The organism is Agrobacterium bohemicum (genome assembly GCF_002896715.1).
Taxonomy (GTDB): Bacteria; Pseudomonadota; Alphaproteobacteria; order Rhizobiales; family Rhizobiaceae; genus Agrobacterium; species Agrobacterium bohemicum.
In genome coordinates this window covers 230,685-288,355 of the sequence record NZ_PGEL01000028.1, presented here as the reverse complement: position 1 = coordinate 288,355, position 57,671 = coordinate 230,685, and the positions used below count along the sequence as shown (strand labels likewise).

Sequence of the window (57,671 nt, the reverse complement as noted above, 5' to 3'; positions counted from 1 at the left end):
AGAATGGCAAGCGCTGTACCAAAANTCATGCCCGCAGGGATGCCGGGTGTTGGGACGATGGCGGGAATGGCGAACACGACCAATACGAAGGCAATTGCCTGATCACCAAGCTTTTCCAGCAGGCTATCCAACGAGATTTTGTCAGGCAATCCCTCCGGGAGGCGTTTCAACGCCGCGGCCATGCTTTGGTGGCGCGATGTTTCATCCATGCGAAGTGTTTTCTGGCTGCGAGGAGACCGACCGGGGAAATGCGTTTGATTTTATCATCAGCGTGAAATGGGGATGCGGGGAGAAGTTTCAAGCAGCGAGAAGAATGCGCGCTGCAATCTTAATCCTTCTTGCCGAACATCCGCTTCAACATCTCTGCCATGGGTCCCGTTTCCGGCAGCTTTTTTGGCTGAGCGGAGTTGCGGGCCTGGTGGATGTGTGATTGCGCGGCGGGTTTTGCCGCTGTCGCTGCTTTTTTCTCTTCCGATTTGACCCCGACAGCCAGTGCGAGCTTGTTCATCAGTTGCGAGTCTTCGCCTTTGATAAGCATTTCAGCGTTGTCGGCAATAGCGTCGATTAACGGCTCCAGCCAGACTTTGTCGCTCTTGGCAAAGTCACCCAGGACATGGCCGTTCACACGCTCCTTGTCTCCGGGGTGGCCGATGCCCAACCGCAGGCGTCGGTACTCCTTTCCGCAATGGGCGTCGATGGATTTCAAGCCGTTGTGGCCGCCATGGCCACCGCCGGTCTTGATCCGCACGCGGCCAGCAACGATGTCCAGCTCATCATGGATAGCGATGATGTCAGACGTCTTCAGCTTGTAAAAGCGCATGGCTTCCCCAACGGATTCGCCGGAAAGGTTCATGAATGTCAGCGGCTTTAACAGCAGCACTTTCTCACCGGCGATTTCTCCCTCGGAAATCTCGGCCTTGAACTTCTTCGACCAGGGAGAAAANGAGGGCAGGCGCTGCAGGGCATCGACAGCCATAAAGCCGATATTGTGCCGGTTGCTCGCATATTGCGTGCCGGGGTTGCCGAGGCCTGCAATGATGATCATGGACGTTTCCGCTTTGGTTCGATGGACAGTTGTCCTTCACCACCGAAAAAACCGTCGAGTGTCAACTTTTTTGTCTGTTGGCTGAAGTTTAAGGCCGAATAACAAGGCCATATTTTTCATAAATCCGGCGTTGGCTTCCATCTGCAATGAGGTCATCGAGTATACTCTGCATCTTACGGATCATGCCGTCAGGGACGGATGTATGGCAGGCCATTCCCAGCGTTTGGTGAGTCAAAACGATGACTTCCACGAACTCGCCCGGTGGCAATGTCCTCAAAGCACTTTCCGACATCGGCATCAGGTCGATCCGGCCCGCGTTGAGTTTCGCCAGCGTCTTGTCGAAATCGGCGCTGAGGTCGATGCGTGGAAAGCCCAGCGATTTCAAAACCGCTTCGGTATAGTCGGTACGCTGCGTCCCCACCGTATAGGCCTTGGCATCCTCCAGCGTGTTGACGCTCAGGTGCGCGCCACTGCGTGCAACCAGAATATTCCGGTCTGTATGAATAGGTGACACCCATTTGAAGCGGTGTTCGCGCTCAGCTGTGCGGGCGGCTGCGACGACGCAATGCATCGGTTCGGTTTCGGCCCGTGCCAGGGCCCGCGCCCAAGGCAGTATGGTAGCTTCGTAATCGATATCTGCGCGTTCCGATATGATCTTCAGTTGATCCATATACACGCCGGTTGGCTGCCCGTCGGTGTCGCGAAAATTGTAAGGCGGGTATTCTTCGGTAGATATATATAGGCGTTCGGCCAACACTGGCGGAGCCACTGCAAACATCATCAATGCCAGTAGGGTTTGCCACATTGACGTTCATCCTCCCCGATGAATTATGTCCCGACTTTCGCTGTGATCTCTTCGTTTTGCTGCTCGAAAGCGGCGATATATACGCTGACTGGTTGCGGTCTAGCGAAAAGATATCCCTGGCCGCAATCGACACCGATCTCCTTCAGCATCGCTTCCTGCTCACGCGTTTCAATGCCTTCGGCAATCACTATACAGTTCATCTTGTGAGAAATCGCGCTGATTCCTTCCACAAGCATACGACTTCTGTGGCTGATTTCCGGCACCTCGTCGCGTATTGAGCGCGTGAAGGACTGGTCGATCTTGACGATATCGATCGGAAACCGGTTCAGATAGCTGAGCGAAGAGTAACCTGTGCCGAAATCATCGAGAGCGATGCGGCATCCCAGTTCCCTGATGGCACTCAGCACAGCGCGGACTTGCGGGTCGTCGTGCATCAATACCGCTTCGGTGATCTCCACCACCAGCCGGCTGGGNATGATGCCATGGCGGTAGAGGAGGCCAGCAATTCGTGTCGGTAGGCCGGGCTCGAACTGCAAGGCAGAGAAATTCACAGCGACATAGACGTTTTCCAGCCCCGGAAGTTTTGAAAGAGCCGCCAGGTTACGGATAGAGTGGTCGAGAATGGCGTTGCCGATCCGCTGAATCATGCCATTTTCCTCGGCGACGTTGATGATGGCGGCGGGCGGCAAAATGCCCTTGCGCGGATGATTGAGCCGCATCAGGGCTTCGAAACCAACTGTTTCGCCATTCGTCATGTTCCGGATTGGCTGGAAGTGGGCCTCCAGCCAGTCTGATTCCAAGGCCTGCTCGATATCCTGTTCCAGTTCCGCGCGTTCCCGCGCCTCATTCATGATGGCAGGGTCGAACATCTGTGCCCCGTTCTTACCTGCACGCTTTCTATTGTACATGGCCAGATCGGAGTTCTGGAGAAGTTCGGACGCAGTCTTCGCGTGGGTTGGGTAGAGTGCCAGGCCGATACTCGCACTCAGACGGACGCTGTGTCCGATCGCGTCGAGTGGTTTGTCGAAAATGGCGCAGATTTCATCGCAGATCTGGGTGGCGCGGCTTTCCGTCGTAGGTCCGGCCAGCAAANTAGCAAACTCATCGCCACCAAGGCGAGACGCGCTGTCGAGTGGCGTCAGCAAGCTTTTCAGTCGCTCCACGAATGTCTTGAGGACGGCATCTCCGGCAGCGTGGCCGAGATTGTCGTTGATGATCTTGAACCGGTCCAGATCGATGAAAAGGCAGGCAAGCTCGGTGCCGTTTTTATCCGCCTCGAGGATTTTCTCGTCCAGGATAGCTTCGAAACCCTGACGGTTGAAAAGACCGGTCAGGTGATCGGTGATGGCCTGCAGTCGGTTGCGGTGTTCTGAACGGCGAAGCTCCGTCACGTCGGTCATGACGCTCAAGCTTTCGGAACGATGATGACTATCGCCGAGGCTCAGGGCCTTTTCTGCGATGAGGACGTCCATCAGACGGCCATCGTTGCACTGGAAGCGAACCGTCAGGTCCGGGCTGCCGGCCATTCCTCCGGTATCTTCGCTATTATGTTTGCGCAGGACAAAGCGGGCGCGATCTTCATGCGTGATCAGATCGGCAAAGCCGTGGCCCAGAATCTCGTCGCGACTATAGCCGGTCGCCTCAACCCAATAATCGCTGACGGCGGCTATCCGGTCTGCGGGATCGAGAGAAANGAGCATCGCTGGTGTGTGATTGTAAATTTCCGTGGTGCGTCTGTGCGCCTTCTTGATTTCCTGCTCTTCGCGATCCAGTTGAATCTGCATCTCATTGAAGCTCTTCGCCAATCGCCCCATTTCATCCGTGGAACGCCAGTCGACATGGTGGCGAGACCCGAGCCGACGCGTCGCCTCGATCGCGGCGGTCAGCCTCAGCAATGGTTTCATCACCATCAATCGGTTGCCGATGATGGCGGCGGCGAAAACCGTCAGAATAGCCACGATGAAGATCGAGATGAACGCAAGCTCGATGCTGCTCATCGAGTTGAGCATGCCGACATTCTGGAAGAATACGGTGATGGATCCGACCTTGGTATCTCCATCGAGGTTTTNGTACATGATATCGCGGGTGATCGACGATGTATCGCCAGACATTGTCCGGCCCGCAGTCTGGGTAATGTCGAGTTGGCCGAACGTATCGCGCACCTTGACCATGTAAACCGCAGGGTCTGTCACAAGTGTTCCGGTTATCTGATTGATGCTGTCGTCATCGAGATCCCACAAGGGGCGGCCTAGTGCCTGCGAATTGGCGACGAGCAATATTTCAAGCCGGTCTTTCTGACTGGCAATGGAGTCATGATAGGAGAGCATCAGCACGATGGTGAAAAGCGGAGCAACCAGTGCCAGAAGGACGCCAGAAACAATTGCGATAAAGCGGCTTTCTACGGAATGGGTCATCTGTTGATACTATCGTCCCTTACCTCTAAAACCCTTGCCGCGCCAATTCCCAGCCTACGCGATAAAAAGTCCAACCCTGAAACACATGCGGTATTCACTTTTTAAATGATGCAGTTCGGTTCCCCGAACGTGCGAATATTGAAGTCCTAAACCTAAAGTTTTGACTTATCGTTTCCGGGTATGATTAATCGTTGCTAAACAAGGGAGTTAAGTTTCAGCGGGGATCAACGCGGCATAAAAAATGCCCCGCATCTTTCGATACGAGGCATTGGTAGCGGTACGATACCGAATGAATTATTCGGACTTGTCGTCTTCTTCTGTCGCGACTGTTTCTTCGGCTTCGTCAACGATCGCAACGACTGGTGGCACGATGGTTGCGATGGTGAAGTCGCGGTCGGTGATGACAGGTACGACGTTCTTCGGCAGGGTAACCTGCGAGATGTGAACGCTGTCGCCAACCTTGAGGCCGTCGAGGTCAACGGTGATCGCATCAGGAATGTCGTTTGCCGGTACGTGGGCTTCGACAGTGTGACGAACGATGTTGAGAACGCCACCCTTCTTGATGTCCGACTTTTCTTCGTTGATGAAGTGAACCGGAATTTCAACCGTAACCTGCGAGTTGCCGGATACGCGCAGGAAGTCTACGTGCACCATGAAATCGCGGACTGGGTCGCGCTGGTAGTCCTTTGGCAGGACCTTGTACTTCTTGCCGTCAACGTCGAGCGTTGCGACGGTGGTCATGAAACCGCCGGCCTGAACGCGCTTTGTGACTTCATTGGTCGAGATCGCGATAGAAATTGGGGCTTGCTTGTCACCATAGATGACAGCAGGAATCAAACCGTTGCGACGTAGTTCACGAGAGGACCCCTTACCAACTCGTTCGCGCGCTTCGGCCTTGAGCTCATAAGTCTCTTTGCTCATGGCATAATCCTTTTAGGTTGTCTGGAGAGTTCGTTCCGGCGTGCCGGATCGAACTGGAGAAGACTTTTGAAAAGCCGTCTCGCCCGCGTTGCCTCCAAGGGTGTCTACACGGTTGCGGGCGCTATAATATAAAGAAGGCGTAAAGGCAAGGGTAGCAGAGCCTTGAGAAACAATCTCTTCCGCTCGCGTCCGGATTTCATTGTGCCAGCGCTACCTCTATCGGAAGGCGAGTATTTTAATTCTTGCTTATCTATGTCGGTAAACGCCGTAAAANCGAGATCACCATTATAGTCTGAAACAATTCAACAGACGCGTGATGTCAATGTATCAAATTCTGAGCTGCCTGGCCATAGACCATGACATTCGCTACACGATAGCAGCTGTCACCATTTGCGTGATGGGATGCTTTTTGACCATGCGTCTTTTCGCTCGCTCGCGCCAATCGGCGGCCATTCAGCGGGCGAACTGGTTGTTTCTGGCGGGCATGATTGGCGGCACGACGATCTGGACCACGCATTTCGTGGCCATGCTGGGTTATCAGGCGCCTGGGAATGTCGGGTTTCTTCCAGGCTTTACCGGGCTTTCCTTCATCATTTCCGTGGCGGCAACAACGGCGGGCTTTGCCATTGCCACCTATGGCGGCAACACGCTGCTTGCTGAAGGCGGCGGCCTCGTCGTCGGGCTTGGCATAGCGTGCATGCACTACACCGGAATGGCGGCCTATACCGTTCAAGGTTCATTGGTCTGGGAACCGGTCTATGTCGTCGCGTCGATGGTATTTGGCGGCGTGTTCGGCATGCTGGCAACAAACCGGGTCGTTCGTCCCGTGAACTGGTTTNGCAAATATAGCGGCATGACGTTTCTTGTGCTGGGTATTGCCCTGACGCACTTCACGGCAATGGCCGCATTCTCGGTCTCCTTCAATCCTGCAATGACGATAGCACCGTCGCTGGTTTCGCCAAGCCTTATGGGTGGTAGCGCAATCATCATCACCTTCGTCCTGCTTGCCTTCGGATTTTCCACCTATGTGATCGATTCTCAGGCCAGCTTGCAGGCTGTCGAGCGGTATCGTCACCTGTCCCTGCATGATGCGCTGACCGGCATTCCCAACCGCGCGGCATTTCATGAACATTTGCAAGCCCTGTTGAAGCGTAGCAACGATCCGACAACGCGCATCGCACTTCTGTCGTTCGACCTCAATCGCTTCAAGGAAATCAACGACGTTCACGGCCACGGGGCAGGGGATGCGGTGCTGCGCTCGCTGGCAGACCGCATGAGTTCCATTCTTCGCCCTGGAGAATTCGTCGCGCGTGTCGNTGGCGATGAGTTCGTCGCGGTCTTGCACCGGTATTACGGGCGCAACGATGGTATCGAGTTTGCCCATCGGCTGTTGGGTGAGGTCGTCAAGCCGATAGAGTGGCACGAAACAAGTCTGTCGGTTGGCGCAAGCGTTGGTATCGCGATTGGCAATTTTAGCACGAAAACCGCCGACACCTTGATTTCGCAGGCGGATGTGGCGATGTACCGCGCCAAAAGTGACGTGACCGGTACGATTTGCTTTTATGACAAATCCATGGACGAGGCGTCCCGCGCGCGCAGTGCGCTGGCGGTCAGCATGCGTTCAGGACTGAGCAAAGGTGCATTCGAGCTTTATTTNCAGCAGCAAAACGACACGACGACCGGCGCAATCGTCGGGTTTGAGGTGTTGCTGCGCTGGAACCACCCCGAACGCGGAATGATTTCGCCAGCCGAATTCATTCCGATTGCGGAGCAGACCGGCTTCATCATCGAGATGGGCGAGTGGGTTTTGCGCGAGGCGTGTCTCCACGCAGTGCGCTGGAGAAACCCTCTAAGCATTGCTGTCAACGTTGCGCCGTTGCAGCTTTCGGATTCCGATTTCGTCAAGAAGGTGCAACGGATTCTCGAGGAGACAGGCCTTGAGCCCAAACGGCTCGAACTCGAAATCACCGAGAGCGGGATTATTGCAGACCACCGTCATGCGTTGCTGACAATACGCCGTTTGAAATCGTTGGGGGTCCGCATCGCCATGGATGATTATGGCACCGGCTACTCTTCACTCTCGACATTGCAGAGCTTTCCGTTCGACAAGATAAAGATCGACCGCGGTTTCGTGGAAGGGCTTGGCACCAACGTCCAGTCTCAGGCCATCGTCCGCTCCACCTTGATCCTTGCCAACAGCCTCAACATTCCGGTTTTGGCAGAGGGCGTGGAAACACAGGTGCATCTGGAGTTCCTGCGCCGTGAAGGGTGTCAGCACGTTCAAGGTTTCTATTACGGACGTCCGGGACCGGCGATTACAATCGACGCCATCGTGAACTGGGTTTCCCCAGGCGATGAACTTCCTCAAANTGACGTACTGCCGCTGGCAAGCTGATTTCCGTATCCGCCAATAACACTTTATTTNGTTGAAAGAGACACGCATCAGGCGCACCATCCCGGTAAATCTCGGGAGGAGACCATGTCTATCAGCACGGCTCATGCGGACCATGTGTATCAAAGTGCCAACCAGCCGTCGGCGGCGGCCAGTTCGCCCATCATCGCGTCTTGGCGGCGCTGCATGACCATGCATCATCTGGCTCCGGAAAAAGGCAGCGAGCCGATTTTTCTGGCCGATGCCGAGTTTCGCAGAGCGCGGGAGATCTCTGCCAGACTGATTGCTGAAAGTGCCGATGAACTGGACCGTATTTTTCTGAGCGTCGGCAAGGCTGGATGCTGCCTGCTTTTGACCGATGCCGATGGCGTGGCGCTGGAGCGGCGCGGTGCCACCACCGATGATCAGGACTTTCGCCAGTTGGGTCTCTGGTCCGGTGCAGTCTGGAGCGAAGCCAGCGTCGGGACTAATGGCATTGGCACGGCGCTAGCAGACGAGCGCTCCGTGACCATTTACCGTGATCAGCATTTCTTCTCCTCCAACATCAGCCTTTGCTGCACAACAGCGCCCATTCGGGATCATCTCGGCCAAGTGACCGGTGCGCTGGACATTTCCACCTGCCGGGATGACGTCAACGAACTAACCTTCTCCATGTTGACGCAGGCCGTGCGTGACGCGGCACAACGCATAGAGGGCAATCTATTCCGTCGTGCTTTTCCCGGTGCACGTATCCTCATGCTGCCATCTGGAAACTCCACCTCTCTGTCCCTTTTGGCGGTTGATCAGGACGACATCATTCTCGGAGCAACCCGTGCCGCCCGTCTGGCGCTGCACCTTGATGATCTCAGGCTCGCGGCAGGAATTCCCGCATCCGATGCCTTGCGGGAGGAGCGGCATGACAAAGGCGCGGAGCTTGCCGATGCGGAAAGGGCTGCGCTGCGCCGGGTACTGTCCCGTGCCAACGGCAATATCACGCAGGCTGCTGTCCTACTTGGCATCAGCAGAGCCACGCTTCACCGCAAGATGAAGAAGCTTTCGGTTCACTAACGCTGATGTCATATTCTTGGATTGCGCTGTCGCAGATGTGAAACACAGTGCAGTGCGGAATATCGTTGCGCCTCTTTGCTTCTATCAAATCTGCGCCCACCTTCCTGTCACGCGATCAAACAAAGGATCGCATTTCATCAGGGAGGATGAACTCATGAACATTCAGGTCCAGCAAAAGGCCGGTGAAGCGCCGTTCAAGCTCAAATATGGCAACTACATCGGCGGTGAGTGGGTGGAGCCCAAATCAGGCCGCTATATGGATAACCTGTCTCCGGTGACAGGCCAGAAGATTTGCGAAGTGCCGCGTTCGGACGCCAGCGACATCGAATTTGCGCTCGACGCAGCCCATAAGGCCCGCGCCACCTGGGGCCAGACCAGCGCTACCGAGCGCTCCAACATTCTTCTGAAANTCGCCCAGCGCATTGAAGACAATCTCGAGCTTATCGCCCGTGCAGAAACATGGGACAACGGCAAGCCCCTGCGTGAAACGACAAATGCCGACATTCCGCTGGCCATTGATCATTTCCGCTATTTTGCGGGTTGTATTCGTGCACAGGAAGGCTCGATCGGCCAGATCGACAATGACACAGTGGCCTATCATTNCCACGAGCCGCTGGGTGTCGTCGGCCAGATCATCCCTTGGAACTTTCCGATCCTGATGGCGACGTGGAAGCTCGCTCCAGCGCTTGCTGCCGGTAACTGCGTTGTGCTGAAGCCTGCGGAACAAACCCCCGCGTCGATCCTACTGGTCATGGAGCTGATCGAGGACCTGTTGCCGCCGGGTGTCGTCAACATCGTCAATGGCCTTGGCCTTGAGGCTGGCAAGCCGCTGGCGCAGAGCAATCGCATCGCCAAGATCGCCTTTACCGGCTCTACCTCCGTCGGCAAGGAGATCATGCGATATGCTGCGGACAACGTGACGAACATCACGCTGGAGCTGGGCGGTAAGTCCCCAAACATCTTCTTCGCAGATGTGATGAACGAGGACGACGCGTTTCTCGACAAGGCGTTGGAAGGCTTTGCGATGTTTGCGCTCAATCAGGGTGAGGTCTGCACATGCCCATCGCGCGCTCTGGTGCACGAATCCATCTATGACCGTTTCATGGAAAAGGCCATCAAGCGTGTCGAAGCGATCAGTCAGGACGATCCGCTGAATGCATCGACCATGATCGGCGCTCAGGCTTCTCAGGAACAGTTCGACAAGATCATGAGCTATCTTGAGATCGGCAAGAAGGAAGGCGCCAAAGTGCTGACCGGCGGTGACAAGAAATCGCTCTCCGGCAATCTCAAAGACGGTTTCTACATTCAGCCGACGGTCTTTGAGGGCAACAACAAGATGCGCGTTTTCCGGGAGGAAATCTTTGGGCCGGTTGTGTCGGTAACGACCTTCAAGACCGTTGAAGAGGCCATCGAGATCGCCAATGACACGGTTTACGGCCTGGGTGCCGGTGTCTGGAGCCGTGATACCAATCTTGCCTACCGAGCAGGTCGTGGCATCGAAGCTGGTCGCGTCTGGACCAATTGCTACCATGCCTATCCAGCCGGTGCCGCCTTCGGTGGTTACAAGCAGTCCGGTATTGGTCGCGAAACGCACAAGATGATGCTCGACCACTATCAGCAGACCAAGAATCTGCTGGTTTCCTACAGCCCCAACAAGCTCGGCTTCTTCTGAGCCGGAGCCGATTGGTTCGAGACGTTTGAAAATAAGAAAAGCCGGAGTTCTTTGCTCCGGCTTTTTCTATTCATGTTTTAGATGGGATATTTAGTCGAAGAGACCCGAAACCGACTGCTCAAGCGATGTGCGGTTAATGGCTTCACCCAGCAGGGCGGCCGTGGTGATGACGCGGATGTTCGGGGCAGACTGCACGCTCGTCGTCGGCTGAATGCTGTCGGTGATGACGAGTTCGCGCAGTTTGGAAGATGCGATGCGCGCAACAGCGCCACCCGAGAGAACGCCGTGCGTGATATAGGCCGTGACGCTGGTTGCACCATTCTTCAGCAGTGCTTCTGCGGCATTGCACAGAGTACCACCGGAATCGACGATATCATCGACAAGAATGCAATCCTTGCCGGCGACGTCACCGATGATGTTCATGACTTCGGATTCACCCGGACGATCGCGACGTTTGTCAACGATGGCCAGCAGACAGTCGAGGCGTTTTGCCAGCGAACGGGCGCGGACCACACCACCGACATCCGGGGAAACGACCATCAGGTTCGCAAGGTCGTAATGTTCCTTCACATCGCGCGCCAGAATAGGCATGGCGATAAGGGTATCGGTCGGAATGTCGAAGAAGCCCTGGATTTGCCCGGCGTGAAGATCAAGCGTCAGAACGCGGTCTGCACCGGCTTCAGTGATGAGGTTGGCAACGAGCTTTGCCGAAATCGGCGTGCGCGGTCCAGCTTTACGGTCCTGACGGGCATAGCCGAAATAGGGAAGAACTGCGGTGATGCGGCGTGCCGAGGAACGACGCATGGCGTCGATCATGATCAGCAGTTCCATCAGGTGGTCATTGGCCGGGAAAGAGGTGGGCTGTACGATGAAGATGTCTTCACCACGCACGTTTTCGCTGATTTCTACGAAAATTTCCTGGTCGGCAAACCGCCTTACGGTAGCATTTCCCAGGGGAACATTAAGATACTTGCAGATCGCTTCGGCCAGATGCCGGTTCGAATTGCCTGCGAAAACCTTCATTGTTGCCGCCTGTTTTAATGCCATCGCCTGAGATCCGACAAAGACGTTACTCTTTGTAGTCCGTGCGTCGTTCAACGGGGAGGAATACCCGACCCGAAGGGTGCCGGACATGCCGTTTTGCCATGGGCGCCTTAATAGCGGGGTTGCCCGTGAATGCAAGAGGTCAGAGGGTGATACCCTTAATTTNCATGAAANCTTTGTGACTTAGGCGGTATCAACAGGTTTCATCCACAATTTCAGCTGGTCTATCCCCGTTGAGACTGTTTCCAGGACTGGTAGTCGTTGAGCGTTTTGGCAGCGATCTTCTGCATGGCGGTATCTGTGACGGCGGACCAGGGGTCGTTGCCGCGACCGGCTACCGTTTCCTCCCCCTGCAGGCGGTGAAGTCGCGCTCCATTGGCATCCAGGATATCCCAGACATAAACGATGGTGACGTTGGAACCATCGGCGAAGGCTGAAAGATATCCCTTCAGGATGTTCTCTGCGGACGTGTCACTCGACGGGCGAATGGTGAGACCCTTCGCCCGAGCTTCAGCGCCCAGTTGACGCGACAGCGGCGTCACGGCCTGAACGGGTGCGCCGATGATGGGCAGGAAGCGGATGGTGCCGGACGCTGAACCGGATGGCAGGGAGGCGGTTTGTGTCTGCGGCTGTGCCGGGGCCGTTTGTTGCGCCACCGGTTCTCCGAACTGGGCGCCGCTCGTCATCGCCTGCGCTTGAGCCTGACGGGTGTTTTGCGGCGCATAAGCTGGCACCTGAGAGGAAACAACGCTCGGGGAACGGTCGGCTGCGGCGGCCATCTGGTCCAGATCGCCCTGATTGACCGGGGTCGATTGGGTGTTGCTATGACCCACATCGACCTGCGGTGTCAGCGCATCCGTCGTATTGCAGGCCGATAATACCAAGGCGAGACCTGGGATTGCCATGACTACCCCTAGCCGCCGCATGCCATATATCCCCTCATAAAGTGCTCCGTCGTTCCCTGATCGCAAACAATGTACGGTTCGACCTCGACGCGAGTCAAATCGAGATTAGACCGCTAGCAAATCAAGGCTGTGGCGAGACAGGGATTCCGGCGCACCTTCCGTGGTGAGGTAGGTTTGACCCAGCGTCATGGCGAAGCCCGAGTCGCTGTCCATGATGATCATGTGTACGAAGAGCGTCATGTTAGGCAGAATTTCCTGCGTATTGCCCGCGTAGAACATCTGATGCTCCATCCATGATGGCGAGAAGCGCGCACCCAGCGAATAACCGCAGGCATTTAGACGATGGCGCGTCAGTCCGCGCTCGTCCATGATGCGCGCGTGAACGTCGAAAACGTCTCCGAACGTGTTGCCGGGGCGCAGGACTTCTTCGATTGCACGGATGTTTTCAGCGCAGGCATTGTAAAGCTCCTTTTGGCGGAACTCGACCTCACCGATGACGACTGTCCGCATCATGGCGGCATGGTAGTGGGCGCTGACGCCCGCCCATTCCAGCGTCAACTGATCCTTCTCGTCCAGCTTGCGACGCCCGGCTTTGTAACGGCAAAGAAGGGCATCCGGGCCAGAACCGATGATGAATTCATTGGCAGGGTAATCGCCACCGCCCGCAAAAACCGCGCCTTGCATGGCCGCAAGAATATCGGCCTCATCAGCGCCAGGCGCAATGATCTTGAGCGCGGCGTCCAGCGCATCATCCGCCAGCGCGCCGGCGCGCTTGGCATAGGCCACTTCCGCCGGGCTTTTGACGAGACGCAGTCCGCTGACGACGGCTGATGCATCGATGATCTGGCAGAAGCTGGAAAGCTGGTTGTCGAGAAGACGCGCAACTCGGCCCGTCATGCCATGGGTGTCGAACTCGATGCCGATGCGGCAACCCAGCAGATCCATGTCGCTCAGCAGGTTTTTGAGATCAAGCGTCGGATCGGCGTTGAGACGATCCACCCAGATGACGATGTTTTCGATATTGGATGTCTGACGCGCCTGCCGCAAATCGGCCGAGCGTGTCAAAAGCGTCATGGTGCCATCGGCCTTGACGATCAACGTCTGGAAAANGCAGTAGCCGAACGTGTCATATCCCGTCAGCCAGTACATGCTTTCCTGGGCAAACAGCAAGATTGCATCCAGCTTTTCTTCCGCCATCTTCTCAGTCAGGCGGGCGCGGCGTGCCTCGAATTCGGCGGCATCGAAGTGCAAGGCCATATCAGTTCTCCAGAATTGCTATTGCTGAAATCTGCCGCCCGTAATCCGGTTCGCTGCGATGTGTCGTGCGGCGGAAAGAATAGAAGCTGTCATTATCGGGGTAAGTACAGATACCCAGGTTTNCTGCCGTCACACCCGCAGCCATCAAACGATCCACGGTCAACTGCTTCAGATCGAAAAANGCATGGCCTGCGTTGGGCGAGGACGATAGATAGGCGGCGTGGGCAGGGTTCATCTCTTTCAGACTTTCGACCCGCTCAGGTCCAACTTCGTAGTTTNCCTGGCTGATCGAGGGACCGAGACTGGCAACGATGCGCTTGCGGCTGGCGCCCAGCGCGATCATCGCATCCACGGTGTTTTCAAGAACACCGGAGACGGCACCCTTCCAACCGGCGTGAGCGGCACCAACGACGCCAGCTTGCGCATCTGCAAAGAGGATAGGGCCGCAGTCCGCAGCCAATACGCCAAGGATGATGCCGGATGTGGCGGTGACCATGGCGTCTGCCTGTGGTCTGTCTCCGTCGTATGTGTCATCGACGACGACGACGTCGGGAGAATGCACCTGATGCACGGTCGCCAGTTTTTCCAGTGGCAGACCGAACCAGGCAGCAACGCGGCTTCTGTTTTCCAGAACCGCTTGCCGCTCATCCTGAGAGCCGAGCCCGACGTTCAGGCCGCGGTAAATGCCCTGGGAAACGCCGCCATGACGGGTGAAGAAGCCGTGGCGAATGCGCGGCCCTGTCGATGCGACAAGCAGCGGGCTCTGAAGGGGAAGCGGCAGCGTGTCTTCCTGCATTACGGTATCGATCCTTGGCGATGTCGCTGATTTGAAACGCATATTCGCGAGCGAGTGTTTCCGGTTAAGCGCATCGCGTGGGATGCAGATAGCAGTTTGTTACTGCTTCGATTTCACGCGATGTTGACCAAAGGCCAGCGCCAATGTCAATCCAGCGCGCGGAACGGCAGCAGATGGATGGCCGGGCTGGAGATGGCGAGGACCTTAAATAGCTCACCCATCTTGCCAACACCTTCACCGGCAAGGCGGTTGACGGCTTCGGCAATTTCCAGCGTTTGATCGGGTGTTGCCTTGGCGGCCAGTGCCTGCGCGCGTTCTCTCAACCCCAGACCATGCAGGAAGTCACCTTGTGGCAGGCAGCCGTTGATGTGCACGCCGTTGGCTAGGGCGGTTTTGACGAGGCTGTCGAAATCCACATGGCTGGTGAGGTCCGCTTCGCCGGGATGCGCCAGAACCGGATCGAACTCATGCATGCGCAGCGCCTGCAATGTATCGCCAAAACCGGAAACGGTGTGGCCGTAGTCTATGATGACTGCGGTGCCACCATTGATCTTGATCCGATGGGCAATGGCGGCCATAACCGCTTCGCGGGCAGGGGAGTATTCGAAGATCGTTCCAGGCGCCTGGCGCTCCGGCAAAGGCGGCAGCAAATCCGGATCGATGCTGGCGAGACCTGTGGCGAAAACGAGTTCGTCTTCGGTATCCAGCGCTACGACCCTCTCGCGGAAACCCTGCGGGGTTTTTACGAATTGCCGGATAGGAATGGCGTCGAACAGCTCGTTTGCGGCAATCAGCAGGAAGCCGGGCGGAACATCGTCAAAGCTCTCGTGCCAGCCGATCTTGTCGCCGTGGCTGGCAAGGGTTTCTTGCTGTGTCTCGGTCAATCGCGGACTGGTCTCCACCAGATGGACACTCATGCTTTCATAAAGCGGTGGTGCGATGCGCTGGATGACCCGCAGCATATCCGCCATCATGGTGCCGCGTCCCGGACCGATTTCCACGAGGCGGGCATTGGCCGGTGTACCGTGTCTTTGCCAGGCGTGAACGATGAAGACGCCGAGCATTTCGCCAAACAACTGGCTGACTTCGGGCGCAGTTACGAAATCGCCGGTGCGGCCGAAAGGCTGTCTGGTTTTATAATAGCCGTGTTCGGGATCTGCGAGGCAGAGCGCAAAGAAGTCCGTCACACTCATCGGGCCGTTGAGGCGTATGAGGGATTTGATACGGCGTGCGAGCGGTGTCGGCATGGTATTTTACCCGGTTACGATGACAAAGCAGCGCGACGCGCCCGTACAATTGCCCACACGCCTAGAAGGAACATAGGTGTCGATAGAACCATGCCCATGGTCAACCAGTTCCCGGCCAGATATCCGATCTGCGCATCCGGTTCACGGAAGAACTCCACGAATATTCTGGAAAGCGCATAACCGCAGACGAAAACGCCAGTGATCAGTCCCGGGCTTTTCAGTGCCTTGAAGCCATAGATAAGGATTGCGAGAACGATCAGCAATACGATGCCCTCGAGACCAGCCTCGTAGAGCTGGCTCGGGTGACGGGCAAAAGGACCGCCCGTCGGGAAAACGACCGCCCAGGGAACATCGGTCAGACGGCCCCACAATTCGCCATTGATAAAGTTGGCGACGCGACCGAACAAAAGACCGAGTGGTGCGACCGCAGCGATGATGTCGAACATGCTCCAGACGGGAATGCCATTGCGACGCGCAAACAGCACCATCGCCACCGTCGTGCCGATCAGCCCGCCGTGGAAGGACATGCCGCCGTTCCAGATTTGCAAGGCACGTACCGGGTTTTCGATAACGGCACCCATATCGTAAAAGAGAATGTAGCCTATGCGACCGCCCAGAACGATACCGGCAGCGGCCCATACGATAAAGTCGTCCAGATGAACGGGCGTTATCGGCGATTTTTCGTGTGGCCACAAACGATCTGAAAGGCTCAGCTGACGCGCGTAATACCAGCCCAGCATGATGCCGAAGACATAGGCAATGCCATACCAATGGATTGGAAGCGGCCCTATGTGGATCGCCACCGGATCGATATTGGGAAACGGCATGATCGAAAACTGGGCGATGGGTGCAAACAATTCGATATTCCATGATTATTGCGCTTGGAGGTCGGAATGTCGGTGCGGCCAATTATCCATTGGATTTACAAANTATTCTTTNCCCGGAGCGGGAAANTGGCGACTGAAAAGGGTGCGGTCAAGGCGATTCTTTGACACTGTGATGACGGTCTCGTGCGGACGTGCCTAGGAGCCGGTCCTTATTTNGCTTGCAACCGCAATAGCGAGTGCCTACCTGAATAACATGAACCGAAAGGCGCCTTGCCTTTTCCACCACTGACGAGGACATCGCACCATGAGTACGACAGGCACAAACCGTATTTTCGATGAATTCGCAAAGCTGATGACGGACGCAGCAGGTGCCGCTCAGGGTATGCGCAAGGAAGTCGAAACCGCTTTTCATGCGCAGGCCGAGCGTTGGCTCAATAGCCTCGATCTGGTCAAGCGTGAGGAATTCGAAGTCGTGCGCGAGATGGCAATTCAGGCTCGTGACGAAAACGACGCCTTGCGCGCGCGCATCGAAGCGCTTGAGGCGAAGCTCTCCACCCCCGCCTCCTGACAGGCTACAAANGCTTTNGATTCTCATGCCGGACCCTCTCAAGGGTCCGGCATTTTTCGTTTTTGTCTCATTTCGAAGCAGTTTGCACCGCAGTGGGGATTCGGAAGCCGCAAGCAAGCAATTTCATTCAGTTTTTTTNAACGTCTGTGGAAACACTCGAAAAACATAATCGGCAGAGTCGGTTATGACTCACAACTGAGGTTTCGTACGAGGAGATATACACAGTTCTGATTGCAAAAACGGGACGTTGGGGGTGGCGCGGGGACTCGCTCGTTATACACTGATTTNCAATGATGATTCGAAACGAACTCCGTAAGCTCCAGACATGTTTACTGCGTTATTCTGGCGGCGTCGGGCATCATCCTGAAGTATTGTAACCCGGCATTTGCGTGTGCGTTTTTTGTACCTTTGCGTGCGAAACAGAACATTCATTTCCGGCTGAGAAGGTGCCGTATGAGCCTAATGGAATTTGAAGTCGAGCGTCACTCCAACCCGGTCGATATGATCGAGTTCGTTGCCGCGTCTAACGACTGGTCGTTCGAACGCTCCGGCGAAGATGAAATTGCCATGACGGTCGAAGGCCGTTGGGCGGATTATCATGTTTCGTTTTCATGGATGGAGCAGTTTGAAGCGCTGCACCTGGCCTGTGCTTTCGATATTAAAATTGCCGATCATCGCGTCAATGAGGTCATTCGTCTGTTGGCGCATGTCAACGGTCAGACGTTGATGGGCCATTTCGATCTGTGGCGTCAGGAAGACGTGATCATCTTCCGTCAGTCTCTGTTGCTGGCGGGTGGTGCAGAACCGACGAACCAGCAGGTGGAAGTGCTTCTCTCCAGCGCGCTTGAAGCCTGCGAACAGTATTTCCAGGCATTCCAATTCGTCGTCTGGTCCGGCATGGAAGCCAAGGCGGCCATGGAAGCCGCGTTGTTCGAGACTGTTGGGGAAGCCTGAGCCATGATGTCTCTTGCATCGTGTCCGCTCGTTCTCATCGGCGCCGGCAATATGGGCGGCGCTTTGCTTTCAGGCTGGCTGAAGAGGGGTGTGCCGGGCGCATCGATCATCGTCATCGACCCCNGACCCTCGGATACGATGATGGGGTTGATGTCAGAAGCGGGTGCGACGCACCTGACCGAAGCACCGAAGAATGACACGACTGCCGGTATTTNGTTTCTTGCCGTGAAACCTCAGTTGATGGATGCGGTCCTGCCGCCCNTAAAGCCGTTGATCGGACCGCAGACCGTCGTCGTGTCCATCGCAGCGGGCAAGACGCTGGCTGGTATCGAGGCCTATCTGGGCAAGACCGCTGCTATCCGCGCCATGCCGAACACGCCAGCGATGGTGGGGCGCGGTGTGACGGGTGCCTACGCGAATGAAACGGTGTCCGAGCCGCAACGGTCGCTTGTCGAAACTCTGCTGAAAGTCAGCGGTCCTGTCGAATGGGTAGCGACGGAGGCCGATATCGATGCGGTGACCGCTCTGTCCGGAAGCGGTCCTGCTTATGTGTTTTATCTCGTAGAATGCATGGCGGAGGCAGGCCGCAAATGTGGCTTGCCGGCGGACCTCGCCATGCGTCTCGCACGGGAAACCGTCGCCGGGGCTGGTGAATTGCTTCATCAGTCCCCGGACGAGGCATCGCGTTTGCGCAAGAATGTAACGTCTCCCGGTGGTACGACAGCAGCAGCTCTGTCTGTTCTGATGGATGACAATGGCATGCAGCCGCTTTTCGACAAGGCAATCGCTGCTGCGAAAAAACGCGCCGAAGAATTGGCTGTTTAAAGAGGGCGGCGATGAGCGAGCAGATCACTTACGTCGACTTCGAAAAAGTCGATATTCGCGTCGGCACTATCATAGAAGCGGAAGCCTTCCCAGAAGCGCGCAAACCCGCTTTCAAGATCAAGATCGATTTCGGCCCAGAGATCGGCATCAAGAAATCATCGGCGCAGATTACCGTTCACTACACGTTGGAGACGCTGGTTGGGCGACAGGTTCTGTCCGTTGTCAATTTTCCGCCGCGCCAGATCGGGCCATTTCGCTCTGAAGTGCTGACGCTTGGCTTTGCCGATAAGGACGGAGCCATCGTTCTCGCCAGTGTAGAACAGGCCGTTCCCAATGGCGAGAAGATGTGCTGAACCCATAGGGTCAGCGTGTAAAGGCTGCATGATCGTGCTTACGCTGCCACCTTTTTCTCGATGGTGGCAGCAGTAAGGAAAGGCGTTGTTGCCGTCGATTCAATCGCTTTGAACTCGACCTCTTTTGCCTTGAGAATGATTTCAACGCCGTGATCGACGTCTTTGTCCTCAAGAAAGAACTGCTTGAAGCCAGCTGTTGACGCCGAATTGGACAGGCCGGTGAGGATCGCAGTGACAACGCCGATAGGGATCGCTACGATGCCTCCAACTTCGGTTTTTATAGTAATATCAACCGCCAGCTTTACGATGTCCCAGCCGCATTCGTTCAAAACCTCTTCCACGCCATCAATGAAGCCACGGTAATTGTTGGGAGCGGATTGAAAGATGCGACCGTCTTCGGTCATGGCGACGACTTTCCACCAGTCACGGCCTGTCGTCAGGAAGCCGGTGTTGTATTCTACAATCAATTTTTCTTCGGGCGACGTACCATTGGGGACGTTCAGCCATTCCTTGCTGTGATTGTACTCATCACTGTATTTGTGGACGATACCAACGCTTGCCAGTTTAACACCGGTTTCGTTTTTGATGCGGACAGTCGTGAACTTTTTGGTTGCCATCTCAATCTCCTTTGCAACTTATAGTAATAGGCCGTGCAAAGTTCTAATATTCCGTTAATGTGGGATTGGGATTGGCTGTAGTCTTGCTCTGTTACGTTAATCTATTGATTGTTATGCTGGAATCTTGACGATGACGCGCAGCCCGCCCAGCGGGCTGTCATCCAATGTCACATCACCGCCGTGGCTTCGGGCAATGTCGAGCACGATGGACAGACCTAGCCCGGTGCCTGACGCGTTGAGATTGCGTGCTTCGTCAAGACGATAAAACGGCTTGAAAACGTCCTCACGCGATTCCCGTGGAATGCCTGGCCCGTCATCATCGAAGACGAGCGTGATGGATTTGGGAGCCTTGCGTATGTCCACGGCCAGCGTGCTGGCATAGCGATGGGCATTGGCTACGAGATTTCCGATCAAGCGTGCAAAAGCGTTGGGACGAACGGAAAGCTCGTCAACACCGTTCAACTGGTAGCTCAATGTTTTGCCGCACATCTGGAAATCGTTGCTGAAGCGTACGAAGAGAGGGCTAAGCTCCAGCTTTCCGACCGACTCTTCCGCATCGTCCCGCGCAAAGGCAAGATAGGCTTCCAGCATGGACTGCATGTCGTCCACGTCCTTGTCGAGGCCTTCCAGATCCGGGTTGTCGCCCGCCAGCGCCAATTGAAGCTTGAAGCGGGTGAGGATGGTGCGCAGGTCATGGCTGACGCCGTTGAGCATGGCTGTGCGCTGTTCCATCTGTCGTTCTATGCGCTCACGCATCAGAATGAAGGCGAGACCGGCGCGGCGCACTTCATCTGCGCCTCTGGGCGAATAGTTGGTTATCTTCTGGCCACGCCCGAAACTTTCCGCCGCTTTCGCTAGCGATAGAATAGGCCTGATCTGACCGCGCAGGAACAAAATGGAAATTCCAAGCAGTACCAACGAGGCTCCGCCCATCCAGACGAGGAAGATATGGGTGTTGGAGGCGTAAGCCTGACTGCGGCGGGTAAAGACCCGCAACGTCTTGTTTNCCAGCTGGATGCGGATTTCGACCAACGCGCCGTTTCCGAATGTATCGATCCAGAATGGCTTGCCGATCTGCTGCTGGATCTGGTCGGCAAGGATGGAGTCGAGAATGGAAAACAGCGGCTGCGGGCGCGCTTCCGGAAGCTCCTGCTTCGGCTCAATGTAGACGCTGAGATCAAGCCTGTCACGAGCGATGCGGATCACCCGCTGATAGTCGTCTTCCTCGGGGTCTGTTTCCAGCAACTCGATGACGGCGGCGATATCGCGGGTGACAGCGGCAGACAGCCGTTCCGTCACCATCTGCCAGTGGCGTTCCATGAACACGGCTGCAACGACGATCTGCAACAGAACCATCGGCAGGATGATGATGAGAAGCGACCGCGTGTAGAGCCCTGTCGGCAGCCAGTGGCGAAGCCAGCGGGCCGAAAAGCGCCAAGCCNGGGCGGGGNCGGTGTCTCTCACAGCAGTCATGAAATCCCGGCTCGCCATTGTCCTGCCTACTCGAATGCGCGTGCGCGGTGCACGACTGTTAGTCGACGCTCAGACGGTAACCGATGCCACGCACGGTCTGCAAATAAACAGGGTTTGCGGGGTCGTCCTCGATCTTGCGACGCAGGCGATTGATCTGAACGTCGATAGTACGCTCTCCAACCTCCGCATCCGCCTCCACAAGTTCGTGGCGGGGAATGGTTTCACCAGCGCGCAGTGCGAACAGCAGCATGATTTCCTGCTCACGATCCGTGAGCCGGATGACTTCGGCAGCTCGACGCAATTCCTTGCGTGGAACCGAGAAGTTATAGGGGCCGAAGATGATCTGCTCGATTTTTGGCGTATCGGGAGACGTGTTGCGTCTGAGAATATTGTTGATGCGCAGCACCAGTTCCCGCGGATCGAAGGGTTTGGCGAGGTAATCGTCTGCGCCCGCTTCAAGACCGGCAATTCGTGCATCCGCTTCGGAGCGCGCTGTCAGGAGAAGAACCGGAACGGACTTGTTTTCATTGAGGGAGCGGGTGAGCGACAGGCCGTTTTCGCCGGGCATCATCACATCGAGGATGAGGAGATCGAACCGTATGCCCTCCATCTTGCGGCGTGCTTCGGCAGCATCCGCCGCTGCGGTGATGCGGTAACCCTTGTCGCCCAGGAAACGCTGGAGAAGATCGCGAATACGCGCATCGTCATCAACAATCAGCAGGTGAGGGGCGTCATCTTCGGCCAATGGCTGTTTCGTCGCGGTGCTTGGCATCGTTACTCCTTCGCCTCGATCACGGGGCCATCGGTTGCAGGATCACGCATGCGTGCCAGAAACTCGCGAACGCAGGCCCGCGCCTCCGGCTGCATGGCTTCAAGGGCGCGGTCGATGCGCCGTGATTGCGGGTCGCTCAGCGCCAGCGCCAGTTCGCGGCCGGTCAGGGTGGGATAAAGCCGGCGCTGGCGGCGGTCTTCCGGCCCGGCCATCTGGCGAATATATCCGTCGTCGATCAGTTGTTTCAACACGCGCGCCAAACTCTGCTTGGTGATCTGCAGAGTTTCCAGCAGGTCGGCGACCGTCATGCCCGGCTGGCGGCAGACGAAATAAACGACCCGGTGGTGTGCCCTGCCGTAATCCAGCTTGGACAGAATGACATCCGGGTCGGAGACGAAATCCCGATACGCAAAGAAGAATGCCTCGATCGTGTCGAAGTCGATCTTGCCGTCATCGACGTGCGGAAGAGCCGGAGTTTGTTTGACGGCGGCCTTTTTCATCGACTGGGCAGGCACTGTCGTTCCTTATTTTGCTCATCCACGAGGTGGTGCTTCTTACATAACGCTGAGACACTACCCGAAAATATGGCAAACGGGAGCATGAAGGCGATCATTTNCTATTGCGTTCGATAATATGACGTCGTTTGGACTTCAATATGATTATGTAACCGTGCGGCTTTAAACGCAAAAAGAGCGCGGACATGCCGCGCTCCTTCTTCAGATATGTACCAAGTGATTAATCGTATACGTAAACGATCCGACGTGTTTCAGGTTCTACGAGAACAGCGCGATCATTGACGCGAACATATCGATACTCGTAGTCCGGGACTTCCATCATCTGCGCGCCAGCAGGCACGGTTGAACCGATGACCACATCGCCATCGATGCTGATGGTTTCGCCGGGATGCTGATCGATGTAGGTCATCACGTTTTCTGGCGGGTCAACTTCACCAACACGACCAAGATTTGGATCGCCGGGGTTGGGTTCAGCCTGCGCGCTGGATGTCTTTTCATATGTTACCACAGGCACGTTGACGTCCGCACGACGCTCACGCAGAATGACGGGTGCGCCTTCGTACATCACATTGAGATAATCGGCATTTGCCCAGCCCCGAAGGCCATTTACCTCAATGCGGCACCATGCGCTGCCGTCGATACATCCATCGAGAACCGCATCGCTGCCACGGGTGGCAAGACCCACTTCCGGGTAGTCCTCACCAGGACCTGACCGCACGGAGAGATCAGAGGCCGTGGTCGCAACCATCGCTGCGTTCGCATATCCAGCCATCAACGCAAACGCGCCACCGGCAATCATAAGTTTCAGCTTCTTGTCCATTGTCTCGCTCCTTTGAAGACTGGGGCAAGAACGCGTGAGTGACCTGTCTGTTCCCGTTTTCGTGATCGCTAACATTTGGAGGCACAGCTGAGCGCACCTCGAAGGCGTGTTTTTNAACTTAAAACCTCTGTCCATCTCACGGGCTTTGTTGTGCCGCCAAGCCTGCCCATTTATAGAAGGTCGGTGTTTTATCAATGGAAGGAAGAGATCATGGGCAAGTTACAAGCGGGGATCGTTCCCGTGACGCCGTTTCAGCAGAACTGCACCATTCTCTTCGATGAAGATACAAAGGAAGGCGTGGTCGTCGATCCCGGTGGCGATGTGGATGTGATCATCCAGACGGTGACTGAGAACGGCATCAAGCTAAAGGAAATATGGCTGACGCACGGGCACCTTGACCATGCCGGTGGTGCCAAGCAGATGAAAGAAAAACTCTCGCTGCCGATCATCGGCCCGCATGAGGATGACAAGCCACTTCTGGAGCGCATCAAGATGCAGGCCGAGAAATACGGCATCACCGGCCTTCAAAACGTCCTGCCGGATCGATGGTTGAAGGATGGCGATACCGTTTCTTTCGGCGATCATCACTTCGAGGTCCTTCATTGCCCCGGCCACGCACCGGGCCACGTCATCTACTACAACCGCGCACAAGCCTTTGCCCATGTGGGCGACGTTCTATTCAGCGGCTCTATCGGTCGCACCGACCTTCCCGGTGGCAACCATGAGCAATTGCTGGCCTCCATCCGCGACAAGGTCTTGCCGCTGGGCGACGAAGTAGGCTTCATATGCGGCCATGGACCCGGCGGGCGCATCGGTGAAGAGCGTCGGACCAACCCGTATTTGCAGGGGATTTATGCGGATCAGAAAAGCGGGATGGCTGAAGGAGCCAGCAAAACAGCGGAGTAACGCGTTATGTTTGAGTCTCTGGGGTCGCGATCGGGCCGATTTCCAGAAGCAAGCCCATTAACTGTACGTCTAGCTGCCACCAAAACCAAAAAAACCCGGCATTCCTGCCGGGCTTCAACGAGAAGAGAAAGTCGTCAGGGGTTAGCCATCAATCTGCAGATTGACTGCTTTCGGTCCCTTGCCGCGACGATCCGGTTCAGTGTCGAAGCTCACTTTCTGGTTTTCTGAGAGAGCGGACAGGCCAGAAGCCTGTACGGCAGAGATGTGAACAAAGATATCGGCGCCACCATTGTCTGGCTTGATGAAGCCGAAGCCCTTGTCGGTATTGAAAAATTTAACGGTGCCAGTCTCGGCCATGCATCAGGTCCTTTTCGCTCTGCCCGTGTTCAGCTCCAGGCAGCATTGCAGTTTTGCCCGCAAGGGCGTACGGCAGGCAGTTTTTGATAATTGAGAAAGTGAACCATCGCGTGGAAAGCTTTTGACGTTCTGCTCAACGTTATTTTGTCCCCGCCGCTCGGAGTATTATATCCCCGATGCATTTGTTTATAGGCCTTCCCATGCTCGCAAATTGCCCGAACTGCAACAGATTGCTGTGTTTATTTTAAATTGGCAAGCAAAAGTTTTCACGGTTTTTNCACGCTTCGCAGGGTGCTACGAAACGTTTGGGGCAGGGCAGGCAGAATTTTTCTCACGGTCCCGCTGTCGGGAAACGAAATCATCGTTGGCGAGGCTATTTTACGGCTATTTTCGCGTGAAANGAGTACGATCGCTTTCGCTAAAAAAGGTCGGATGCTTATATATTGGCCGTGACGCGGCTGTTGCGCCTTTTGGACAGCTCCGGAACCAGTTCAACCAACAGTATAGCAGCAAAAATGATGGCGCAGCCGATATATCCTGCCGCTGGAATTGTTTCCTGAAGGAATATAGCAGCAAAAAGCGCGCCGAACAGGGCTTCCGACGACAAAAAGATCGCTGCCTGTGGCGCTGTTGTATAGCGCTGACCAATAACCTGAAGTACGAAGGCCAGCCCTGATGACACCAGTCCGACATAGAGGATTTCGGTGATGGAGGATGCGATGGCGTGGTAGTTGATCGGCTCGATGACCGCTCCAATCAGCATGGCGAGTACGGCACACACCGCAAACTGTGTGCATGACAGTGCAAGCGGTCGGTTGCTCTGCATGACGTAGCGTCCGGCAAGGGTAATCTGTATGGCCCAGAAGAAGGCGCAGATTATGCTCAGCATATCTCCGGTCGTGAGGCGCGTGACGGCACCGCCGGATAGCAGATATATGCCGAGAAGCATCATCAGCGCCCCCGGCCATACCACCCAGTGCGGGTGGCGGCGGTAGATGATGACGGCAATGACCGGTACAAAGATGACGTAAAGTGCCGTCAGAAAGCTGGAATTGGTGACCGACGTCGTCAGCAGGCCGACCTGCTGCGTGGTGGCACCCATGAACAGCGCCAGGCCAACAAGAATGAAAGCCCTGAATTCGCCACGGCTTGGCGGCGCCTTCATGCGTCGGGTTTCCATCATCGCAAAGGGCAGGACGGCCAGAGCCGCGATGGCGAAGCGCAGACCAACGAACCAGAAAGGTCCTATCGTATCCATCGCGGTCGATTGCGCGACGAACCCTCCACCCCAGATCGCGGCGGCGAGCAAGAGAACAAGGTTGGCCTGAATGCGTGTCATGGAATCACCAAATGCAAAAGGCTTGCGCTTTGCGCGACCTTACGACCGAGACTGGGTTGGATTTGGCGATATGCCGGTTTCGGCGTTGCTCTACCAGCAAAGCACCAAGGCGGCAAGGCAGGCGCGTGGTTGATCAGTCGCGGCGGTGACGCGCGGAGGATTCCTGGATGCTGTTCATTGTGAGAACGATACCGCCGATTGCCATGGTCACAAAGCCGGCCACCACAAGAACGATGACGAAAATGCGGTCGGAGGCTTTCGAAATGGGAGCCGATGCTATGGAAGACGTATGGATATAATCGACGGCTTCGGACGCGTGGGCAGACGTCACCAATCCCGCCGCCATAGTAATGATCACAACGAGCGCTGCGAGTGCCATCCACGCCGAAAAANGCATCCGTTGTGCTCTCAGCCGGTCTGCCGATTTCCGATCATTGAGAAACATTGTTCCGGTCCCTTTTCCGTCTTTCTCGTCAGCTTTACGGTGTGTCGCGACGCATTATTCCTGCTTCGTGCGACATGCCATAAANGGGGCTCTGAAGTGGACGTCTTCTGGACCGAATTCAGACAGTCCGGCGTATTTATTGTGGCGATATAAAGGCGCCGGTTAACGCCCGTTAAACAAGGGTCAAATGCCGCGTTTTCCGAAGGTGCGGACGGGCTTTAACCCGCGTGGTTCAAGTGCCGGGGTAGAATGTGTCTGCCCATCGGGCAGTGTCCTGAAANGGCTGGAGCGGGGCGTTCCGAGCAGTTCTGGAAAACGCTCGTTGAAGCTTGTGGGCGCGAGTTCTGGTTTGGCCAGCGCATAGCCCTGCATGAGGGCGACGCCGAGATCCAGGCACAACTCGATTTCCCGTTCGTCCTCCAGCGCTTCGAACACCGGTTCGATGCCCTCACGCGCAAACTGTTCAACGATAACGCGGATGAGGGCGGCACCTGCGGAGTTTTTGATGAAGTGTCGCGCCCATGCGGCTTCGAACTTGACGTAATCTGGCTTGATGAGCTTGACGCGCTCTATGTCGGAATCGCCCGCGCCATAATCGGCAATGGCAACGCGGAAACCCATGGCGCGCATGTGACCGGCAAAATCAGCCACCAGCCGTGTGTCGGAGGCATTCTTTNCAGCGATTTCGCAGACGATCCGGTCCGGGGACATGCCCGCCTCATGGGCTGAAAGCCGCATGCGCTCCACTTCCTGGCGCATCTTGGCCGGGGTGCGAAACAAGCCGGGATGAAAGTTGACGAAGATGCGGGCGCGCGATCGTTCCAGCGCGCCTGTATTGAGAATGTGGATGGTGCGCAGGATGCTATCTATCGCCTCGATGTCATCGGGGCGCACCTGTGCGAAAAGTTGGGCTGGCGAAACCAGCTCCGTGCCTTGATAGGGCCGGACCAGACCTTCGAACGAGTCGATATCGAAGCGTCCATCCGACAAACGGCGGAAAATAGGTTGAAGCGCGGATTTGAGCGAATAGGGCGCGTAGGTCGTAGACCACGAGCCATCGTCTTCACGCACGAGATTCGAAAAANTGCTTTTCGGTGCCATGGCGTCTTATCCGGAAATAACCCCTACCTCCGGTAGCATAACATGCAAANCATTACGAGCTAGTTAAGCATATGTTAAAATATGCCATTGGTACCATTTNCATGGCATCTACCCTTGAAACCCGGTACGTCTTTCGACATACCACTTGGCGCAGAAGGCGACAGTCGCAAACTTCTGCCGATGTCAATTTCAATAGGACCGATAAAAATGGCCTTCCTTGCCGACATTCTCTCCCGCGTAAAGCCCTCCGCCACCATCGCCGTTTCTCAGAAAGCCCGTGAATTGCAGGCGCAGGGCCGTGATGTGATTGGCCTTGGCGCAGGCGAGCCGGATTTCGATACGCCTGACAATATCAAGGAAGCCGCCATTGCCGCGATCAACGCAGGCAAAACGAAATACACGCCGATTTCGGGCATTCCCGAACTGCGCAAGGCGATTGCCGAAAAGTTCAAGCGCGAGAACGGTCTGGACTACAAGCCGGAGCAGACAATCGTCGGCACCGGTGGAAAGCAGATTCTTTTCAACGCTTTCATGGCAACGCTTAACCCCGGCGACGAAGTTGTTATCCCGACACCTTACTGGGTCAGCTACCCGGAAATGGTATCGATTTGCGGTGGCACGCCGGTTTTCGTCCACACCACGCTGGAAGGAAAGTTCAAGCTGACGGCAGAGGCGCTGGAAAAGGCGATCACACCGAAGACCAAGTGGTTCCTGTTCAACTCGCCGTCCAACCCATCGGGCGCTGCCTACAGCCACGACGAGCTGAAGGCGCTGACCGATGTTCTGGTCAAGCACCCGCATGTCTGGGTGTTGACCGATGACATGTATGAGCACCTGACCTATGGCGACTTCAAGTTCGTGACGCCTGTGGAAGTCGAGCCTTCGCTCTATGACCGCACGCTGACCATGAATGGCGTGTCCAAGGCCTATGCAATGACCGGCTGGCGCATCGGCTACGCGGCTGGCCCGTTGCAGCTCATCAAGGCCATGGACATGATCCAGGGTCAGCAGACGTCTGGCGCGACGTCCATTGCACAGTGGGCTGCTGTGGAAGCGCTGAACGGTACCCAGGATTTCATTCCGGCCAACAAGAAAATCTTCGAAGGCCGTCGTGATCTGGTTGTTTCCATGCTGAACCAGGCAAACGGCATCAATTGCCCAATGCCGGAAGGTGCGTTTTACGTCTATCCATCCTGCGCCGGACTGATCGGCAAGACCGCGCCGTCCGGCAAGGTTATCGAGACGGATGAGGACTTCGTGACCGAGCTTCTGGAAACCGAAGGCGTTGCCGTCGTTCACGGTTCCGCTTTCGGCCTCGGCCCCAACTTCCGCATTTCCTATGCGACATCGGAGAAGTTGCTGGAAGAAGCCTGCAACCGTATTCAGCGCTTCTGCGCAAATTGCCGTTAAGCATTGATTGAACAAAGAAAAGCCCGGCAGAGATGCCGGGCTTTGTGGTTTAAAGACCCAGAAACAACAGCATCACGAAGGTCGCGAACAGAATGAAGTGGGTCATGCCTTCGATGGCGTTCGTTTCGCCATCGTTCAGATTGATTGCCGCAGCAACCAGCGTGATGAACACCATGACCGTCTGAACTGGTGTCATGGCCATGATGAAAGGCTGGCCGGTGTAGAGCGCAATGCCTTCCATCACCGGCACGGTCAGAATGACGGTGGAGAGGGACGCACCCATGGCGATGTTGACGACCGATTGCATGCGGTTGCGCATCGCAGATCGCATCGCGGTCATGATCTCGGGTGCGGCCGAAATGGTGGCGACGACAACGGCCATCAGGGCCACAGGCGCGCCGCTGCCCTCCAGCCCGAAGCTCAGAAATGCGGACATGAACTCGGCTAGAACGCCGATCAGCACCACGCCGACAAGGATCACGCCGATGGAATAGGATGCGGGGCGGCCTTCTTCTTCATCGACACTCTTTTCTGCTCCAGTCACTTTGCGTTCNGCGCGGGNATAACTGTAGCTGAAAAAGTAGCTGTGCGGCCCAACCTGCATTTNGAGGAACAGAGCATACAGCGCAATCATCGCGCCGATGGTGAACATGGAGTAATAGTGCCACTTCGCCTCGGGAATGAATTCCGGCACGATCATCGAGATGCCCATGGCGGTCAGGATCATCACCACGTAGGTGCGAGCGGAATCGTCATTATAGGGCTGTTCACCGTGACGAAGCCCGCCAAGCAGCGCGGCAATGCCGAGAATGCCGTTGATATCGATCATGACGGCCGAATAGATCGTATCGCGCACAAGTGTCGGCGAGGTCGACTCGCTCATGATGATGGCAAGGATCAGCACCTCCACGGCCACTGCAGAGAGCGTCAGGATCATCGTGCCATAGGGGTCGCCAACCTTGTGGGCCAGAATCTCGGCATGATGCGCCACCCGCATTGACACGAGAATGATCACGCCGATCAATGCTGCGGCAACAACGAAAGACATCGTCTTGCCCTGGGCCATCAGCGCGTGCTCGGCCATATAGGCTGCAACGGCGATGGGCACGGCAGCCAGCAACATGCGCTCCTGTTTCAGCGTGGAAACAACTGACATTTTCGCCCTTCCGTATCATGCGATGCTTGTTTGTAGCGTTAGACCAAGATGCGGAGTTTGCACATTGATCGTTTTGGGGAGATAGTGGTTTCAAGGACATGGCGACACAGCCGCATTACCGTCCTTCAAATGCACGTTTGCGGCAAAGGTTGCCATGTTTCTTCCATGTATCAGGAGGAAGTGTGCATGACCAAAGTGGTGTATGAGATTGTGGAGCATGATGGCGGCTGGGCCTACCGGATGGACGGTGCCTATTCGGAGACATTCCCCACGCATTCCGATGCTCTGCAAGCCGCCCGCATCGCCGCCGCCGAACAGCAGGTCGGCGACGAAGACACGGAAATCAACTATCAGGATAAATCCGGTCGCTGGCACGAAGAGTACAGCCAGGGCGGTGACAGGCCGGAGGCGGAGGTGGTGGATATTGCTGCCGCCCAAAAATAATGGCAAAANGACGCGCCCTCGTTGAAGAGCGCGCCTTTCGATTTCATATTCAGCCCAAGGCGGGATAGTCAGTATATCCCTCTGCGCCGCCGCCGTAAAAGGTCTGCTGGTTTGGCTCGTTGAGAGCCGCGTTTTCCTTCAGACGGTGCACAAGATCAGGGTTGGAAATGAAGGCCTTGCCGAAGGCGACTGCATCGACCTTGCCACTTTCAGTTGCCGCAATCGCGCTGTCGCGGTCATAACCATTGTTGGCGATCCAGAGACCCTTGCCTCCTGCATTGGTGTAGGCGGCTTTCAGTGCGTCATAGTCAAACGGCTTGTCACCCTGTTTGAAATCACGCGGGCCGCCTGTCGCGCCTTCGATCACGTGGACGAAGGCAAGGCCACGGCCGCCGAGTTCGCTGGCGACGTAGTCGAACAAAGGCTGTGGATCTGCTTCGAAAATGTCGTTGGCGGGCGTAACGGGAGACAGGCGGATGCCGGTGCGACCAGCGCCGATTTCCTTTGTTACGGTGTCGACGACTTCCAGCAGGAAGCGTGCGCGGTTTTCAATGGAGCCGCCATAGGCATCCGTGCGCTGGTTGGTGCCGGACTTCAGGAACTGGTCGATCAGGTATCCGTTAGCGGCGTGAATTTCGACGCCGTCAAACCCGGCATCTATGGCTGCACGGGCACCGGTGCGGTAATCTTCCAGAATGACGGGGATTTCCTGCAGCGAGATTTCCCGTGGCTCGGATGTTTCTGCGAAGCTGCCTGTGCCGTCATCATTGATGATGTAGGTCTTGGAGTTTGCCTTGATAGGCGACGGAGCAACCGGCTGTCCGCCATGCGGTTGGAGCGAGGTGTGCGAGATGCGACCGACATGCCAGATCTGTGCGACGATCTTGCCGCCAGCCTTGTGGACGCTATCGGTAACGGCTTTCCAGCCATCGATGGCTTCCTGCTTGTACAGGCCGGGAACGTCGGCATAACCCTGGCCCTGTTGTGAAACGGGCGTGCCTTCCGTGACGATGAGGCCGGCACTGGCGCGCTGCTCATAATAGGCTGCGTTCAGATTGTTGGGAATTGCGCCCGGCGAACGGTTGCGGGTCAGAGGTGCCATAACGATACGGTTCGCCAGTGCGATATCGCCTGCCTGGGCCGGTTCGAAAAGTTTTGTCATGGGAATTGGCTTTCTCTTCTGGTTGATAGAGAGCGCTTGAAGTGCGCCTGTTTTAGATCGGAGCATCGTGTTTTCCGAAAACCGCTTCACACTTTTCGGGTCGATGCTCTAAAGCTTCTGGTTCAGATAGGCGAGAAACGTCGCGATGTTGTCCTCGTCGCGCTCGTAGAAGTTCCATTGTCCAACCTTGCGCGACCGCACCAATCCTGCAGCCTGCAAAGCCGCGAGGTGGGAAGAGACTGTCGATTGCGACAGGCCACTGATTTCAAATTGGTGCGCGCATACACCCATGGTAAATGGATGCGCCTGATTGAAATGCTGGTCCGGCTCTTTGAGCCATTCGAGGAATTTCAATCGCACCGGATGAGCAATGGCCTTCAGGGCGTCTTCATGGTTCATGTTGTTTCCGTATATCTGTCCATAACGATATTTATATCGATAAANCTCGATATCAAGGGCTGCTGCAAATTTGATTTTGGCCCGGNNNNAAAAAAAGGCCGCTGGATTTCTCCGCGGCCTGACAGTTTNGAAGGTCATGACCTCCAGAGGGGAACAGCTGACCGGTGCGGGAGCACCCGCGTCAGCTTCATTGAATATGGAAATCTGCGCCAATCTTAGCAAGGGCGTTTTGTTTAATAAACGTAAGGACCCGAGAAAAATATTGCGGGTAAAAAANGAGGGCCACCGGATTGCTCCAGGGCCCTTATAAGTGTGAAGGTTAAAAAANCCTCCAGAGGGGAACAGCTGACGCGGCGGAACTGGGAGGAAAAGCCGCCGTGTGCATCAGCTATGTGCGATATGTTGCTTTTTNGGGCAGTAAACAACTCTTTTTNGTGCAGGTCAGCCGTGCGCTGGGCGCATCACTGAGAATTACAGTTATATTTATTTCGCAAATCTGCCCGCAGACCATCGTAAACAGTGATTTCAACCTGTTTGTTAAGTGTCTGTTTTTNAAATATTTTTACAGTTCTTCACACCTATTAGCGTGTCAGAAATTCCAGTTGCGAGCTTTGGCAACTACGAAATCGCGGAAGACTTTCAGCTTAGCTGCATTCTTCAATTCGTCCGGATAGCAAAAATAGGTATCGAATGAAGGAATATCTGCGGGCAGGGACAGTTGTATCAGGCCCGGATCACGGCCAACAATGTAGTCAGGCAGGCAGGCTATGCCGATTCCCAGCAGGCAGGCCCGCTTGATGGAGGTCTGGCTGTTGATCTGCAAATGCGCGATGCGGGTGTTATCGGACGAGCGTCCGGCATTTNCCAGCCAGTTCACGTCGAGAAGGTAATTCGGGGCCGGCTCTCCAAACGAGATGACCTTGTGGTTATCCAGATCCTCGATCGACTGTGGCTCGCCGTAGCGATTGATATAGGACGGGGCCGCATAGACGTGCATATGCACGGTGAACAGCTTGCGCTGGATGAGATCAGATTGTTGCGGCTGGCGCAGACGGATGGCGCAATCCGCATGCCGCATGTTCACGTCGATTTCTTCATTGTCGAGAATAAGCTGGATCGACATATCAGGGTAAAGCTGGAGGAACTCCTGCACCTTGTCCGTCAGCCACCCTTGGCCGAGGCCGACCGTGGTGGTGACGCGCAGCTTGCCGCTTGGCTTTTCCGTCGTTTCCGTCAGTTGCATCTTGACGGTTTCGAGCTTCAACAGAACGTCATGCGCGGTTCTATATAGCAATTCACCCTGTTCCGTCAGAATAAGGCCGCGCGCGTGGCGGTGAAACAGCTTCACACCGACATCCTGTTCCAGTGCGCTGACCTGACGGCTGATGGCCGACTGGGACAAATGCAGCTTGTCTGCCGCGTGGGTGAAGGAGCCAGCTTCGGCAGCCGCATGGAATATGCGCAGTTTGTCCCAGTCCAATGGCATAGGCATGCGGTGTTTAGCCCTTCTTATTCAGCGGCAATGGCAAGCGGGGCTTGCGCTGCGAGAAAACGTTCCACCTCAAGCGCGGCCATGCAGCCCATGCCAGCAGCGGTGATGGCCTGCCGGTATGTATCATCTGTCACGTCGCCTGCCGCAAATATTCCCTCGACATCGGTCGCCGTCGAATCGGGTGCAGTCCACATATAGCCGTTCGGCTTCAACTTTACCTTGTCTTTAAACAGCTCCACCGCTGGCGCATGACCAATGGCCACAAATACACCGTGGATCGGCATATCTGTAATTTCACCGGTATTCGTATTGCGGATTTTTGCGCCGGTTACCGACGGCGGCATGGGGTGTTTGGCAGGCGTACCGGTAATCTCGGCAATTTCGCTGTTCCAGACAATATTCACATTTTCCTTCGCGAAAATGCGTTCCTGAAGGATTTTCTCGGACCGGAAGCTGTCGCGACGATGCACGACCGTGACCGACTTGGCGATGTTGGACAGGTAGAGCGCTTCTTCCACGGCCGAGTTGCCGCCACCAACGACGATCACGTCCCTGTTGCGATAGAAGAAACCATCGCAGGTGGCGCAGGCGGAAACGCCGAAACCCTGAAACTGCTGCTCGCTCTCGATGCCCAGCCACTTCGCTTTCGCGCCCGTGCATATGATCAGCGTGTCTGCGGTCCAGACCGCGCCGGAGTCGGTCTTTACCGTAAAGGGACGACGCGTTGTTTCGACGTCCGTCACCAGATCGTTGACGATCTCAGCGCCGACATGCGTTGCCTGCTTCAGCATCTGGTCCATCAGAAACGGCCCCTGGATTGGATCGGCGTAACCAGGATAGTTTTCCACATCGGTGGTGATCATCAACTGGCCGCCCTGTTCCATGCCGGCAATGAGAACTGGTTCAAGCATGGCGCGCGCNGCATAAATCGCGGCGGTGTAGCCAGCGGGGCCGGAGCCGATGATCAGGACCTTGGTATGGCGGGCAGACATGGAACGTTCCTTTCAAACGGGGCTGCCAGACATCCGAGCCCAACATACTGGCTCCATCACGATGCGCCCCTTCACTGGCCGGTATTTAAGAGTGTCCAGAGACGATATTCAAGGGCAGCCTTGCATTACCAACAGGGCATAGGGCCGTGTACACGTAATTTNGTGTCGCCGTGCGGCAGGATTATTGCGAATCCCGTCGTGAAGAGTAGAAGGAAGCATCAAACTGAACAAGGAAGAGCAGAGTGGCCAGCGTTGACCTCGATGCGATCGATCTGAAAATACTGCGTGAACTGCAGCGCGACGGGCGAATGACCAATGTCGATCTTGCAGACCGCGTCGGCATCTCTGCGCCACCCTGCCTGCGCCGCGTTCGCAAGCTGGAGGAAGCTGGCATCATCGAAGGTTACCACGCCATGTTGAATGCGCCAAAGCTGGGTTTCGACCTCGTGGCATTCTGCATGGTGGGGCTGAAGCGTCAGTCCGAAACCAACCTGAAAGCCTTCGCCGCCGCCACAGACCGCTGGCCCTTGGTGCGTCAGGCATGGATGGTCTCCGGCGACAGCGACTTCCTGCTTCACTGCGTGGCCGAAAACCTGACCCAGTTCCAGGACTTCGTCATCGAAGTGCTGACTGCCGATGAGCACGTGGATACCGTGCGCACGATGCTGACGATCAGGCAGGTAAAGCGGGCAGGGCTGGTTGGGATTTAGCGACTGGGCGATAGACGTTACGTGTTCTAGTCATTGATTTTCGTTTGCCGGGAAAAAATATGAACCTCGACATCACCATAGTAGCAGGCCGCCGCCCTGAACTTTTGCAGCGGACGCTTGAAAGCTTTTCTCGGAACGCATTCCAATTTCACAACGTCGTCAACGTCTACGCTAATATCGATCCGATTTTTGGCACGGATGAGGATGAAGCGCGCTGCATTGCCCTGCTGCACCAGTATTTCGCGTCACCCGTCATCTTCACACCGGAAGCCGCAGGGTTCGGTGCCGCCGTAAAGCGTTTGTGGCAGGCGACAACTGCCGACTACGTCTTTCATCTGGAGGATGACTGGATTGCTCTCGACACTCTGGACGAGCGGGTGCACGCCAACTTCAGCGAGACCGTGAAGCAAGTGTCTTTCCATAGCGCCAGCCAGAACTGGGACATCAGGAAACGAGGACATCTGCACCGCGGAAAGCGCTACTGGAAGTTTGCCGGAATAAGAGTGCCACGAAGCTCCTATACCAAATTCACCACGTCGCCTTCCGTCATCAATGGCACGGTCGCACGCCGCAGCGCAGAATTGATGAACCCGGCCTTTGACCCCGAAAAGCAGTTCTATTCAGCTGTGAACGAGGCGTTGGAAACCTACATCGCCAGCTTCGACAACTACATCTTTTCTCCCGCCGGTATTCCTGTGGTAGAAGATACCGGTCGCGATTGGCGCGACCAGCGCGGTATTCAGAAAAAGATTACCAATGCTGCGAGTTCTTGGGTGAGCGAGTAGCGGAATAGTTTATGTGCAATCGGAATCGTCGCAACTTTGACAGAAGTATATAATGGGACAGCTTGATATAGTCGTTGTAAATCTGGCGCGCTCGCTCGAGCGCAGAACAGCTATGATGGCGCTTTTGGACCCGCTTGGGTTGTCCTATAGTTTCTTCGAAGCGGTGGATGGAAAAGCAGGCAAGCATCCCCTGTTTGATCGATTTGATCCGCGTATGGCAGAGATCCGTCGTGGGTTTACGCTGACCCCCGGTGAACTGGGATGTTACGCGAGCCATTACCTGCTTTGGGAACGTTGTGTCACTGAAAACCGATCGCTTCTGATTTTTGAAGACGATATAGAATTGAACGACACCTTCCTCAGTGCCTATCACGCAGCCGTAGAGAATATCGGGAAATATGGGCTCCTGCGGTTCTCCGGACACAAGGTGCGTCCTTGGACCCGGATCGAGGCTGTCGCAGATGGTCTCGACATTATTCGCCTGAAGATTGGCCCACATGGGACGTCGTGTTATGCGATCTCCCCGGATGCTGCGAGAAAGCTGATAGATTCCGCTCGAGTCTGGTTCGAACCTGTGGACTGCCATCTGGATCGGTTTTGGACGCACCACGTCAATTGCTACGGGTTTTCGCCATGGCCAGTCACCCATGCGGCGGAAGCGCCGGATCAATCGGAAATATGGCAGGGCGCTCAGCGGGATAAAAANTCCAGACGTTTNCGAAANCTGCGCGCCTTGTATCGTGCAGGAGACGATATCGGTCGATTTATCTCCAATGTACGATATCTGGGACGATGGAACGGCTGAGCAGATGCGTGTGATAACAAACCAAAAGAGTGACCTGTGATCATTACCCGTATTGTTGGCGGCCTTGGCAATCAGATGTTTCAATACGCGGCCGGTCGCGCTCTGTCGCTTGCCAGCGGACAGCCGTTGAAGCTCGATCTGACGGAAATGGATCGATATAAGCTTCGCGCGCTGCAACTTGACCAATTCAACATCAAGGGTGATATCGCACGTTTAGATGAAGTCCCCGCCAGACAACGCAACAGCATTTTCGGTCGGATCGTGACATCCGTGAAAAACCGAGGGCGCGTTCCGCAACTGGTGGAAAAATCGGCGCAGTTTGATCCAGCGATCTTGAGAACCAGCGGCCCCGCGCATCTCTCTGGATACTGGCAGACGGAAAAATACTTTGCAGATTATGCGGATATTATCCGCGAGGATTTTTCCTTGAAGCAACCTTTCAGCGTCGAGCGCCAAAGGACACTGACAATGATTGAAGAGGCGCAGTCTCCGATATCCGTCCACGTCAGACGCGGCGATTACGTCACAAACCCGACGGCCAACTCTATTCACGGCACCTGCGAACCAGAATGGTATGCAAAAGCGATGCAGAATATGGCATCAACAATAAAGGACGCTACCTTCTTTGTTTTTTCCGACGACCCGCAATGGGCACGGGAAAATTTGACGACGATCGGTGCAATGATATTTGTCGAGCCTCAATCAGATGGTCGAGACGGAGAAGACATGCACCTCATGGCAGCATGCCACTCCCATATCATTGCCAACAGCACATTCAGTTGGTGGGGGGCGTGGCTTAATTCGAATGCGGACAAGCGTGTTATTGCGCCAGCGATGTGGTTTCGGTCAGAGGCGCATAGTAATCCGGATTTGGTGCCAGCGGGCTGGGAAAGATTGACGACGTAACATCTTGCCCGTTTGCTGATGTTGCTGAGTTTGATTATTTTTTGAAGGGATGACGCTATAACAGTCTACGTCTTTGGCGATAGTCACTCCGCATATTGTTTCGAGTGTCTAGCGGAAGCTAAAATACACTGGCTCGGGCCGATCACCATGCATCGACTGGCACGTGATGGAATAGCATTTGTTGGTCAGCTGGTGTCGCGTTTCGAAGATGGAGACGTTGCTTTATTCATGGTTGGCGAAATTGATATCAGATGCCACCTGATTCCGATATCGGAAACTTCAAAAAGACCGATCGAAGATGTTGCAGAAGAATTAGCTGCAAGGTTCATATCCAAGCTAATCTTACTTCAAAGAGACCAACCCCAAATCAAAGTTGTTATCGCACAGCCGCCATTTCCGACTGACCGGAGACCGAATGTCGAGCTTCCCTTTAGAGGAAGTATTGCTGAGCGCGTCCATTTGCACAGCCTGCTGAGTGATGGCTTGGATCGGTTGTGTCGGACATCAGGGCTGCATTTTTNACGCATGCCATTAAAATATAAAANTAAAAATGGGGTGTTGAGAAGGAAGTATTCCGACGATGGTGTTCACATCATGCCTTGCGAGGCCAAAGCGGTTATAGAAGCCCTTGGGAAGTTAACCTCAAAAAANTTATACTTCAAAGGAAAGCTGCTTACTGTCATAAAACGACGCTGGAACTATACGTGGGNCGGGACGCTACGCCGCCAGGGACTACCGGAAACCACACCGGTTGATTTACCGAAATAGCACAAAATGAGGAATTCTGTGCTAGGCCGGGGCTTGTGAATTGGTCTTTCTAAAAGTGTATATTCCGCATCCATACCTTACTTTCGTGGCATCGCCGTCCACAGGTTCTCTTAATTTCAGATTACCCAAATCATCTACGTAATCAAAACGTTCTAGTGTCATGTTTAACTTTATACTGTCGTGATTAAGCACGCTCGTAGCGTGAAATACGCGATGGGCGTTGAAATGAACCTGATCGGTTCTACCAATTGGAAAACTGATATAGAGGATTCCATTATTTTTNAGCATTCTAACCAGATTGGAAATACCTCTTTCATGCCCCGTCACATCAATTGGATCACCATAGCGCCCTAAGCCGAAATGTTCGATTGCATGCAGGCAAGAGAGCGAATCCGTGATTTCCTCACCTGCATCGCGCATTAAATCTGCCTGCCGAAACACAATGTTTTTATGTGAAGTCGGTTGTAGTGGCCTTACGTCCAAGACTTCAATTTCTCTGAACGACGCGACATGCGCAACAAAACCATCGATTCTGGAGCCAACGTCGATATGGCGCACTGGACTGGCTGCATGAACGTAACTGGCAACCAGAAGATCTTGATGGAAATAGTGTCCTTTAACGACGCCCGCACTGTCAGAGAAATCTTCGAGCACCATGCGAAGTTTATCGATTTTGCCCCCTTGTTCGAGCCATTTTTTCTTGTCAGCCAGGTAGCGCCTCATAAAACGATAATTATACAGCTTGTTGGTATCTATACCGCACACTCTGGCCATTTTCTTGAGTTCTCGAAGGAGGCCCATTTTCTACCTTTTCTGCGCAACGCTGTATGTTGTTTTNGGCGTTATTTAACGAGGAATTGGACGTTTTTTAAAAGCAATTTTGAAAGAAGGTTTAAATTTTTTATCGACTTCCTCTTCAGGCGATACTTCCAACGCGAGAAGTACTTTTCTGCTTCCAGATCGTTCATGCTTCGATCCATTTTNACAATATCCGTCGCTAGGTCAGAGAGGATCGAGAACAAATTATATTCATTCAAANCACGTCTACGGGATTCTTCGAGGTGGGGGCGTGCAGCCTCCGCTCGATCCGATTCAATCAGATCGCGAATAATGACGATTGCATTCTCGGGATTGGCAATATCGATTGGTGCCAACGATTCTTTNGAAAANTAATCCGTGATATTGGGGCATCCATAATAGATAGGGTAGGTCAAAGAAAGATACGGATCGGCGAGTTTTTCTGTCCAGTAGTCTGGATAGCAGCTATTCTCTATTGCAATATGATATCGATAATCATTCAGAACTTCAGATTTATCTCCAAAACCGTTTATGTTCCGACCAAATACATCAATTTCGGTCCCGAAGTATGATTTGAGCTTCTGAACAAATTCCAGTCTGGCTCTATGCCCTTCTGTTCGAGCTTTGTTAGAGGACACGACTGATATCGATTTCGTTTTCGGAGAGCTTAGTGTCTCAAAATTTCTGTAGTTCACCGGAGTCGATAAAAGATGCCCGTTATTATCCCAAGCCCCGATATGCCAAGGAGATCCTATTTGTCCAAATAAAACGTTCCGATGTCTGGTGGTGGTATCCGTGGTGAGAATGAAGTCAAATTGATTGAGAAANTCTGGATGATACGTCTTTATGCTCGCTGGTTCTGACGCAATAAAGACGCTTCGGTTGGCACGTATTTTCCCAACCATATCGAGCGGTATAGCGTCGTAAACAANCAGGACATCACAATCATGAAAATCGCCTGAGAAGATGAATTCTACGCCGTTCCAAACTGTGATGTTATCAGGAAACTGTCGCTCCCAGTGCCACTCCGAAGAGGACGAAATAAATCCCGCTTTGATAAGCATGAGGCACCTTCGATATAAACGACGCGTGACTTTTACGCGAGATTTGTTTGTTAGTTCGTGAGATGGTCGACTCTAGATATTCTGTAAGTCGCATTAACGCCTTCGGATAAGCCGATCTTCGGCTCCCACCCCATCGTCCTCAACTTTTCCGCACTCATCAGCTTCCTAGGCGTTCCATCAGGCTTGCTGAGATCATGCTTGATTTCGCCCTCGAAGCCGACAATTTCACAAATGAGTTTTGTGAGGTCAAGGATGGAGATGTCTTCGCCGCTGCCGACGTTCACGTGGCTTTCGTCGGAGTAGTTCTTCATCAGGAAGACCAGCGCATCGGCGCAGTCGTCGGCGTGGAGGAATTCGCGGCGGGGGGTGCCGGTGCCCCAGATGGTCATGTCCTTGTCGCCGCGCGTCTTTGCCTCATGCGCCTTGCGGATGAGCGCGGGAAGGACGTGGCTGGAGGTCAGGTCGAAATTGTCGCCGGGGCCGTAGAGGTTTGTGGGCATGGCGGAGATGAAGTCGCATCCGTATTGTTTGCGATACGCCTGTGTCAGCTTGATGCCAGCGATCTTGGCGATGGCATACCATTCATTCGTCGGTTCCAGCGCGCCGGTGAGCAGGGCGTCTTCGGTGATCGGCTGGTCTGCGAATTTCGGGTAGATGCAGGAAGAACCAAGGAAAAGGAGTTTTTCCACTTCGGCGCGGTAGGAGGCCTCGATGATGTTGGCTTCGATCATCAGGTTCTCATAGAGAAATTCTGCCGGGCGGGTGTCATTGGCCAGAATGCCGCCGACTTTTGCCGCGGCCAGAAAAACGGCTTGCGGTTTGTTGTTTGTCATCCACGCCGAAACCTGCGCCTGGTTGCGCAAATCCACCTCATCGCGACCGACCGTCAGAATGTCGCAACCCTCTTGCTGCAAGCGCCGCACGATGGCTGAGCCGACCATGCCGCGATGGCCCGCGACCCAGACCCGCTTGCCCTGGAGATCGTATAGGCTCATGCTCAAGCGCCCTTCGTCACGATGTCCGATTGCATGATACGCAGGTCTTCCACCACCATTTCCCTTGCCAGTTCCCGCACGCTCGTCTCATGCTTCCAGCCGAGTTTCTCGTGTGCCTTGGTCGGGTCGCCTATCAGCAATTCCACTTCAGTCGGGCGGAAGTAGCGCGGGTCGACTTCGACCAGAACCTTGCCGGTGGCGGTATCGATGCCCTTTNCGCTGACGCCTTCGCCCTGCCATTTCAGGTTGATGCCAACATCTTCGAAGGTCCATTCCACGAACTGGCGCACGGGTGTCGTTTCACCTGTTGCCAGCACGTAGTCATCCGGTTTGTCCTGCTGCATCATCAGCCACATGCCACGCACATATTCCTTGGCGTGGCCCCAGTCGCGTTTCGCATCGAGATTGCCGAGATAGAGTTTTTCCTGACGGCCGAGCTTGATGGCTGCTGCTGCGCGCGTGATCTTGCGCGTGACGAAGGTCTCGCCGCGCATGGGGCTCTCGTGGTTGAACAGGATGCCGTTCGAGGCATGCAGGCCGTAAGCTTCGCGGTAATTGACCACGATCCAGTAAGCATAGAGCTTTGCCGCTGCATAGGGGCTGCGCGGGTAGAAAGGCGTGGTCTCGCGTTGCGGAACTTCCTGAACCAGACCGTAAAGTTCTGATGTCGATGCCTGGTAGAAGCGGGTCTTCTTTNCAAGCTTGAGAATGCGGATCGCTTCCAGCAATCGCAGGGTGCCGATGCCATCTGCATTGGCCGTGTATTCCGGTGTCTCGAAGGAAACCTGCACATGGCTTTGCGCGGCAAGGTTATAAATCTCGTCAGGCTGGGTTTCCTGCACGATGCGGATCAGGTTGGTTGCATCCGTCATGTCGCCGTAGTGGAGGAAGAAGCGGGGGTTCTCCTCGTGCGGATCCTGGTAAATGTTTTCGATGCGTCCGGTGTTAAAAGATGAGGAGCGGCGCTTGATGCCGTGGACGATGTAACCCTTATCCAGCAACAACTGCGCCAGATAGGCACCGTCTTGGCCTGTGACGCCAGTGATGAGGGCGACCTTCGCTTCGTCAGACATTCAATTCGCCTTCTTTTATCGCACTATGTGGCCTCAAGCACTTTGCGCTCGATTGGCCCTGGATGCTGCTCTTTNAAGCGCACGTTATTTGCTTGTGCGATATCTCAAGTCGAGTGCAAANTAAACATCAGATTTTAAAAGGTGTTTGCACCCGAGGGCAGTGGCGGCGAATCTCTGCCCCGTTTNGGCTCATTTCGATTGTCGTGATTTGGCGAATCTCTGTTGGTGCCTGCTGGCAATAAACTTGTCCATGAGAAGCCGGTATTGCTTGGCGAGGCCATAATACCACCGCCTCTTGTGCGTGTTGCGCCGCTGTCCAGCACCTGCAACAATCTGGCTTGCTGCGTCCGTGGTGGTGACGGGTGCCGGCCAGAATGAGTATCCGTGTCCCGTGCGGGTCAGCCAGTAGCGGAGGTAATTGTCCACAGGCGCAAAAATCTCGCGGTGTTCTTCAACGAAAAGCCGCGCGCCTTCGCGCGACCAGACGATTGCGCTCGTCGTCATCGGGAAGTAATGAGCAGCGACCAGTTGGCACGCGTGACCGTCAACGTTGTAGTTCGCAATGGGTGTGGCGATCTTCAGCTTGTTGTTGCCGATGTTTATCAGGCGCCATCTGGGATCGACCGCTTCCAGCTCCGGCAATGCCTGTTCCAGCAATGCGACCGGATTGCAGAGCGGCAGGGCGTCGTCCTCCAGAACGAGTGCGTAGTTGGCCTCGGATTGAAGAAACTGTTTCGCTACCTTGAGGTGGCTGTAATAACAACCGATTTCGCCACCGACGAGGCTGCGGCCCATATACCGCTCGGCGCGCTCGGCATTGTAGTCGCCGACCGTGGACAGATCGAGTGGACGTCCGTCAACGGCGGATACCCGCTCGAACGAAATGCCGAATGCGGCGAGTTTGTCGCTTATCGATGCAAGGCGGTCGTGGCTGCCGTCCAGATTGATGACGAAAATTCCAAGAGACTGCATGTCGGGCTTCGTATCCTGTCTTGTCAGATATGCGAACGTGATGTCGCCGTCTTCCCAATATCCCGGCTGAGCCTTCCAGAACAAGCGGTTTCATGCGGCCACAATGTGGGGCGCAAGAATTTCGGAATGCCCGCTTTCCCCCTTGCACCGATCCGGTAACCGGAACATAAAGACCGGAATGCCTGCAAATGCTGGTTTGCGGTATATAGAATTGCCAGAGGCGAAGTTCAGGATAAAGACGTATGCGGGTTCATCAGTATATTTTCGGCAAGGACGGCGGCGCGGAAAAGTTCTTCGTGCATCTCGTTGGCGCTTTGGCGCGGCGTGGCGTGGAGCAGACGGCTGTCATGCGTTGGAATCGCCGTTGGCGCGAAGATGTCGAAGTTCACGCGAAGGTCATCCAGAGCAACTTCCGTAACCTGTCGATCGACCGCATCCTGCTTCCAATGAAAGTTCTGTCGATTGCCAAACGGGATAAGGCGGATGCGATCATCTCCTGGTCGACGCGCGGCGCGCGTCTGATGCCGGACTATAAAGGTGGCATCAAACTGTCGCGGCTCGGCGACTACCCAACTCATCTCGGCTATTTCAAGAACACGGATATTCTGGTGTGCAACACGCCGGGTATCGGCGACCATGTGCGTAAACTTGGCTGGACGCGCGGTGTGGAGGTGATCTCCAACTTCACCGACACAACGACAGTCGCGCCAGTGTCGCGGGCTTCCGTCAACACTCCAGAGGGTGTGCCGCTGGTTGTAACGATGGGGCGCTTCGTAAAGCGCAAGCGTTTCCATCTTCTCATCGAGGCCGTTGCGGCTGTGCCCGATGCCTATCTCTGGATTGTCGGTGATGGCGAGGAGCGCGAAGCGCTTGAGGCCGTCACCCGTGAGCACAAGATGGAACAAAGGGTACGCTTCCTCGGCTGGCAAAAGGATACGCGGCCTTACGTCGCTGCAGCCGATATTTTNGTCATGCCGTCCAGTCACGAGCCGCTTGGCAATGTGATCTTCGAGGCATGGGCGCAAANCCGTGCCGTTATCTCGTCGCGTTCTGAGGGGCCATCGTGGTTCATGCGTGACGGTGAAAACGGACTGCTTGTGGATATCGACGATGTTGCCGGATATACCCGCGCCATCAAACAGTTGATTGCTGATCCCGCTCTTTCGGCAAGGCTCGGCGAAAACGGTCGCGCCACGCTGGTCGGGCAGTTCTCTGAAGAGGCCGTGGCCAGCGCTTACATTGATCTGTTCAAGCGGAAGCCGTGAGCGCCGCGTAGACCTTGCCGATATTTTCGGCTTCACCGTTGATGGTGAAGTTTTCCGTGACATGTGAGCGAGCAAGACCGCTTGCATGATCGCGTTTCGTGTCGTCTTCCATCCACACCGCAACAGTGCGAACCATCGCGTCGAGGTCGTTCCGACTGATAACCTCGCCGGTTTGAGGCTCCACAATCAGTTCCGGAAACGCGCCGACATCGGTTGCGACAACCGGCACGCCGGTTGCCATGGCTTCCAGCGGCGTCAGGCCGAAGCCTTCCCAGCGTTGTGGGGCGACGAAAAGATCGAGGGTGCGGTACCAGTCGTTGATGTTGGTATGTTCACCAACGAAGAGGATGCGGTCTCCAAGACCGGCCGCCCGGACTTTTTCCTTCAGGCTGTTTTCAAACTCCACATGCGGACCGGTGGCGCGTCCTGCAATGATGGCAGACCATTCGGGTCGTTGCGGCAACACGGCAATCATGGTGTTGACAAACAGGTCGGTGCCTTTCTGGTGGCGCACCCTGCCGAAGCAACCGGCATGTTTTTGATGAGCATCCAGACCGAGGAGCCGTTTCAACGTGGCCTTATCGGCGGCAGGCGAAAAGCGTTCCGTATCGATGCCATGCATGATGACGGTGCTCGGCACGTCCAGATAGGTCGCAGTCTTGCCGTTGGTGGCGATAACCGCATCCATGCGGGAAATCAGGAACTTCGTCCAGCCGGTGTGCTTGCGTTGCGAAGCGGATGTGAAGGCCAGTTTCAACTTCATGCGCAAGATGTCGCGCATGACGATGCCCGGCAGCATCTCGATGTTGCGCCGCGCATGCCACACGCGCGGCTTTTGATCCGGCCCCGGTTTCCAAAGCTGCCACAGATCGCGAAAGCGAATATGTGGCAGGCTGTCGGGCAAACCCGGCCCGATGGCCGCCACATCTTGCCCCTGCCTGTTTTGCACGGGCAGAAGCTGAATAATGGTGGATGTTACGCCGGAAAGCCTGCGCTTGAAATTCGGCGCAAGCACCCGGACGTTAGCCAAGTCAATGTAAGGCAAAATCGGATTCTCGGGGNAGGGAGCTTTCGATCAGCCCCAGTTGATGGAGAGGATTTCGTATCCGCGTGAGCCGCCGGGTGCATGCACCTCGATGCTGTCGCCTACTTCCTTGCCGATCAGCGCACGCGCGATAGGCGAGGAGATGGAGATACGGCCCTGCTTCACGTCGGCTTCCTGGTCGCCAACGATCTGATAGGTCTTCTGCTCGTTGGAATCCTCATCCACAAGCTTGATCGTGGCACCGAATTTGATTGTCGTGCCAGACATCTTCGAGAGGTCGATGACCTCGGCGCGCGCTGTCAGATCTTCAAGCTCGGCAACGCGGCCTTCATTGTGGCTCTGCGCTTCCTTGGCGGCATGGTATTCGGCATTTTCGGAAAGATCGCCATGGGCGCGCGCTTCTGCAATCGCCTCGATAATCCGTGGACGCTCTTCCTGCTGACGAAAGCGCAGTTCTTCCTGCAACTTGACGAATCCGCCCTGAGTCATTGGTACTTTTTCTACCATTTTTNCTTCCTTCGCATTCAACCCGCGGCACCCGCAGACACAAAAAGAAACAGGTTCCGGAGCAAAACTACGGAACCATGTCAAAATCACAATTTGAGGGACTATATCAGAAGACCGCAACAAATTGCCAGATAATTTGAAACCGTCACTCCACCGTAAAAAACCGTTCGCCATAACTACTCTAATATTGACGAGTTGATCAAGAACATATAGTGAACATTGTATGAAAAAGTCAATAAAAGAGCGGTTGGCGGTCCTTTCCGATGCGGCGAAATATGACGCCTCGTGCGCCTCCAGCGGCACGACGAAGCGTAATTCGTCTGCGTCGGGAGGTTTGGGGTCGACGGAAGGATCGGGCATTTGTCACGCCTATGCGCCGGATGGGCGTTGCATTTCACTTCTCAAGATACTGCTGACCAACTTCTGCATTTACGACTGCGCCTACTGTATCAACCGTTCCTCCAGCAATGTAGAGCGGGCGCGTTTCACGGTGGAAGAAGTGGTTTGGCTAACGCTGGAGTTTTACCGGCGCAATTACATCGAAGGGCTGTTCCTGTCATCCGGCATCATTCGCTCGTCCGATCACACCATGGAAGAACTGGTGCGGGTGGCGAGAGAACTGCGGGTAACGCACGGCTTTCGAGGTTACATTCATCTCAAATCTATCCCCGAAGCGTCTGCTCGTCTGGTGGAGGAAGCCGGGCTTTATGCCGACCGTCTATCGATCAACATAGAGTTGCCGACAGATAGCGGTATCGGACAATTTGCGCCGGAAAAGCACCCGATCAATATCCGCAAGTCGATGGCCGATATCCGCCTGAAGATCGAGGAGGCGGGCGAGCCGACCTTGCAGACGAAGCGGGTTCGAAAATTTGCACCGGCTGGTCAAAGTACCCAGATGATCGTCGGGGCCGATGGTGCCAATGACACCACCATCTTGAATACCAGCGCGCGTCTTTACGGTAGCTATGGTTTGCGGCGCGTCTATTATTCGGCGTTTAGTCCCATCCCGGACTCGTCAAAGAACCTGCCTTTGATCAAGCCGCCGTTGATGCGTGAGCATCGACTGTATCAGGCCGATTGGCTATATCGATTCTATGGCTTCGATATCGATGAAATCGCATCCACGCAGAAGGATGGCATGCTGGATCTCGATATCGACCCGAAGCTTGCATGGGCACTGGCCAACCGGCAGCAGTTTCCTGTGGATGTGAACAAGGCGGACCGCGAGACTTTGCTGCGCGTACCGGGTTTTGGCACGAAGACGGTGAAATCGATTCTGTCGTCGCGCCGGTTTCGGCAATTGCGACTGGAAGATATTGCCCGCTTTGGCGTCTCCCTGAAAAAGGTCAAAGCCTTCGTCGTCGCAGGCGGATGGACGCCGGGGAAATTGACGGAGCGGCCTGATTTACGCGACATGTTTGCGCCGCAGCCTGAACAATTGTCGTTGCTGTAATGTATAAGGTCTCACTGGAGGGGCGGGGGNATTTTACCGAATGGCGGGATGCTGCCCGTGCCTTCCTGTCGGCCAATGTCGCTCCTCATGAGATCGAGTGGCAGTTTCAAGGCGAGGAAACGGGTCTCTTCGGGTTTGAAGAGGGAAATCGCTTACCGCAGATCGATGGGGCCGCGAGCGTGAACGTGCCCGCCGCCTTCATGCCGTTTGCGCAAACGATTATCTGTCACAGTGACCCGACACGCTTCGCGCTGCTATACCGCTTGTTGTGGTGTTTGGGGAAGGACAGAGCGCTGCTGGAGTTCAAGTCGGACCCCGATGTGGCGGAAGCGCGAAAGATGGAAAAATCCGTTCGCCGCGACAGTCACAAGATGACGGCCTTCGTGCGTTTCAAGGAAGTACCCTTACCGCCAGATACGATTGGGCGACGGCGTTTCATTGCATGGTTCGAGCCTGACCACTTCATCGTGGAACGCAAGGCAGCGTTTTTCCAGCGACGTTTTACCGATATGGACTGGTTGATCGTCACTCCGAAGGGCTCCGCGCGCTGGGACGGTGAAACGATGCAGACGTCGAGGATGGCGGCGGAAAAGCCTGATCTTTCAGATGAAACAGATGAGCTTTGGCGCACCTATTATGCCAATATTTTCAATCCTGCACGGCTGAAGATTAAGGCGATGACGGCAGAAATGCCAAAGAAATATTGGAAGAATTTACCCGAGGCGGACCTCATTCCAGACCTTATCTTGAACGCCGAGAGACGTGTGCTGGAAATGGGTGCCAAGGCTGCAACCGAGCCGCAATTGTTTCACCATCGGCTTCAAGCGGCGGCAGACAGCAGGCCAGTTCCTGTTCTTCCCGATGCTGATACGCTGGAAGGGTTGAAACATGAGGCGCAAAGCTGCACGCTGTGTCCCTTGCACTGCAAGGCAACGCAGACTGTTTTCGGCGAGGGGCCAGCCAATGCCGACGTCATGGTCGTTGGCGAGCAACCGGGTGACTTTGAGGATTTAGCCGGTCGTCCCTTCGTCGGTCCGGCGGGCAAGGTTTTCGATCAGGTGCTGGGTGATACCGGCATGGATCGCAAGGCACTCTATGTCACCAATGCGGTCAAACATTTCAAATATGAGGCGCGCGGCAAGAAGCGCATTCACCAACGGCCGGATGCCGGCGAGGTCCAGCGTTGCCGCTGNTGGTTGACGCGCGAGATCGATCTGATCCAGCCGAAGCTCATCGTAGCCATGGGGATGACGGCTTTGTTTGCTCTGACGGGCATGAAGGAAAAATTGTCGGATGTGCGCAGCATGCCAATACCGATGGACGGCGGTAAGATGCTGTTTGCGACCGTTCATCCATCGTATCTTTNGCGCATTCCTGACGAGCAGAAGAAGACAGAAGAGGTTCGGCGGTTTCGAGAGGATATGCAGGCGGTTCAACGACTTATGGAAACCAGCGGAGAAACGGAATCCCAAGTTTCATTCGGTAGATGAGCCGGCATCTGGCCGTTAAATTTTGCCCGCATTGGCGGTTTTCACAAAGTCGATGAAGGCCCTGAGCGGCGCTGGAACCAGCCGTCTGCCGGGGTAATAGAGAAACGGACCGGAGAAACTTTGCCACCACGGTTCCAGCACCGGCACCAGCGCGCCGTTGTCGAAATAGGGCCGCAGCCAGTCTTCGAAGAGCATGATGATACCGGAACCCGCGATGGCCGCATCGACGGCGAGATCCGTTGCGCCGCCGATCCTGACGATTAACGGCCCGTCGGCCTCGATCAACAGGACTTCGCCATCGCGCTCAAATTCCCATGGCGGGATGACACCACTGGCAAAACGGCCTCTGATACAGGCATGGTTCAGCAGGTCGCGGGGATGGTCGGGGCGGCCAAATTTCTCGAGATAAGCGGGCGAGGCGGCGGTGGCGAAACGTTGAATGCGTGGGCCTATCGGTACGGCAATCATGTCCTGCTGCAGGCGTTCGTCATAGCGAATGCCTGCATCGCAGCCTGCGGCCAGGATATCGATGAAGCTTTCGTCGGTGACGACCTCAAGGTTGATGTCGGGATAGGCGGCAAGAAACTGCGGCACCAGATCGGGTAAGACCAGCCTCGCTGCGCTGACCGGCACGTTAAGCCGAAGTGTGCCAGCGGGCTTGTCGCGAAAGCCGTTGACGACATCCAGCGCTGCCTCGACTTCGATCAGCGCCGGTGCCAACCGGGCAAGAAGCCCTTGACCGGCTTCTGTCGGTGAGACGCTGCGCGTTGTTCGGTTCAGCAGGCGAACACCGAGCCCTGTTTCCAGACGGCGCACCGCTTCGCTGAGGCCAGAAGCGCTGCTGCCTCGAATCCGTGCCGCCTCACGAAATCCACCTGCGCGTGCCACCGCGACAAAAGCGTTGAGATCATCAAGATCGGTCTTCATTGTTCGTATTCCCGCACGGCCTGTCCGGATTGTATCGTATTCCCTTGGATATCGACAGGGCCTATCTTCTCTCCAACATCAGGAGAACGATCATGACTGATATCGACAAGGCCGGATCATTCAAGCTCGGCGACCACACAGTTAAACGCCTCGGTTACGGTGCCATGCAATTGGCCGGTCCCGGCGTGTTTGGCCCGCCGAAGGACCATGACGGCGCAGTCGCCGTTCTGCGCGCCGCCATTGAAGCCGGTGTGAACCACATCGACACCAGCGATTTCTACGGTCCCCACATCACCAACCAGCTGATCCGCGAGGCTCTGCATCCCTATGCGGACGATCTCGTCATCGTCACGAAAATCGGTGCCAAGCGTGGTGAAGACAAATCCTGGAACTTGGCGTCCTCTCCGGAAGAGTTGACCAATGCCGTCCATGACAATCTGCGCAACCTTGGTCTCGACGTTATGGATGTGGTCAATCTGCGGATCATGTTCGACGTGCATGGACCGGCAGAAGGTTCCATCGAGCCCTTGCTGACGCCGCTTGCCGAGTTGCAACGACAAGGTCTGGTGCGTCACATCGGTCTCAGCAACGTCACAGCGGCACAGGTTGAGGAGGGTCGAAAGATCGCTGATATCGTCTGCGTTCAGAACATGTACAATCTGGCCCATCGCCAGGACGACGCGCTGATCGACGGCTTGGCGAAGGATGGCATTGCCTATGTGCCCTTCTTCCCGCTGGGCGGGTTCAGCCCGCTTCAGTCTTCGACCCTGTCGGATGTCGCGGCACGTCTTGAGGCAACGCCGATGCAGGTCGCCCTTGCCTGGCTGTTGCGCCGCAGCCCCAACCTCCTGCTGATCCCAGGCACGTCATCCGTCGCTCATCTGCACGAGAACCTTAAAGCCGCTGATCTCGTTCTGTCGGATGATGTCATCACCGAACTCGACGGTGTGGCTGCTGCAAACGCGGCGCACTAACGTCATTGCTGAAACGAGACAGGGCGCGTCACTGACGCGCCCTGTCTGTTTTTNGGGATGAGTTACAGGATTATGCGAAGTAGCTCTGCAGAGGCCGCACATCCAGGCTGCCTGCTTTCAGGGCCTTGATGGCGAGTGCTGCGGATTCAGCACCGGCCATCGTCGTGTAATAAGGCACCTTCTGCATCAGCGTTGCGCGGCGCAGCGACTTTGAGTCGGAGATCGCCTTGTTGCTGTCGGTGGTGTTGATGACCAGTTGGACCTGACGGTTGCGGATGGCGTCTTCGATGTGCGGACGGCCTTCCTGTACCTTGTTGATCTTCTCGGCATTGATGCCCTGTTCGGCAAGGAAGCGCTGCGTGCCGCCGGTTGCCAGAACCTTGAAGCCGATTTCGACCAGATGGCGGATGGCTGGCAGAACCCGTTCCTTGTCCTCGTCGCGAACAGAAACGAACACCGCGCCGGAGCGTGGCAGATCAACGCTTGCACCCAGCTGCGCCTTGGCGAATGCCAGTGCGAAGTCGGTATCGAGGCCGATGACTTCACCGGTGGAGCGCATTTCCGGTCCCAGCAGAATATCGACGCCGGGGAAGCGGGCAAACGGGAAGACGGCTTCCTTGACGGCGATGTGCTTCAGATTGCGCGGGTCCGGCTTTTCGCCATAAGCCGCAATCGCTGCATCCAGCTTTTCGCCGGTCATGATGCGAGCGGCAATCTTGGCAATCGGCGCGCCGATGGTCTTGGCAACGAAAGGCACGGTGCGGGATGCGCGCGGGTTGACTTCCAAGACGTAGATCGTGCCGTCCTTGATCGCGTACTGCACGTTCATCAGGCCACCAACGTTCAGCGCCCTGGCAAGCGCCGTGGTCTGGCGTTCCAGCTCGTCCAGCATGTCCTCGGAAAGCGAACGCGATGGCAGCGAGCAGGCGCTGTCACCGGAGTGGATGCCGGCTTCTTCGATGTGTTCCATGATGCCGGAGACGAAGACATTCTCGCCATCGCACAATGCGTCCACATCCACCTCGACAGCGTTCGACAGGTAGCTATCGAACAGCAGCGGGTTTTTGCTCAGAAGGGTGTTGATCTGGCCAGTCTTGTCGTTGGGGTAACGCTGCTTGATATCTTCAGGCACGAGGCCCGGAACCGTATCCAGCAGATAGGTCTGCAACTGTCCCTCGGAATGGATGATCTGCATGGCGCGGCCACCCAGAACATAGGATGGGCGAACCACCAGCGGGAAACCGATTTCCGATGCGACAAGGCGGGCCTGTTCGACGGAATAGGCGATGCCGTTGTTCGGCTGCGCCAGATCGAGCTTCATCAAAAGCTTCTGGAAGCGGTCACGGTCTTCGGCAAGGTCGATCATGTCGGGTGCTGTGCCGAGGATCGGGATACCGTTCTTCTCCAGCGCTTCGGCCAGCTTCAGCGGCGTCTGGCCACCAAACTGCACGATGACGCCAACCAGTTCACCCTTCTCCTGCTCAGCGCGGAGAATTTCGATCACGTCTTCGGCCGTCAGCGGCTCAAAATAGAGGCGGTCGGATGTGTCGTAGTCGGTGGAAACAGTTTCCGGGTTGCAGTTGATCATGATGNCTTCGAAGCCNGCATCCTTCAATGCGAAGGCGGCATGGCAGCAGCAATAATCGAACTCGATGCCCTGGCCGATACGGTTCGGCCCACCGCCGAGAATGACGACCTTCTTGCGGTCCGAAACCTGTGCTTCCGACCGAAGCTGGCCGACGAAGGGTGTCTCGTAGGTGGAGTACATATAGGCGGTTGGCGAGGCGAATTCGGCAGCGCAGGTGTCGATGCGCTTGAAGACGGGGCGCACATTGAGGCTGTTGCGCAGTTCCGCCACTTCCTTCGGGCGCTTCTTGGTCAGGCTGGCAAGGCGGGCGTCGGAGAAGCCCATGGCTTTGAGCGACCGCAGGTTTTCAGCGTCCTGTGGCAAGCCGTGTTCACGTACACGCGCTTCCATGTCCACGATTGCCTTGAACTGGGCGATGAACCACGGGTCAATCTTGCTGTTTTCGTGCACTTCGGCTTCGGACATGCCCATGCGCAGCGCCTGTGCGACCATGCGCAGACGGTCTGGTGTCGGTGTGCCGATGGCGGCGCGGATGGCGTTCTTGGAGCCTTCGCCTTCTTCGTAACCTGGAATTTCTATTTCATCGAGACCGGTAAGGCCGGTTTCCAGACCGCGCAGCGCCTTCTGCAGAGATTCGGCAAAGGTACGGCCGATGGCCATGACTTCACCGACCGACTTCATGGCCGTGGTGAGAATTGGCGATGCGCCGGGGAATTTCTCGAACGCAAAACGCGGAATTTTGGTGACGACGTAGTCGATGGAAGGCTCGAACGACGCAGGTGTCGCACCGCCGGTGATGTCGTTATCGAGCTCGTCCAGCGTGTAACCAACGGCGAGCTTGGCCGCGACCTTGGCAATTGGAAAGCCGGTGGCCTTGGAGGCAAGCGCGGACGAGCGCGAAACGCGAGGGTTCATTTCGATGACGACCAGACGGCCATCCTTCGGATTGACGGCGAACTGCACGTTCGATCCGCCGGTCTCGACGCCGATTTCGCGAAGAACCGCAATCGATGCGTTGCGCATCATCTGGTATTCTTTGTCCGTCAGCGTCAGCGCTGGCGCCACCGTGATCGAGTCGCCGGTATGCACGCCCATGGGGTCGATGTTTTCGATGGAGCAGATGATGATGCAGTTGTCCGCCTTGTCGCGGACGACTTCCATCTCATATTCCTTCCAGCCGAGAACCGATTCTTCGATCAGCACTTCTGTGGTGGGCGATGCATCGAGACCGCCGCCGATGATTTCGAAGAATTCCGAGCGGTTATAGGCAATGCCGCCGCCGGTGCCACCCATGGTGAAGGACGGGCGGATGATGGCGGGCAGGCCGACGACATCGATGGCCTGCGCGGCAATGGCCATGGCGTGGCTGATGTAACGCTGCTTGCGATCAGTCTCGCCGAGATTCCACTGGTTTNCGAGGTTGTCGAGCGCCTTGTCCAGCTCCGCGCCGGAAAGCTTTGACTTCAGCTCTGCGCGCGCTGCTTCATGTGTCTTGCGGTCTGCGTCCTTGATGTCGGTGGCGTTGGCCAGCATCGACTTCGGCGTTTCCAGATTGATCCGCTTCATGGCTTCGCGGAACAAAGCGCGGTCTTCGGCCATATCGATGGCTTCGGGTTTTGCGCCGATCATTTCCACATTGTAACGGTCGAGCACGCCCATGCGCTTCAGCGAAAGCGCGGTGTTCAGCGCCGTCTGGCCCCCNATGGTCGGCAGCAGCGCGTCGGGACGTTCCTTGGCGATGATCTTGGCCACCACTTCCGGCGTGATCGGCTCGACATAGGTCGCATCCGCCAGATTGGGGTCAGTCATGATGGTGGCGGGATTGGAGTTGACGAGGATGACGCGGTAGCCTTCCTCTTTCAGCGCTTTACAGGCCTGTGTGCCGGAGTAGTCGAATTCGCATGCCTGACCGATGACAATCGGACCAGCGCCGATGATAAGGATGGATTTGATATCTTCGCGCTTCGGCATGGCTCTCGTTCCGCTTTTCGTGTTGCGCAAAAANCGGCCAAGGTGAAACTCACCGGCCGCGGGCGCAATTCCAATCTTTTCAGGCTAGAAGCGGCTTATAGGCAAATGTTTTGGTGAACGGAACCCCGAATCTTCGCTTTCCGACAGGAAAGTTGGCTCTCCATATATCTATGTTGCGGGCTGATCCTTTCCGCCGGTAAAAACGTAGAGATATTTGAATGAATTACCTCCGTTTCCAAAATCACAGAGCAGGGCATTTATGATTACCGTTCATTATCTCGAAAACTCCCGTGCGCACCGCATTCTCTGGCTGCTCGAAGAGCTTGGTGTCGAATATGATGTGAAGACCTATGCGCGCGGTCCCGACATGCGTGCGCCGAAGAGCCTCAAAGCCGTCCACCCGCTCGGCAAGTCTCCGGTTATCGAGGATGGTGGCAAGGTCTATGCCGAAAGCGGCGCGATCATCGAATATCTGCTGGATACCTACGCAAACGGCGCGTTCCGGCCAGAGCAGGGCACGGATGCATATAGACGTTATGTCTACTGGCTGCATTATGCCGAAGGTTCGGCGATGCCGCTGCTGGTGATGAAACTGTTGTTTTCCCGCATTCCCCGTCAGGTGCCGTTCTTTCTTCGCCCCGTCGCCAACATGATTTCAAAAGGCGTTGCCAGCCAGTTCGTCGATCCGCAACTGGCGGATCATACTGCTTATTGGGAAAGCGAGCTTGCAAAGGACGGGCTTTTTGCGGGCAGCGAACTGACCGGCGCAGACTTTGCCATGAGCTTTCCGGTGGAGGCGGCGATGAGCCGGGTGGATGGCGTCACCGATCGACCCGCCATCAGGCGCTATCTCGAAACCATCCGCGCGCGCCCTGCCTATCAGCGCGCCCTTAAGAAAGGCGGCGCTTATGTTTACGCCAACAGCTGACTTGCCGGAACGCTTTGAAGGTTCTAGCGTTTAGCAAGGCACTCAAGGGGAGACACATATGCAGTGGAGAGGGCGTCGCCAATCCGACAACATCGAAGATAGACGCGGAATGTCGTCCGGCACGGGCGGTGGCGGCTTTCGCCTTCCGACAGGTGGAGGCCGTGGCGGCGGCATCGGTATTGGCGGTCTTGTCGTCATTTNGCTGATCAGCTGGGCGCTGGGTATCAACCCGTTGACGCTTCTGTCTGGCGGTGACGTCTCCACCGATAGCGGCAGCCAGCAGACCACGGGTACGCGCCCGCAGGGTCAGTCCAGTGACGAGACGACGGCATTCGTTCGCACCGTGCTGGCCGAGACGGAAGACACCTGGACAAAGATTTTCAGCGCTTCCAACGAAACCTATGAAAAGCCGACGCTCGTTCTGTTTGGCGGACAGGTTCGCTCGGCATGCGGAACGGCATCGTCGGCCAGCGGTCCGTTCTATTGCCCTGTCGATCGTAAAGTCTATCTGGACACGGATTTCTTCCGTGAGCTCGACAAGCGTTTCGGCGCATCCGGCGATTTTGCGCAGGCCTATGTCATCGCGCATGAAGTGGGTCACCACGTTCAGAACCTGACGGGCGTCCTGCCAGAATTTAACCGTCAGCGTCAGTCCATGGGCGAGACGGAGGCCAACAAGATGTCGGTCAAGGTCGAGTTGCAGGCGGATTGCTATGCCGGCATCTGGGGTAAATCCACGCAGCAAANGGGCATTCTGGAAGCTGGCGATCTTGAGGAAGCTCTGAACGCCGCCCACCAGATCGGCGACGATACGTTGCAGAAGAAGTCGCAGGGCTATGTCGTGCCGGATAGTTTCAACCACGGCACGTCCGCACAGCGCGCAGAGTGGTTCAAGCGCGGGTTCCAAAGCGGTCGCGTCGAAGATTGCGATACGTTTTCGGCTGATATTTAAGTGAGTGCGGAGGGTAGCAAGATTCGCAAACCTCTCATCCGTCATGGTCGGGCTTGACCCGACCATCCACCACCCGCTGAGCTACATGGATACTCCGCTCAAGGCCGAGGATGACTCGAGGGTGGGTTTGGACTTTTGCCAATTTNACGCCATCAGCGAATGATCAGCGCTGTCACGAACATCCCGAGTGCAAAGATGGTGTGCGCCACGATGTTAAGCGCGCGCACCTTGTTCGGGTTGGGCGTCTTGGACGCGGCCCAGCCGATGCCAAGGCCGGGCTGGAGCAGAAACCAGCCAGCGCCGACCGTCACGATGCCGACGACCCATGGCAGGATGAAAGAGGGTGCGGTAAACCATCCGTCAGGTACGATCAGCGCCAGAACGACCCCATAAACAATGCCGATTGCGTAATGCGATGTCCAGCCAAGCGCTGCCTCATGTCTGTAGGGACTGGCCTTGGCTATGCTGTCGTGAAAGATTTTCCCCTTGGGAAGATGCCAGAACCACCGTCCCACAGGCCCCCAGTTCGGGGCGGGCTGATGGAAAAACCTGTGCAGAATGATCGCCCAGATATCCATGAAAACCGTGCCGCCAATGCCCATTGCTACGCCACGCCAGACGATTTCCCAAACCATGACGTCCTCCCTCCGACTCACAATTGTGTATCGATAAGGTGTAGGCTTTTGGCCGTGTCTACAAGGTCGGTTTGGTGGTGGTTTCGGATGGATGGAGGCGAGACACTCCCTCCCTCCGTCATCCTAGGGCTTGTCACTAGGATCTGCTGCCGTTCCAGCGCATTCGACGGGGAGAGTACGCGTAGGCGTGGTTAGATCCTCGGGTCGAGCCCGAGGAAGACGGGGTGATTGGGGCGCTGCCCTCTTCATAGCTATGCCCTCCATGCTGCCCGTCCAAACAAAAANGGCGTGACCATTATTCCGGTCACGCCTCTGGTCTTCTCACATGGCCGCCAGATCAGGCTGCGCGGCTGTAACCGTTATTGTCACGGGCACTTGCCAGCTGGAACTGCTCGAGCAGGGCGTTGAGGGCCGCGGCTTCCGAGGCCAGGCCATGGCTTGCTGCCGTCTGTTCCTCGACCATGGCGGCGTTCTGCTGCGTGCTTTGGTCGATGGTGTTGATAGCGGTGTTGATTTCCTGCAGACCGGTGGACTGCTCGCGGGATGACAACACGATGGCATTGATGTGCTGGTTGATTTCCTGCA

At 55.7% G+C, this 57,671-nt stretch carries 56 protein-coding genes (2 of these 56 cut by a window edge); 21 read left to right on the top strand and 35 right to left on the bottom strand.

What is annotated here, in order from left to right; genetic code table 11:
* From CUC55_RS20025 to CUC55_RS20005, 5 genes are all read right to left on the bottom strand, one after another.
* On the bottom strand, positions 1 to 182 hold the beginning of the coding sequence (locus CUC55_RS20025) for an exopolysaccharide biosynthesis protein (RefSeq protein ID WP_425352896.1). The gene continues 418 nt to the left of window position 1, outside the view; the window shows 182 of its 600 coding nt (coding positions 1-182); the start codon lies at positions 180 to 182; its stop codon lies off the left edge, out of view.
* 146 nt (positions 183 to 328) lie between these two features.
* Positions 329 to 1,045, bottom strand: coding sequence for an aminoacyl-tRNA hydrolase (pth, locus tag CUC55_RS20020; protein WP_067644995.1), 717 nt, complete (start codon positions 1,043 to 1,045; stop codon positions 329 to 331).
* A gap of 88 nt (positions 1,046 to 1,133) precedes the next feature.
* Positions 1,134 to 1,850, bottom strand: coding sequence for a substrate-binding periplasmic protein (locus CUC55_RS20015; RefSeq protein ID WP_067644998.1), 717 nt, complete (start codon positions 1,848 to 1,850; stop codon positions 1,134 to 1,136).
* Positions 1,851 to 1,873: 23 nt separating this feature from the next.
* Positions 1,874 to 4,264, bottom strand: a complete 2,391-nt coding sequence (locus tag CUC55_RS20010; RefSeq protein WP_103088933.1) for an EAL domain-containing protein — start codon at positions 4,262 to 4,264, stop codon at positions 1,874 to 1,876.
* A 294-nt stretch (positions 4,265 to 4,558) separates the two neighbouring features.
* On the bottom strand, positions 4,559 to 5,185 hold the full coding sequence (locus CUC55_RS20005) for a 50S ribosomal protein L25/general stress protein Ctc (protein WP_067645005.1): 627 nt from the start codon (positions 5,183 to 5,185) through the stop codon (positions 4,559 to 4,561).
* A gap of 322 nt (positions 5,186 to 5,507) precedes the next feature.
* On the opposite strand from CUC55_RS20005, the gene CUC55_RS20000 reads away from it, so the two are divergent.
* From CUC55_RS20000 to adh, 3 genes are all read left to right on the top strand, one after another.
* Positions 5,508 to 7,580: a putative bifunctional diguanylate cyclase/phosphodiesterase gene (locus CUC55_RS20000; protein WP_103088932.1), complete on the top strand. Its 2,073-nt coding sequence runs from the start codon at positions 5,508 to 5,510 to the stop codon at positions 7,578 to 7,580.
* Between the two features lie 84 nt (positions 7,581 to 7,664).
* The gene (locus tag CUC55_RS19995) at positions 7,665 to 8,624 is read left to right on the top strand and encodes a helix-turn-helix domain-containing protein (RefSeq protein WP_067645011.1); all 960 of its coding nucleotides are present in this window, start codon (positions 7,665 to 7,667) and stop codon (positions 8,622 to 8,624) included.
* A 154-nt stretch (positions 8,625 to 8,778) separates the two neighbouring features.
* On the top strand, positions 8,779 to 10,296 hold the full coding sequence (adh, locus tag CUC55_RS19990; protein WP_103088931.1) for an aldehyde dehydrogenase: 1,518 nt from the start codon (positions 8,779 to 8,781) through the stop codon (positions 10,294 to 10,296).
* A 90-nt stretch (positions 10,297 to 10,386) separates the two neighbouring features.
* On the opposite strand, the gene CUC55_RS19985 is transcribed toward adh, so the two are convergent.
* The 6 genes from CUC55_RS19985 to lgt all read right to left on the bottom strand — a co-directional run bounded on the left by CUC55_RS19985 (position 10,387) and on the right by lgt (position 16,372).
* Positions 10,387 to 11,319 (bottom strand): ribose-phosphate pyrophosphokinase, encoded by a 933-nt coding sequence (locus CUC55_RS19985; protein ID WP_067645017.1) that lies wholly within the window; start codon positions 11,317 to 11,319, stop codon positions 10,387 to 10,389.
* Positions 11,320 to 11,564: 245 nt separating this feature from the next.
* Positions 11,565 to 12,266, bottom strand: coding sequence for a hypothetical protein (locus tag CUC55_RS19980; RefSeq protein WP_067645021.1), 702 nt, complete (start codon positions 12,264 to 12,266; stop codon positions 11,565 to 11,567).
* An 84-nt stretch (positions 12,267 to 12,350) separates the two neighbouring features.
* A complete protein-coding gene (locus tag CUC55_RS19975) occupies positions 12,351 to 13,502 on the bottom strand; it encodes a M24 family metallopeptidase (protein ID WP_103088930.1) in 1,152 nt (383 codons plus the stop codon).
* Between the two features lies 1 nt (position 13,503).
* Positions 13,504 to 14,298 (bottom strand): peptidoglycan editing factor PgeF, encoded by a 795-nt coding sequence (gene pgeF / locus CUC55_RS19970; protein ID WP_103089206.1) that lies wholly within the window; start codon positions 14,296 to 14,298, stop codon positions 13,504 to 13,506.
* A 146-nt stretch (positions 14,299 to 14,444) separates the two neighbouring features.
* On the bottom strand, positions 14,445 to 15,545 hold the full coding sequence (locus tag CUC55_RS19965; protein ID WP_067645027.1) for a class I SAM-dependent methyltransferase: 1,101 nt from the start codon (positions 15,543 to 15,545) through the stop codon (positions 14,445 to 14,447).
* A 14-nt stretch (positions 15,546 to 15,559) separates the two neighbouring features.
* Positions 15,560 to 16,372, bottom strand: coding sequence for a prolipoprotein diacylglyceryl transferase (lgt, locus tag CUC55_RS19960; RefSeq protein WP_067645608.1), 813 nt, complete (start codon positions 16,370 to 16,372; stop codon positions 15,560 to 15,562).
* Between the two features lie 304 nt (positions 16,373 to 16,676).
* Between lgt and CUC55_RS19955 the strand changes: the two genes are divergently transcribed.
* The 4 genes from CUC55_RS19955 (at position 16,677) to CUC55_RS19940 (ending at position 19,072) form a co-directional block, all read left to right on the top strand.
* Entirely contained in the window at positions 16,677 to 16,940 is a 264-nt protein-coding gene (locus tag CUC55_RS19955; RefSeq protein WP_067645030.1) for an accessory factor UbiK family protein, read from the top strand.
* A gap of 453 nt (positions 16,941 to 17,393) precedes the next feature.
* Positions 17,394 to 17,894 (top strand): type III secretion system chaperone family protein, encoded by a 501-nt coding sequence (locus CUC55_RS19950; RefSeq protein WP_067645033.1) that lies wholly within the window; start codon positions 17,394 to 17,396, stop codon positions 17,892 to 17,894.
* Positions 17,895 to 17,900: 6 nt separating this feature from the next.
* Positions 17,901 to 18,719, top strand: coding sequence for a pyrroline-5-carboxylate reductase (proC, locus tag CUC55_RS19945; RefSeq protein ID WP_425352895.1), 819 nt, complete (start codon positions 17,901 to 17,903; stop codon positions 18,717 to 18,719).
* Positions 18,720 to 18,730: 11 nt separating this feature from the next.
* Complete coding sequence (locus CUC55_RS19940) at positions 18,731 to 19,072, top strand: tRNA-binding protein (protein ID WP_067645039.1); 342 nt, start codon at positions 18,731 to 18,733, stop codon at positions 19,070 to 19,072.
* A 38-nt stretch (positions 19,073 to 19,110) separates the two neighbouring features.
* Here CUC55_RS19940 and CUC55_RS19935 read toward each other — a convergent pair whose 3' ends face one another.
* The 5 genes from CUC55_RS19935 to CUC55_RS19915 all read right to left on the bottom strand — a co-directional run bounded on the left by CUC55_RS19935 (position 19,111) and on the right by CUC55_RS19915 (position 23,269).
* The gene (locus CUC55_RS19935; RefSeq protein WP_067645042.1) at positions 19,111 to 19,689 is read right to left on the bottom strand and encodes a hypothetical protein; all 579 of its coding nucleotides are present in this window, start codon (positions 19,687 to 19,689) and stop codon (positions 19,111 to 19,113) included.
* A gap of 111 nt (positions 19,690 to 19,800) precedes the next feature.
* On the bottom strand, positions 19,801 to 21,180 hold the full coding sequence (locus tag CUC55_RS19930) for an ATP-binding protein (RefSeq protein WP_103088928.1): 1,380 nt from the start codon (positions 21,178 to 21,180) through the stop codon (positions 19,801 to 19,803).
* Positions 21,181 to 21,220: 40 nt separating this feature from the next.
* On the bottom strand, positions 21,221 to 21,934 hold the full coding sequence (locus CUC55_RS19925) for a response regulator (RefSeq protein WP_067645048.1): 714 nt from the start codon (positions 21,932 to 21,934) through the stop codon (positions 21,221 to 21,223).
* 2 nt (positions 21,935 to 21,936) lie between these two features.
* A complete protein-coding gene (locus tag CUC55_RS19920) occupies positions 21,937 to 22,449 on the bottom strand; it encodes a MarR family winged helix-turn-helix transcriptional regulator (RefSeq protein WP_103088927.1) in 513 nt (170 codons plus the stop codon).
* A 220-nt stretch (positions 22,450 to 22,669) separates the two neighbouring features.
* Positions 22,670 to 23,269: a DUF1236 domain-containing protein gene (locus CUC55_RS19915; protein ID WP_067645053.1), complete on the bottom strand. Its 600-nt coding sequence runs from the start codon at positions 23,267 to 23,269 to the stop codon at positions 22,670 to 22,672.
* A 210-nt stretch (positions 23,270 to 23,479) separates the two neighbouring features.
* Here CUC55_RS19915 and CUC55_RS19910 point away from each other — a divergent pair, with 210 nt between their 5' ends.
* The gene (locus CUC55_RS19910; protein WP_067645055.1) at positions 23,480 to 24,175 is read left to right on the top strand and encodes an MBL fold metallo-hydrolase; all 696 of its coding nucleotides are present in this window, start codon (positions 23,480 to 23,482) and stop codon (positions 24,173 to 24,175) included.
* A 141-nt stretch (positions 24,176 to 24,316) separates the two neighbouring features.
* Here CUC55_RS19910 and CUC55_RS19905 read toward each other — a convergent pair whose 3' ends face one another.
* Together CUC55_RS19905 and CUC55_RS19900 are read right to left on the bottom strand one after the other, a co-directional pair.
* The gene (locus tag CUC55_RS19905; RefSeq protein WP_042617292.1) at positions 24,317 to 24,532 is read right to left on the bottom strand and encodes a cold-shock protein; all 216 of its coding nucleotides are present in this window, start codon (positions 24,530 to 24,532) and stop codon (positions 24,317 to 24,319) included.
* 436 nt (positions 24,533 to 24,968) lie between these two features.
* On the bottom strand, positions 24,969 to 25,871 hold the full coding sequence (locus CUC55_RS19900) for a DMT family transporter (protein WP_067645059.1): 903 nt from the start codon (positions 25,869 to 25,871) through the stop codon (positions 24,969 to 24,971).
* Between CUC55_RS19900 and CUC55_RS23350 the strand changes: the two genes are divergently transcribed.
* Entirely contained in the window at positions 25,870 to 26,004 is a 135-nt protein-coding gene (locus CUC55_RS23350; RefSeq protein WP_280940004.1) for a hypothetical protein, read from the top strand. The two genes, CUC55_RS19900 and CUC55_RS23350, sit on opposite strands and share 2 nt — an antisense overlap.
* 495 nt (positions 26,005 to 26,499) lie before the next feature.
* On the opposite strand, the gene CUC55_RS19890 is transcribed toward CUC55_RS23350, so the two are convergent.
* Entirely contained in the window at positions 26,500 to 27,417 is a 918-nt protein-coding gene (locus CUC55_RS19890) for an EAL domain-containing protein (protein WP_103088925.1), read from the bottom strand.
* 207 nt (positions 27,418 to 27,624) lie between these two features.
* On the opposite strand from CUC55_RS19890, the gene CUC55_RS19885 reads away from it, so the two are divergent.
* Positions 27,625 to 28,827: a pyridoxal phosphate-dependent aminotransferase gene (locus CUC55_RS19885; RefSeq protein WP_067645068.1), complete on the top strand. Its 1,203-nt coding sequence runs from the start codon at positions 27,625 to 27,627 to the stop codon at positions 28,825 to 28,827.
* A gap of 49 nt (positions 28,828 to 28,876) precedes the next feature.
* Here the strand turns inward: CUC55_RS19885 and CUC55_RS19880 are convergent, their stop codons facing one another.
* Positions 28,877 to 29,983, bottom strand: coding sequence for a calcium:cation antiporter (locus CUC55_RS19880; protein ID WP_103088924.1), 1,107 nt, complete (start codon positions 29,981 to 29,983; stop codon positions 28,877 to 28,879).
* Positions 29,984 to 30,169: 186 nt separating this feature from the next.
* Between CUC55_RS19880 and CUC55_RS19875 the strand changes: the two genes are divergently transcribed.
* Positions 30,170 to 30,427, top strand: coding sequence for a DUF2188 domain-containing protein (locus tag CUC55_RS19875; RefSeq protein ID WP_067645074.1), 258 nt, complete (start codon positions 30,170 to 30,172; stop codon positions 30,425 to 30,427).
* 49 nt (positions 30,428 to 30,476) lie between these two features.
* On the opposite strand, the gene CUC55_RS19870 is transcribed toward CUC55_RS19875, so the two are convergent.
* The 4 genes from CUC55_RS19870 to trxB form a co-directional block, all read right to left on the bottom strand.
* On the bottom strand, positions 30,477 to 31,589 hold the full coding sequence (locus CUC55_RS19870; RefSeq protein WP_067645609.1) for an alkene reductase: 1,113 nt from the start codon (positions 31,587 to 31,589) through the stop codon (positions 30,477 to 30,479).
* Positions 31,590 to 31,697: 108 nt separating this feature from the next.
* Positions 31,698 to 31,988 (bottom strand): ArsR/SmtB family transcription factor, encoded by a 291-nt coding sequence (locus CUC55_RS19865; protein ID WP_067645610.1) that lies wholly within the window; start codon positions 31,986 to 31,988, stop codon positions 31,698 to 31,700.
* 589 nt (positions 31,989 to 32,577) lie between these two features.
* Positions 32,578 to 33,474 carry a LysR family transcriptional regulator VtlR gene (locus CUC55_RS19860; protein WP_103088923.1) on the bottom strand — a complete coding sequence of 299 codons (897 nt, stop codon included), beginning with the start codon at positions 33,472 to 33,474 and terminating at the stop codon, positions 32,578 to 32,580.
* 23 nt (positions 33,475 to 33,497) lie between these two features.
* Positions 33,498 to 34,472 carry a thioredoxin-disulfide reductase gene (gene trxB / locus CUC55_RS19855; RefSeq protein WP_067645080.1) on the bottom strand — a complete coding sequence of 325 codons (975 nt, stop codon included), beginning with the start codon at positions 34,470 to 34,472 and terminating at the stop codon, positions 33,498 to 33,500.
* A 242-nt stretch (positions 34,473 to 34,714) separates the two neighbouring features.
* Here trxB and CUC55_RS19850 point away from each other — a divergent pair, with 242 nt between their 5' ends.
* The 4 genes from CUC55_RS19850 (at position 34,715) to CUC55_RS19835 (ending at position 37,678) form a co-directional block, all read left to right on the top strand.
* The gene (locus tag CUC55_RS19850; protein WP_067645083.1) at positions 34,715 to 35,182 is read left to right on the top strand and encodes an Lrp/AsnC family transcriptional regulator; all 468 of its coding nucleotides are present in this window, start codon (positions 34,715 to 34,717) and stop codon (positions 35,180 to 35,182) included.
* A gap of 59 nt (positions 35,183 to 35,241) precedes the next feature.
* Positions 35,242 to 35,967 (top strand): glycosyltransferase family 2 protein, encoded by a 726-nt coding sequence (locus CUC55_RS19845; protein WP_067645086.1) that lies wholly within the window; start codon positions 35,242 to 35,244, stop codon positions 35,965 to 35,967.
* Between the two features lie 52 nt (positions 35,968 to 36,019).
* Positions 36,020 to 36,772: a glycosyltransferase family 25 protein gene (locus CUC55_RS19840; protein WP_103088922.1), complete on the top strand. Its 753-nt coding sequence runs from the start codon at positions 36,020 to 36,022 to the stop codon at positions 36,770 to 36,772.
* A gap of 126 nt (positions 36,773 to 36,898) precedes the next feature.
* Positions 36,899 to 37,678: an alpha-1,2-fucosyltransferase gene (locus CUC55_RS19835; protein ID WP_157940983.1), complete on the top strand. Its 780-nt coding sequence runs from the start codon at positions 36,899 to 36,901 to the stop codon at positions 37,676 to 37,678.
* Between the two features lie 789 nt (positions 37,679 to 38,467).
* On the opposite strand, the gene CUC55_RS23710 is transcribed toward CUC55_RS19835, so the two are convergent.
* The 5 genes from CUC55_RS23710 to CUC55_RS19805 all read right to left on the bottom strand — a co-directional run bounded on the left by CUC55_RS23710 (position 38,468) and on the right by CUC55_RS19805 (position 43,348).
* Complete coding sequence (locus CUC55_RS23710) at positions 38,468 to 38,866, bottom strand: DUF268 domain-containing protein (RefSeq protein WP_425352894.1); 399 nt, start codon at positions 38,864 to 38,866, stop codon at positions 38,468 to 38,470.
* 422 nt (positions 38,867 to 39,288) lie between these two features.
* Positions 39,289 to 40,149 carry a glycosyltransferase family 10 domain-containing protein gene (locus CUC55_RS19820; protein ID WP_425352893.1) on the bottom strand — a complete coding sequence of 287 codons (861 nt, stop codon included), beginning with the start codon at positions 40,147 to 40,149 and terminating at the stop codon, positions 39,289 to 39,291.
* A 209-nt stretch (positions 40,150 to 40,358) separates the two neighbouring features.
* The gene (gene fcl, locus CUC55_RS19815) at positions 40,359 to 41,303 is read right to left on the bottom strand and encodes a GDP-L-fucose synthase (RefSeq protein ID WP_067645104.1); all 945 of its coding nucleotides are present in this window, start codon (positions 41,301 to 41,303) and stop codon (positions 40,359 to 40,361) included.
* Positions 41,304 to 41,305: 2 nt separating this feature from the next.
* Complete coding sequence (gmd, locus tag CUC55_RS19810) at positions 41,306 to 42,376, bottom strand: GDP-mannose 4,6-dehydratase (RefSeq protein WP_103088919.1); 1,071 nt, start codon at positions 42,374 to 42,376, stop codon at positions 41,306 to 41,308.
* Between the two features lie 189 nt (positions 42,377 to 42,565).
* The gene (locus CUC55_RS19805; RefSeq protein WP_157940982.1) at positions 42,566 to 43,348 is read right to left on the bottom strand and encodes a glycosyltransferase family 25 protein; all 783 of its coding nucleotides are present in this window, start codon (positions 43,346 to 43,348) and stop codon (positions 42,566 to 42,568) included.
* A gap of 242 nt (positions 43,349 to 43,590) precedes the next feature.
* Between CUC55_RS19805 and CUC55_RS19800 the strand changes: the two genes are divergently transcribed.
* Positions 43,591 to 44,613 (top strand): glycosyltransferase, encoded by a 1,023-nt coding sequence (locus CUC55_RS19800; RefSeq protein WP_103088918.1) that lies wholly within the window; start codon positions 43,591 to 43,593, stop codon positions 44,611 to 44,613.
* Here CUC55_RS19800 and CUC55_RS19795 read toward each other — a convergent pair.
* Both CUC55_RS19795 and greA read right to left on the bottom strand, forming a co-directional pair.
* Complete coding sequence (locus CUC55_RS19795) at positions 44,597 to 45,658, bottom strand: glycosyltransferase family 4 protein (RefSeq protein ID WP_173645918.1); 1,062 nt, start codon at positions 45,656 to 45,658, stop codon at positions 44,597 to 44,599. The two genes, CUC55_RS19800 and CUC55_RS19795, sit on opposite strands and share 17 nt — an antisense overlap.
* Before the next feature lie 30 nt (positions 45,659 to 45,688).
* On the bottom strand, positions 45,689 to 46,165 hold the full coding sequence (gene greA, locus CUC55_RS19790; protein WP_067645116.1) for a transcription elongation factor GreA: 477 nt from the start codon (positions 46,163 to 46,165) through the stop codon (positions 45,689 to 45,691).
* A gap of 223 nt (positions 46,166 to 46,388) precedes the next feature.
* Between greA and CUC55_RS19785 the strand changes: the two genes are divergently transcribed.
* Positions 46,389 to 47,621 (top strand): putative DNA modification/repair radical SAM protein, encoded by a 1,233-nt coding sequence (locus CUC55_RS19785; RefSeq protein ID WP_067645119.1) that lies wholly within the window; start codon positions 46,389 to 46,391, stop codon positions 47,619 to 47,621.
* On the top strand, positions 47,621 to 49,111 hold the full coding sequence (locus CUC55_RS19780; protein WP_103088916.1) for a UdgX family uracil-DNA binding protein: 1,491 nt from the start codon (positions 47,621 to 47,623) through the stop codon (positions 49,109 to 49,111). Before CUC55_RS19785 ends, CUC55_RS19780 begins: the two co-directional genes overlap by 1 nt.
* 15 nt (positions 49,112 to 49,126) lie before the next feature.
* On the opposite strand, the gene CUC55_RS19775 is transcribed toward CUC55_RS19780, so the two are convergent.
* Entirely contained in the window at positions 49,127 to 50,038 is a 912-nt protein-coding gene (locus CUC55_RS19775) for a LysR family transcriptional regulator (RefSeq protein ID WP_067645124.1), read from the bottom strand.
* 92 nt (positions 50,039 to 50,130) lie between these two features.
* Between CUC55_RS19775 and CUC55_RS19770 the strand changes: the two genes are divergently transcribed.
* A complete protein-coding gene (locus CUC55_RS19770; RefSeq protein ID WP_067645127.1) occupies positions 50,131 to 51,012 on the top strand; it encodes an aldo/keto reductase family oxidoreductase in 882 nt (293 codons plus the stop codon).
* Between the two features lie 70 nt (positions 51,013 to 51,082).
* On the opposite strand, the gene carB is transcribed toward CUC55_RS19770, so the two are convergent.
* A complete protein-coding gene (gene carB / locus CUC55_RS19765; RefSeq protein ID WP_103088915.1) occupies positions 51,083 to 54,571 on the bottom strand; it encodes a carbamoyl-phosphate synthase large subunit in 3,489 nt (1,162 codons plus the stop codon).
* A gap of 259 nt (positions 54,572 to 54,830) precedes the next feature.
* On the opposite strand from carB, the gene CUC55_RS19760 reads away from it, so the two are divergent.
* Both CUC55_RS19760 and ypfJ read left to right on the top strand, forming a co-directional pair.
* Complete coding sequence (locus CUC55_RS19760) at positions 54,831 to 55,499, top strand: glutathione S-transferase (RefSeq protein ID WP_067645133.1); 669 nt, start codon at positions 54,831 to 54,833, stop codon at positions 55,497 to 55,499.
* Positions 55,500 to 55,557: 58 nt separating this feature from the next.
* Positions 55,558 to 56,451: a KPN_02809 family neutral zinc metallopeptidase gene (gene ypfJ, locus CUC55_RS19755; RefSeq protein ID WP_103088914.1), complete on the top strand. Its 894-nt coding sequence runs from the start codon at positions 55,558 to 55,560 to the stop codon at positions 56,449 to 56,451.
* Positions 56,452 to 56,603: 152 nt separating this feature from the next.
* Here the strand turns inward: ypfJ and CUC55_RS19750 are convergent, their stop codons facing one another.
* Both CUC55_RS19750 and mcpU read right to left on the bottom strand, forming a co-directional pair.
* Positions 56,604 to 57,086: a DUF2938 domain-containing protein gene (locus CUC55_RS19750; protein ID WP_067645139.1), complete on the bottom strand. Its 483-nt coding sequence runs from the start codon at positions 57,084 to 57,086 to the stop codon at positions 56,604 to 56,606.
* Between the two features lie 337 nt (positions 57,087 to 57,423).
* A protein-coding gene (gene mcpU / locus CUC55_RS19745) for a methyl-accepting chemotaxis protein McpU (protein WP_103088913.1) crosses the window boundary here: on the bottom strand, positions 57,424 to 57,671 show its 3' end. Its footprint extends 1,837 nt past the window's final position; only the last 248 of its 2,085 coding nucleotides appear in the window; its start codon lies beyond the right edge, outside the window; the stop codon is at positions 57,424 to 57,426.

What these genes read in the sequence shown, in the direction of transcription:
- CUC55_RS19985 (WP_067645017.1), bottom strand. Translation starts at nt 11,319, where the DNA reads ATGAAGGTTTTCGCAGGCAATTCGAACCGGCATCTGGCCGAAGCGATC.
- CUC55_RS19940 (WP_067645039.1), top strand. Translation starts at nt 18,731, where the DNA reads ATGAGCGAGCAGATCACTTACGTCGACTTCGAAAAAGTCGATATTCGC.
- CUC55_RS19950 (WP_067645033.1), top strand. Translation starts at nt 17,394, where the DNA reads ATGAGCCTAATGGAATTTGAAGTCGAGCGTCACTCCAACCCGGTCGAT.
- CUC55_RS19845 (WP_067645086.1), top strand. Translation starts at nt 35,242, where the DNA reads ATGAACCTCGACATCACCATAGTAGCAGGCCGCCGCCCTGAACTTTTG.
- CUC55_RS19925 (WP_067645048.1), bottom strand. Translation starts at nt 21,934, where the DNA reads ATGCCAAGCACCGCGACGAAACAGCCATTGGCCGAAGATGACGCCCCT.
- CUC55_RS23350 (WP_280940004.1), top strand. Translation starts at nt 25,870, where the DNA reads ATGGAATCACCAAATGCAAAAGGCTTGCGCTTTGCGCGACCTTACGAC.
- CUC55_RS19910 (WP_067645055.1), top strand. Translation starts at nt 23,480, where the DNA reads ATGGGCAAGTTACAAGCGGGGATCGTTCCCGTGACGCCGTTTCAGCAG.
- CUC55_RS19915 (WP_067645053.1), bottom strand. Translation starts at nt 23,269, where the DNA reads ATGGACAAGAAGCTGAAACTTATGATTGCCGGTGGCGCGTTTGCGTTG.
- CUC55_RS19995 (WP_067645011.1), top strand. Translation starts at nt 7,665, where the DNA reads ATGTCTATCAGCACGGCTCATGCGGACCATGTGTATCAAAGTGCCAAC.
- CUC55_RS19965 (WP_067645027.1), bottom strand. Translation starts at nt 15,545, where the DNA reads ATGCCGACACCGCTCGCACGCCGTATCAAATCCCTCATACGCCTCAAC.
- CUC55_RS19805 (WP_157940982.1), bottom strand. Translation starts at nt 43,348, where the DNA reads ATGCAGTCTCTTGGAATTTTCGTCATCAATCTGGACGGCAGCCACGAC.
- CUC55_RS19935 (WP_067645042.1), bottom strand. Translation starts at nt 19,689, where the DNA reads ATGGCAACCAAAAAGTTCACGACTGTCCGCATCAAAAACGAAACCGGT.
- CUC55_RS19750 (WP_067645139.1), bottom strand. Translation starts at nt 57,086, where the DNA reads ATGGTTTGGGAAATCGTCTGGCGTGGCGTAGCAATGGGCATTGGCGGC.
- lgt (WP_067645608.1), bottom strand. Translation starts at nt 16,372, where the DNA reads ATGCCGTTTCCCAATATCGATCCGGTGGCGATCCACATAGGGCCGCTT.
- CUC55_RS19760 (WP_067645133.1), top strand. Translation starts at nt 54,831, where the DNA reads ATGATTACCGTTCATTATCTCGAAAACTCCCGTGCGCACCGCATTCTC.
- CUC55_RS19875 (WP_067645074.1), top strand. Translation starts at nt 30,170, where the DNA reads ATGACCAAAGTGGTGTATGAGATTGTGGAGCATGATGGCGGCTGGGCC.
- CUC55_RS20005 (WP_067645005.1), bottom strand. Translation starts at nt 5,185, where the DNA reads ATGAGCAAAGAGACTTATGAGCTCAAGGCCGAAGCGCGCGAACGAGTT.
- CUC55_RS19885 (WP_067645068.1), top strand. Translation starts at nt 27,625, where the DNA reads ATGGCCTTCCTTGCCGACATTCTCTCCCGCGTAAAGCCCTCCGCCACC.
- CUC55_RS19865 (WP_067645610.1), bottom strand. Translation starts at nt 31,988, where the DNA reads ATGAACCATGAAGACGCCCTGAAGGCCATTGCTCATCCGGTGCGATTG.
- fcl (WP_067645104.1), bottom strand. Translation starts at nt 41,303, where the DNA reads ATGAGCCTATACGATCTCCAGGGCAAGCGGGTCTGGGTCGCGGGCCAT.
- CUC55_RS19775 (WP_067645124.1), bottom strand. Translation starts at nt 50,038, where the DNA reads ATGAAGACCGATCTTGATGATCTCAACGCTTTTGTCGCGGTGGCACGC.
- CUC55_RS19955 (WP_067645030.1), top strand. Translation starts at nt 16,677, where the DNA reads ATGAGTACGACAGGCACAAACCGTATTTTCGATGAATTCGCAAAGCTG.
- greA (WP_067645116.1), bottom strand. Translation starts at nt 46,165, where the DNA reads ATGGTAGAAAAAGTACCAATGACTCAGGGCGGATTCGTCAAGTTGCAG.
- CUC55_RS19980 (WP_067645021.1), bottom strand. Translation starts at nt 12,266, where the DNA reads ATGCGGCGGCTAGGGGTAGTCATGGCAATCCCAGGTCTCGCCTTGGTA.
- CUC55_RS19900 (WP_067645059.1), bottom strand. Translation starts at nt 25,871, where the DNA reads ATGACACGCATTCAGGCCAACCTTGTTCTCTTGCTCGCCGCCGCGATC.
- CUC55_RS19770 (WP_067645127.1), top strand. Translation starts at nt 50,131, where the DNA reads ATGACTGATATCGACAAGGCCGGATCATTCAAGCTCGGCGACCACACA.
- CUC55_RS19785 (WP_067645119.1), top strand. Translation starts at nt 46,389, where the DNA reads ATGAAAAAGTCAATAAAAGAGCGGTTGGCGGTCCTTTCCGATGCGGCG.
- CUC55_RS19870 (WP_067645609.1), bottom strand. Translation starts at nt 31,589, where the DNA reads ATGACAAAACTTTTCGAACCGGCCCAGGCAGGCGATATCGCACTGGCG.
- CUC55_RS20015 (WP_067644998.1), bottom strand. Translation starts at nt 1,850, where the DNA reads ATGTGGCAAACCCTACTGGCATTGATGATGTTTGCAGTGGCTCCGCCA.
- CUC55_RS19905 (WP_042617292.1), bottom strand. Translation starts at nt 24,532, where the DNA reads ATGGCCGAGACTGGCACCGTTAAATTTTTCAATACCGACAAGGGCTTC.